General features: G+C 74.6%; 49 protein-coding genes and 3 pseudogenes (2 of these 52 cut by a window edge). 23 read left to right on the top strand and 29 right to left on the bottom strand.

Translation table 11 applies throughout. From position 1 onward, the window contains the following. The 3 genes from E4N63_RS01325 to E4N63_RS01315 all read left to right on the top strand — a co-directional run. Nucleotides 1-240 carry the end of an aldo/keto reductase gene (locus tag E4N63_RS01325; RefSeq protein ID WP_230239677.1) on the top strand. It extends 747 nt beyond the left edge of the window, so only the last 240 of its 987 coding nucleotides appear in the window; the start codon falls outside the window, past its left edge; its stop codon occupies nucleotides 238-240. A 162-nt stretch (nucleotides 241-402) separates the two neighbouring features. Continuing rightward, nucleotides 403-1,071, top strand: a complete 669-nt coding sequence (ung, locus tag E4N63_RS01320) for a uracil-DNA glycosylase (protein ID WP_230242293.1) — start codon at nucleotides 403-405, stop codon at nucleotides 1,069-1,071. Nucleotides 1,072-1,492: 421 nt separating this feature from the next. Continuing rightward, nucleotides 1,493-1,960: a hypothetical protein gene (locus E4N63_RS01315; RefSeq protein ID WP_230242292.1), complete on the top strand. Its 468-nt coding sequence runs from the start codon at nucleotides 1,493-1,495 to the stop codon at nucleotides 1,958-1,960. A 115-nt stretch (nucleotides 1,961-2,075) separates the two neighbouring features. Here the strand turns inward: E4N63_RS01315 and E4N63_RS01310 are convergent, their stop codons facing one another. Continuing rightward, nucleotides 2,076-2,717 carry a TetR/AcrR family transcriptional regulator gene (locus tag E4N63_RS01310; protein ID WP_125625002.1) on the bottom strand — a complete coding sequence of 214 codons (642 nt, stop codon included), beginning with the start codon at nucleotides 2,715-2,717 and terminating at the stop codon, nucleotides 2,076-2,078. Between the two features lie 84 nt (nucleotides 2,718-2,801). Here E4N63_RS01310 and E4N63_RS01305 point away from each other — a divergent pair, with 84 nt between their 5' ends. From E4N63_RS01305 to E4N63_RS01300, 3 genes are read left to right on the top strand one after another with little or no spacing between them, the layout of a single operon-like run. Further along, on the top strand, nucleotides 2,802-3,779 hold the full coding sequence (locus tag E4N63_RS01305) for an NAD(P)-binding protein (RefSeq protein WP_374112656.1): 978 nt from the start codon (nucleotides 2,802-2,804) through the stop codon (nucleotides 3,777-3,779). Continuing rightward, complete coding sequence (locus E4N63_RS31355; protein WP_374112655.1) at nucleotides 3,701-4,201, top strand: FAD-dependent monooxygenase; 501 nt, start codon at nucleotides 3,701-3,703, stop codon at nucleotides 4,199-4,201. The genes E4N63_RS01305 and E4N63_RS31355 overlap by 79 nt, the downstream gene beginning before the upstream one ends. A 4-nt stretch (nucleotides 4,202-4,205) precedes the next feature. Beyond that, nucleotides 4,206-5,147: a Gfo/Idh/MocA family protein gene (locus E4N63_RS01300; protein WP_230239676.1), complete on the top strand. Its 942-nt coding sequence runs from the start codon at nucleotides 4,206-4,208 to the stop codon at nucleotides 5,145-5,147. On the opposite strand, the gene lnt is transcribed toward E4N63_RS01300, so the two are convergent. From lnt to E4N63_RS01285, 3 genes are all read right to left on the bottom strand, one after another. Then, nucleotides 5,053-6,660 carry an apolipoprotein N-acyltransferase gene (gene lnt, locus E4N63_RS01295; RefSeq protein WP_230239675.1) on the bottom strand — a complete coding sequence of 536 codons (1,608 nt, stop codon included), beginning with the start codon at nucleotides 6,658-6,660 and terminating at the stop codon, nucleotides 5,053-5,055. The two genes, E4N63_RS01300 and lnt, sit on opposite strands and share 95 nt — an antisense overlap. A 156-nt stretch (nucleotides 6,661-6,816) precedes the next feature. Beyond that, nucleotides 6,817-7,941 (bottom strand): DMT family transporter, encoded by a 1,125-nt coding sequence (locus E4N63_RS01290; protein ID WP_230239674.1) that lies wholly within the window; start codon nucleotides 7,939-7,941, stop codon nucleotides 6,817-6,819. Nucleotides 7,942-8,148: 207 nt separating this feature from the next. After that, complete coding sequence (locus E4N63_RS01285; RefSeq protein ID WP_125625010.1) at nucleotides 8,149-10,764, bottom strand: ATP-dependent Clp protease ATP-binding subunit; 2,616 nt, start codon at nucleotides 10,762-10,764, stop codon at nucleotides 8,149-8,151. 344 nt (nucleotides 10,765-11,108) lie between these two features. On the opposite strand from E4N63_RS01285, the gene E4N63_RS01280 reads away from it, so the two are divergent. Then, the gene (locus E4N63_RS01280; RefSeq protein WP_230239673.1) at nucleotides 11,109-12,626 is read left to right on the top strand and encodes a BNR repeat-containing protein; all 1,518 of its coding nucleotides are present in this window, start codon (nucleotides 11,109-11,111) and stop codon (nucleotides 12,624-12,626) included. Between the two features lie 196 nt (nucleotides 12,627-12,822). Beyond that, entirely contained in the window at nucleotides 12,823-14,280 is a 1,458-nt protein-coding gene (locus tag E4N63_RS01275) for a benzaldehyde dehydrogenase (RefSeq protein ID WP_125625012.1), read from the top strand. A gap of 106 nt (nucleotides 14,281-14,386) precedes the next feature. On the opposite strand, the gene E4N63_RS01270 is transcribed toward E4N63_RS01275, so the two are convergent. From E4N63_RS01270 to E4N63_RS01245, 6 genes are read right to left on the bottom strand one after another with little or no spacing between them, the layout of a single operon-like run. Beyond that, nucleotides 14,387-15,520 (bottom strand): cytochrome P450, encoded by a 1,134-nt coding sequence (locus E4N63_RS01270; protein WP_228430429.1) that lies wholly within the window; start codon nucleotides 15,518-15,520, stop codon nucleotides 14,387-14,389. Beyond that, nucleotides 15,502-16,953: a cytochrome P450 gene (locus tag E4N63_RS01265; protein ID WP_228430416.1), complete on the bottom strand. Its 1,452-nt coding sequence runs from the start codon at nucleotides 16,951-16,953 to the stop codon at nucleotides 15,502-15,504. The genes E4N63_RS01270 and E4N63_RS01265 overlap by 19 nt, the downstream gene beginning before the upstream one ends. Continuing rightward, the gene (locus E4N63_RS01260; RefSeq protein WP_125625015.1) at nucleotides 16,950-17,549 is read right to left on the bottom strand and encodes an ATP/GTP-binding protein; all 600 of its coding nucleotides are present in this window, start codon (nucleotides 17,547-17,549) and stop codon (nucleotides 16,950-16,952) included. The genes E4N63_RS01265 and E4N63_RS01260 overlap by 4 nt, the downstream gene beginning before the upstream one ends. Further along, nucleotides 17,527-17,841: a DUF742 domain-containing protein gene (locus E4N63_RS01255; protein WP_019708285.1), complete on the bottom strand. Its 315-nt coding sequence runs from the start codon at nucleotides 17,839-17,841 to the stop codon at nucleotides 17,527-17,529. Before E4N63_RS01255 ends, E4N63_RS01260 begins: the two co-directional genes overlap by 23 nt. A 41-nt stretch (nucleotides 17,842-17,882) precedes the next feature. Continuing rightward, nucleotides 17,883-18,308: a roadblock/LC7 domain-containing protein gene (locus E4N63_RS01250; protein ID WP_125625017.1), complete on the bottom strand. Its 426-nt coding sequence runs from the start codon at nucleotides 18,306-18,308 to the stop codon at nucleotides 17,883-17,885. After that, on the bottom strand, nucleotides 18,286-19,695 hold the full coding sequence (locus E4N63_RS01245; RefSeq protein WP_230239672.1) for an ATP-binding protein: 1,410 nt from the start codon (nucleotides 19,693-19,695) through the stop codon (nucleotides 18,286-18,288). The genes E4N63_RS01250 and E4N63_RS01245 overlap by 23 nt, the downstream gene beginning before the upstream one ends. A gap of 479 nt (nucleotides 19,696-20,174) precedes the next feature. Here E4N63_RS01245 and E4N63_RS01240 point away from each other — a divergent pair, with 479 nt between their 5' ends. Further along, a complete protein-coding gene (locus E4N63_RS01240) occupies nucleotides 20,175-20,804 on the top strand; it encodes a flavin reductase family protein (RefSeq protein ID WP_125626882.1) in 630 nt (209 codons plus the stop codon). A gap of 138 nt (nucleotides 20,805-20,942) precedes the next feature. Here the strand turns inward: E4N63_RS01240 and E4N63_RS01235 are convergent, their stop codons facing one another. The 3 genes from E4N63_RS01235 to E4N63_RS01225 form a co-directional block, all read right to left on the bottom strand. Beyond that, nucleotides 20,943-22,070, bottom strand: coding sequence for an N-acetylmuramoyl-L-alanine amidase (locus E4N63_RS01235; protein WP_230239671.1), 1,128 nt, complete (start codon nucleotides 22,068-22,070; stop codon nucleotides 20,943-20,945). A 250-nt stretch (nucleotides 22,071-22,320) separates the two neighbouring features. Continuing rightward, nucleotides 22,321-23,196, bottom strand: coding sequence for an undecaprenyl-diphosphate phosphatase (locus E4N63_RS01230; RefSeq protein ID WP_125626883.1), 876 nt, complete (start codon nucleotides 23,194-23,196; stop codon nucleotides 22,321-22,323). A 237-nt stretch (nucleotides 23,197-23,433) separates the two neighbouring features. Continuing rightward, nucleotides 23,434-24,165, bottom strand: a complete 732-nt coding sequence (locus E4N63_RS01225; RefSeq protein ID WP_374112856.1) for a TVP38/TMEM64 family protein — start codon at nucleotides 24,163-24,165, stop codon at nucleotides 23,434-23,436. Nucleotides 24,166-24,517: 352 nt separating this feature from the next. On the opposite strand from E4N63_RS01225, the gene tuf reads away from it, so the two are divergent. The 3 genes from tuf (at nucleotide 24,518) to E4N63_RS01210 (ending at nucleotide 27,740) form a co-directional block, all read left to right on the top strand. Beyond that, nucleotides 24,518-25,690, top strand: a complete 1,173-nt coding sequence (gene tuf, locus E4N63_RS01220) for an elongation factor Tu (protein WP_125626768.1) — start codon at nucleotides 24,518-24,520, stop codon at nucleotides 25,688-25,690. Between the two features lie 216 nt (nucleotides 25,691-25,906). Beyond that, nucleotides 25,907-26,752: a patatin-like phospholipase family protein gene (locus E4N63_RS01215; RefSeq protein WP_230239670.1), complete on the top strand. Its 846-nt coding sequence runs from the start codon at nucleotides 25,907-25,909 to the stop codon at nucleotides 26,750-26,752. Nucleotides 26,753-26,876: 124 nt separating this feature from the next. Then, complete coding sequence (locus E4N63_RS01210; protein ID WP_125626766.1) at nucleotides 26,877-27,740, top strand: spermidine synthase; 864 nt, start codon at nucleotides 26,877-26,879, stop codon at nucleotides 27,738-27,740. A gap of 26 nt (nucleotides 27,741-27,766) precedes the next feature. Here the strand turns inward: E4N63_RS01210 and E4N63_RS01205 are convergent, their stop codons facing one another. Further along, nucleotides 27,767-29,131, bottom strand: coding sequence for an MFS transporter (locus E4N63_RS01205; RefSeq protein WP_230239669.1), 1,365 nt, complete (start codon nucleotides 29,129-29,131; stop codon nucleotides 27,767-27,769). 88 nt (nucleotides 29,132-29,219) lie between these two features. Further along, the gene (locus E4N63_RS01200; RefSeq protein ID WP_125626877.1) at nucleotides 29,220-30,245 is read right to left on the bottom strand and encodes a hypothetical protein; all 1,026 of its coding nucleotides are present in this window, start codon (nucleotides 30,243-30,245) and stop codon (nucleotides 29,220-29,222) included. Nucleotides 30,246-30,470: 225 nt separating this feature from the next. Here E4N63_RS01200 and E4N63_RS01195 point away from each other — a divergent pair. Then, nucleotides 30,471-30,995 (top strand): annotated as a pseudogene (locus tag E4N63_RS01195) (gamma carbonic anhydrase family protein); the annotation flags it as partial. A 178-nt stretch (nucleotides 30,996-31,173) separates the two neighbouring features. Further along, on the top strand, nucleotides 31,174-31,998 hold the full coding sequence (locus E4N63_RS01190; RefSeq protein WP_125626875.1) for a DapH/DapD/GlmU-related protein: 825 nt from the start codon (nucleotides 31,174-31,176) through the stop codon (nucleotides 31,996-31,998). A gap of 328 nt (nucleotides 31,999-32,326) precedes the next feature. Here the strand turns inward: E4N63_RS01190 and E4N63_RS01185 are convergent, their stop codons facing one another. Beyond that, entirely contained in the window at nucleotides 32,327-33,199 is an 873-nt protein-coding gene (locus E4N63_RS01185) for an EamA family transporter (protein WP_125626874.1), read from the bottom strand. 100 nt (nucleotides 33,200-33,299) lie between these two features. Here E4N63_RS01185 and E4N63_RS01180 point away from each other — a divergent pair, with 100 nt between their 5' ends. Continuing rightward, on the top strand, nucleotides 33,300-33,872 hold the full coding sequence (locus tag E4N63_RS01180; protein WP_019708296.1) for an XRE family transcriptional regulator: 573 nt from the start codon (nucleotides 33,300-33,302) through the stop codon (nucleotides 33,870-33,872). A gap of 58 nt (nucleotides 33,873-33,930) precedes the next feature. Here the strand turns inward: E4N63_RS01180 and E4N63_RS01175 are convergent, their stop codons facing one another. Continuing rightward, nucleotides 33,931-34,338 (bottom strand): CoA-binding protein, encoded by a 408-nt coding sequence (locus E4N63_RS01175; RefSeq protein WP_125627058.1) that lies wholly within the window; start codon nucleotides 34,336-34,338, stop codon nucleotides 33,931-33,933. 55 nt (nucleotides 34,339-34,393) lie between these two features. Between E4N63_RS01175 and E4N63_RS01170 the strand changes: the two genes are divergently transcribed. Together E4N63_RS01170 and E4N63_RS01165 are read left to right on the top strand one after the other, a co-directional pair. After that, entirely contained in the window at nucleotides 34,394-35,023 is a 630-nt protein-coding gene (locus E4N63_RS01170) for a YigZ family protein (RefSeq protein ID WP_125627057.1), read from the top strand. 237 nt (nucleotides 35,024-35,260) lie between these two features. Beyond that, a pseudogene (locus E4N63_RS01165) lies at nucleotides 35,261-35,989 on the top strand (HAD family hydrolase); the annotation flags it as partial. Nucleotides 35,990-36,364: 375 nt separating this feature from the next. Here the strand turns inward: E4N63_RS01165 and E4N63_RS01160 are convergent. After that, nucleotides 36,365-37,050: pseudogene (locus tag E4N63_RS01160) on the bottom strand (DAK2 domain-containing protein). Between the two features lie 23 nt (nucleotides 37,051-37,073). Next, on the bottom strand, nucleotides 37,074-38,072 hold the full coding sequence (locus E4N63_RS01155; protein WP_125623391.1) for a dihydroxyacetone kinase subunit DhaK: 999 nt from the start codon (nucleotides 38,070-38,072) through the stop codon (nucleotides 37,074-37,076). Nucleotides 38,073-38,358: 286 nt separating this feature from the next. Between E4N63_RS01155 and E4N63_RS01150 the strand changes: the two genes are divergently transcribed. Further along, on the top strand, nucleotides 38,359-39,522 hold the full coding sequence (locus tag E4N63_RS01150; protein ID WP_125623387.1) for an exonuclease SbcCD subunit D: 1,164 nt from the start codon (nucleotides 38,359-38,361) through the stop codon (nucleotides 39,520-39,522). After that, nucleotides 39,519-42,530, top strand: a complete 3,012-nt coding sequence (locus E4N63_RS01145) for an AAA family ATPase (protein ID WP_230239668.1) — start codon at nucleotides 39,519-39,521, stop codon at nucleotides 42,528-42,530. Before E4N63_RS01150 ends, E4N63_RS01145 begins: the two co-directional genes overlap by 4 nt. Nucleotides 42,531-42,695: 165 nt before the next feature. Here the strand turns inward: E4N63_RS01145 and E4N63_RS01140 are convergent, their stop codons facing one another. The 5 genes from E4N63_RS01140 to E4N63_RS01125 form a co-directional block, all read right to left on the bottom strand. Next, the gene (locus E4N63_RS01140; protein WP_374112654.1) at nucleotides 42,696-43,067 is read right to left on the bottom strand and encodes a toxin Doc; all 372 of its coding nucleotides are present in this window, start codon (nucleotides 43,065-43,067) and stop codon (nucleotides 42,696-42,698) included. Nucleotides 43,068-43,069: 2 nt separating this feature from the next. After that, on the bottom strand, nucleotides 43,070-43,321 hold the full coding sequence (locus E4N63_RS01135; protein WP_125623384.1) for a hypothetical protein: 252 nt from the start codon (nucleotides 43,319-43,321) through the stop codon (nucleotides 43,070-43,072). Next, nucleotides 43,216-43,779: an ATP-grasp domain-containing protein gene (locus E4N63_RS31350; protein ID WP_374112653.1), complete on the bottom strand. Its 564-nt coding sequence runs from the start codon at nucleotides 43,777-43,779 to the stop codon at nucleotides 43,216-43,218. The genes E4N63_RS01135 and E4N63_RS31350 overlap by 106 nt, the downstream gene beginning before the upstream one ends. Next, entirely contained in the window at nucleotides 43,707-45,395 is a 1,689-nt protein-coding gene (locus E4N63_RS01130) for a DUF885 domain-containing protein (RefSeq protein ID WP_230239667.1), read from the bottom strand. Before E4N63_RS01130 ends, E4N63_RS31350 begins: the two co-directional genes overlap by 73 nt. Before the next feature lie 171 nt (nucleotides 45,396-45,566). Beyond that, entirely contained in the window at nucleotides 45,567-46,040 is a 474-nt protein-coding gene (locus tag E4N63_RS01125; RefSeq protein ID WP_043462671.1) for an Lrp/AsnC family transcriptional regulator, read from the bottom strand. A 60-nt stretch (nucleotides 46,041-46,100) separates the two neighbouring features. On the opposite strand from E4N63_RS01125, the gene E4N63_RS01120 reads away from it, so the two are divergent. Next, nucleotides 46,101-47,330 (top strand): PLP-dependent aspartate aminotransferase family protein, encoded by a 1,230-nt coding sequence (locus E4N63_RS01120; RefSeq protein WP_125623381.1) that lies wholly within the window; start codon nucleotides 46,101-46,103, stop codon nucleotides 47,328-47,330. 38 nt (nucleotides 47,331-47,368) lie between these two features. Here the strand turns inward: E4N63_RS01120 and E4N63_RS01115 are convergent, their stop codons facing one another. Together E4N63_RS01115 and E4N63_RS01110 are read right to left on the bottom strand one after the other, a co-directional pair. Beyond that, the gene (locus E4N63_RS01115; protein ID WP_125623380.1) at nucleotides 47,369-48,826 is read right to left on the bottom strand and encodes a GNAT family N-acetyltransferase; all 1,458 of its coding nucleotides are present in this window, start codon (nucleotides 48,824-48,826) and stop codon (nucleotides 47,369-47,371) included. A gap of 535 nt (nucleotides 48,827-49,361) precedes the next feature. Further along, complete coding sequence (locus E4N63_RS01110; protein ID WP_125623379.1) at nucleotides 49,362-50,942, bottom strand: alkaline phosphatase; 1,581 nt, start codon at nucleotides 50,940-50,942, stop codon at nucleotides 49,362-49,364. Between the two features lie 761 nt (nucleotides 50,943-51,703). Between E4N63_RS01110 and sigJ the strand changes: the two genes are divergently transcribed. After that, the gene (sigJ, locus tag E4N63_RS01105; RefSeq protein WP_230239666.1) at nucleotides 51,704-52,591 is read left to right on the top strand and encodes an RNA polymerase sigma factor SigJ; all 888 of its coding nucleotides are present in this window, start codon (nucleotides 51,704-51,706) and stop codon (nucleotides 52,589-52,591) included. A gap of 114 nt (nucleotides 52,592-52,705) precedes the next feature. On the opposite strand, the gene E4N63_RS01100 is transcribed toward sigJ, so the two are convergent. After that, the gene (locus E4N63_RS01100) at nucleotides 52,706-53,452 is read right to left on the bottom strand and encodes an SDR family oxidoreductase (protein ID WP_125623377.1); all 747 of its coding nucleotides are present in this window, start codon (nucleotides 53,450-53,452) and stop codon (nucleotides 52,706-52,708) included. A 143-nt stretch (nucleotides 53,453-53,595) separates the two neighbouring features. Here E4N63_RS01100 and E4N63_RS01095 point away from each other — a divergent pair, with 143 nt between their 5' ends. Beyond that, nucleotides 53,596-54,087 carry a hypothetical protein gene (locus E4N63_RS01095; RefSeq protein ID WP_230239665.1) on the top strand — a complete coding sequence of 164 codons (492 nt, stop codon included), beginning with the start codon at nucleotides 53,596-53,598 and terminating at the stop codon, nucleotides 54,085-54,087. Between the two features lie 231 nt (nucleotides 54,088-54,318). Further along, nucleotides 54,319-55,029 carry an LPXTG cell wall anchor domain-containing protein gene (locus tag E4N63_RS01090; protein ID WP_125623376.1) on the top strand — a complete coding sequence of 237 codons (711 nt, stop codon included), beginning with the start codon at nucleotides 54,319-54,321 and terminating at the stop codon, nucleotides 55,027-55,029. Between the two features lie 152 nt (nucleotides 55,030-55,181). On the opposite strand, the gene mug is transcribed toward E4N63_RS01090, so the two are convergent. Beyond that, entirely contained in the window at nucleotides 55,182-55,724 is a 543-nt protein-coding gene (mug, locus tag E4N63_RS01085) for a G/U mismatch-specific DNA glycosylase (protein ID WP_230239664.1), read from the bottom strand. Nucleotides 55,725-55,828: 104 nt separating this feature from the next. After that, nucleotides 55,829-56,135, bottom strand: partial view of an adenylosuccinate lyase gene (gene purB, locus E4N63_RS01080; protein ID WP_125623375.1) — the final stretch only. 1,127 nt of this gene lie beyond the right edge of the window; only the last 307 of its 1,434 coding nucleotides appear in the window; its start codon lies beyond the right edge, outside the window — the gene reads right to left on this strand; its stop codon occupies nucleotides 55,829-55,831.

Below are 56,135 nucleotides of genomic sequence, written 5' to 3'. Positions count from 1 at the left end.
AAGGAACTGCCGCCGCAGTACGAGCACGAGGGCAGCGCGCGGCGGCTGCGGGTGCTGCGCGAGGTGGCCGCGGAGAGCGGGGCCACGCCGAACCAGGTGGTGCAGGCCTGGATGCTCGGCGGCCGCGTGCCCGTGCTGCCGGTCCTGGGGGTCAGCACGGTCGCCCAGCTCGACGAGCTGCTGGCCGCCGCCGAGCTCGACCTGGACGTGGAGGCGCGGGCCCGGCTGGACGCGGCCTGACGGGACGGGCGGGCGGGCGGACGTGGACGGGGCGGGCGGGTCCGGCCCCGTTTCCCCTCGTCGCCCGCCGTTCTCCCGTACCCCGGCGGGGCGTTGTCAGTGCGCGCCGGTACGTTCTGGGGACCGTTCCGATCGACCCCGGAGGTTGTTGACGTGACCGACATGCTGCCCGAGTCCTGGCGAGGCGTCCTCGGCGAAGAGCTGGAGAAGCCGTACTTCGCGGAGCTCATGGCCTTCGTCGAGGAGGAGCGGGCGGCCGGGCCGGTGTACCCGCCGCGCGAGGAGGTCTTCGCGGCGCTGCACGCGACGCCGTACGACCGGGTGAAGGTGCTCGTCCTCGGGCAGGACCCGTACCACGGCGAGGGCCAGGGCCACGGGCTGTGCTTCTCCGTCCGCCCCGGGGTGCGGGTCCCGCCGTCGCTGCGGAACATCTACAAGGAGCTGAAGGAGGACCTCGGCCACCCGGTCCCGGACAACGGCTTCCTGATGCCCTGGGCCGAGCAGGGGGTCCTGCTGCTCAACGCCGTGCTGACCGTCCGGGCCGGCGAGGCCAACTCGCACAAGGGCAAGGGCTGGGAGCGCTTCACGGACGCCGTGATCAGCGCCGTCGCCGCCCGGCCCGATCCGGCCGTCTTCGTGCTGTGGGGGAACTACGCCAAGAAGAAGCTCCCCCTGATCGACACCGAGCTGCACACGGTGGTGCAGGGGGCGCACCCGTCGCCGCTGTCGGCGAAGAAGTTCCTCGGGAGCCGGCCCTTCAGCCGGATAGACAAGGCCGTCGCCGACCACGGCCACACCCCGATCGACTGGCGCGTCCCGGACCTGGGCTGAGGCCGCCCGGACCCGGGGGTGAGCCCCGGGCCGGGCGGGGGCCGGCGGGCGCGGGCCGGGACGGAGTGCCGGCGGGCCCGGGGCTCCGATGGGGAGCGGCGGTGCTCCGGTGCCCTGCCGGTGGCGCCGTGCGCCGGACCCCGGCCGCGGTGACGTCCCGTCTCCGGACGCGGGCCGGGGCGCGCCCCCGGTCCCGGCCGGTTCGCCCGGCATCCGTCCGCCCGGGCCCGCCCGGCCGTCCGCTGCGCCGGGTGGGCCGGTGGCCGCGCGGGGTCCGGGTGGTGTGGTTAGCGTCGGAGGACGGGACGGACCGCGCGTCGGAGGACGGCGGTGAACAGGAACGCGGAAGGGACCGGAGGTGCCGGTGGAGGAAGAGCGGCGGGAGTCCGCCTCCCGGGAGAGCGCTGGTGACGACCCGCTGATGACGAGGATCGGACAGGTGGTCATGCTCCTGCACGCCGGTGACCGGGAGGAGGCCCGGAACCGCTTCGCCCGCTTGTGGGAGGAGGCCGGGGAGGGCGGCGACGGCCTGCACCGCTGCACCATCGCCCACTACATGGCCGACACGCAGGACGACCCGGAGCGCGAGCTGGAGTGGGACCTGCGGGCCCTGGCCGCCGCGGACTCCCTCTCGGAGGAACGGGTGCGGCGGTACGACGCGGCCGTGGGGCTCCGCGGCTTCTACCCCTCGCTGCACCTCAACCTCGCGGCCGACTACGCCAAGCTGGGCCGGACCGGGAGGGCGCGGGCGGAGCTGGCCCGGGCCCGCGCCGCCTCGGCCGTGCTGGACACCGGTGACGCCACCACCGGTCCGTACGCCGCCGGGGTCCTCGCCGCGATCGACCGGATGGAGATGCGGCTGGCGGACGGTGCCGGCCAGTCCCCGTAGAGGCCCGGCGGTCCGGGCGTGTCCGGCCGCCCATCTCGCGGCGGCCGGAGCGCTCCCCGGGCCGCGGCCTCCCCACCGGCGCCGGAGGCGGGAAGACGCCGGGGGTGACGGCGCGTCACTCCTGCGGAGCGACGCCGTGGCGCGGCCCGGAGACGGGGCGTGACCCCCGGACGAGCATTCCGGCCAGCAGCTCCCGGATGTCCTCGCGGAGTTCCTCCCGGCCCGGAGTGGCCGTGTGGAAGGAGCCGGCCGTGCAGGAGAAGAGGATCCCGTCGCACCACGCGATCAGGGAGAGGGTGTGCCGCCGCGGGGCGCGGGAGCCGAGAGCGGTCAGCATTTCCTCCACCATCTCCCGGAACACCCGGCCCTGCGCGTCGTAGACGGCCCGCAGCTCCGGCCGGCGGGTGGCCTCCAGGGCCAGTTCACAGCGGGCGACCAGCAGCCTGCGGTGCCCGGAGAGATAGCGGTGGAGGGCCGAGGCAAGGGTGTCGGCCAGCCCGTCGAGCCCGCCGGAGAGCGGGAGCCCGCCCTCCCCGGGGGCGAGGACGGCGCGCTCCCGCTCGGCCAGCCGCCGGACGGCGAGCTCCAGCAGCGCGGCCCGGGTCCGGGCGAGATTGGACGTGGAGCCCAGCGGCAGGCCGGCCGCCTCGTCCACCGCCCGGTGCGTCAGCCCGCGCAGGCCGCGCTCCGCGAGCAGGCCGATCGCCGTGTCGGCGACCAGGGTGGGGCGGGATGCGCGGGGCGTTCCGGTGACCATGCCGTTCAATCTACCGCTGTCACTACAGCTGTAGTACGCTCACGCCAAGGGAACTACAGCTGTAGTGACATCCGTGGAGGGACCATGACCCAGCCCCGAGCCGTCGTCATCGGCGGCGGCATCGGCGGACTCACCGCCGCCGCCGCGCTGCACCGCCACGGATGGTCCGTGACCGTCCTCGAACGCAGCGCCGCCCTGGAGCCCGTCGGCGCCGGGATCGCGCTCGCGCCCAACGCCCAGCGCGCGCTGGACGTCATCGAAGCCGGTGACGACGTCCGCGCGATGTCCGCGTGGCAGGCGGGCGGCGGACTGCGGCTGCCCGGCGGCCGCTGGCTCTCCCACACGACGAGCGACGCCGCGGCCGAGCGCTTCGGCGGCCCGGTGGTGATCGCCCACCGCGCCGCCCTCGTCGACCTGCTCCTCTCCCGGCTGCCCGCGGGATCCGTCCGGACGGGGGCCGCCGGGGAGATCACCGACCCCGGCGCTCCGGACCGCCCCGCCCGCGTCACCGTGACCGCCGCGGAAGCCGGTCCGGGCGCCCGGTCCGGCGCCGGTGGGAGCACGGGCCCGGACGCGGCCTCCGCCGCCACGGACGCGGTGGCGCCCCCGGCCGGCGGCGCGTACCCCGCCACGCTGGACGCCGAACTCGTCGTCGCCGCCGACGGCATCCACTCGGCGGCCCGGAGCACCCTCTTCCCCGCGACGCCCGCGCCCCGGTACGCCGGGTTCACCGCCTGGCGCTTCGTCGCCCCTGAGCCCGAGCAGCCGTTCGAGCCGCACGAGACCTGGGGCCGCGGGCTCGTCTGGGGGACGGTCCCGCTGCACGACGGCCGCGTCTACGTCTTCGCCACCGCCGCCGTCCCGGCCGGCGGCAGGGCGGCCGACGACGAGCGGGCCGAGCTGCTCCGGCGCTTCGGCGGCTGGCACCACCCCGTCCCGGCCCTCCTCGCCGCCGTCCGCCCGGGGACATCCTGCGCAACGACGTGTACGCGGCCGCGGCCGCGCTGCCCGCGTACCACCGGGGCCGGGTGGCCCTCGTCGGCGACGCCGCCCACCCCATGACCCCCAACCTCGGCCAGGGCGGCTGCCAGGCCGTCGAGGACGCCGTGGTCCTCGCGCTCCTCACCGCCCGCGCGACGGCGGACGACCCAGCCGGTGGCCCTGCCGGGACAGCCGCCCCCGGCGGCGCGGCCCCGGACGGAACCGTTCACGCCCTGGCCGCCTACACGGAGGCCCGGCTGGACCGCACCATGGAAGTCGTCCGGCGCTCCGGCCGCATCGGCCGGCTCACCACCTGGTCCTCCGCGCCCGTCTGCGCCCTGCGGACCGCCCTCTTCACGGCCGTCAACACGCTCGGCTCCCAGGTGGCCCTGCGCAGTCTCGACGGCATCGCCGACTGGAGCCCACCGAGCCCCCCGTATGCTGACCGCCCACGGACTCCTCCGGCCGTCCGGGGCCGGCGGGACGTGAAGGACCGGGAGTAGAGCCTTGGTGAACCCCGCCCCGCTCAGAGTCGGCTGCATCGGGCTCGGGGACATCGCGAAGAAGGCCTATCTGCCGGTGCTCGCAGCCCAGCCGGGCCTCGAACTCCACCTGCACACCCGCACCCCGGCGACTCTGGCGCAGGTCGCCGACAGCCACCGCGTCCCCGAACGGCAGCGCCACGCGACCCTCGACCCGCTCCTCGGCGCCGGTCTGGACGCGGCCTTCGTCCACGCGCCGACCAGCACCCACGCCGACATCGTCACCCGGCTCGTCGAGGCCGGGGTGCCGGTTTATGTCGACAAACCGATCGCGTACCACTACGCCGGCTCCGAGCGGATCGTCCGGCTGGCCGCCGAGCGGCGGGTCAGCCTCTTCGTGGGCTTCAACCGCCGCTTCGCACCCGCCTACGCGCAGTGCCGGGACCACCCCCGCGACCTGATCCTGATGCAGAAGAACCGGATCGGCCTGCCCGAGGACCCGCGGACGTTCGTCCTGGACGACTTCATCCACGTCGTGGACACCCTGCGCTTCCTGCTGCCGGGCACCGCCGAGCACGTCGACGTGCGCACCCGGGTCCGGGACGGGCTGCTCCACCACGTGGTGCTCCAGCTCTCCGGCGACGGCTTCACGGCCATCGGCGTGATGAACCGGATGAGCGGCTCCGCCGAGGAGATCCTGGAGGTCTCCGGGCAGGACACCAAGCGCCAGGTGGCCAACCTCGCCGAGATCACCGACCACAAGGGCCAGCCCAGTGTGCGCCGCCGCGGCGACTGGGTGCCGGTCGCCCGGCAGCGCGGCATCGAGCAGGCTGCGCTGTTCTTCCTGGACGCCGTACGCGCGGGCCGACTGCTCACCGCCGAGGACGCCCTGGCGACGCATGAGCTGTGCGAGCGTGTGGTGACGGCGGCTTCCGGGACGGCCGGCGGCGGGACGGCCGCCGGATGACCTCCCGGAGGCAGAACAGGGCGAGCGCCAGGACGGCTCCGTACACCGCCCAGTCACCGAAGCGCACATACGGGCTGGTGCCCCGGGCGAGCGGCACCTCGTAGACGGAGGCCGTGCTGCTGTCCGTGCCGAGCCGGACCCCGATCCGCTCACCGCGCGGCCCGTGCACCGCGCTGACCCCGGTCAGGGTCGCGTGCACGAACGGCCGCCATGTCTCCGCCGCGCGCAGCGCCGCCAGCGAGGCGTGCTGCTGCGGGGCCCAGCTGTCCTGGAACGAGGAGGTCGCCGACTGGGCGATCACCATCTCGGCGCCCTCGTGGACGAGATGGCGGCTCATGTCCGGGAACGCCGATTCGAAACACACCAGCGGCCCGATCCGCAGCCGCTCACCGGACGCGCGGGCCGGGGCGGGGGTCTCCGTCACCACCGGGGCGGTGCCGCGGCGGCGGTCCTCGGTCGCGGCCCTCCCCACGGAGGTGGCCCAGCCGAGCAGGGAGCGGGCCGGGACGTACTCGCCGAAGGGCACCAGCCGCATCTTGTCGTAGCGCTCCCCGGTCACCCCGTCCGGACCGACGAGCACCGAACTCTTGTAGATCCCCGGCCGGTCGGAGCGGCGGGCGTCCACATTGACCAGGATTCCGGCGCCCACCTCCCGGGACAGGGCCGCCAGCCGCCGTTCCAGGTCGGGGCGGTCCCGCAGGTCACGGCCGACGCTGCTCTCGCCCCACACCACCAGGTCCACCCGGCGCCCGGCCAGCCGGCGGGTCAGCTCGGCCTCCCGGTCGAAGCGCCGGTCCACGCTGCCCACACCGTTCACGATCCCCGGCTGCACCAGACCGATACGGGCCTGCCCGGAGCGCTCCGGAAGCGGTGCCGCCAGCCAGGCGGTACCGGCCACCGCCGCGCAGACCAGCACGCCCACCAGCCCCGCCCGGCGGGCGCCCGGCACCGCGACGAGCACGGCGAGCGCGGTGTTCACCGCCACCAGCACCAGGCTCACCAGCCACACCCCGCCGAGCGAGGCGAGCCGCAGAGCCGGCGGCACCTGCCACTGACCGGCTCCGAGCAGCCCCCACGGACCGCCCAGGTACTCCCAGGAGCGCACCACTTCCACCAGCAGCCACCCGGACGGCACCAGCACCAGCGCCGCCGCCACCGAGCCGGCACGGGGCCGCCCGGACAGCAGCCGCCGCACCAGCAGCCCCCAGGGTGCCCAGAGCAGCCCCAGCAGCCCGGCCAGCAGCAGGATGAAGACGTGCAGGCTCGGCATCAGCCAGTGGTGCACCGCCAGCAGGAAGCCCGTACCGCCCAGCCATCCGTCGAGCGCCGCGCGGCGGCCCGTGGGAGCGGAGCGGATCAGCAGCAGCCAGGGCACGAGCGCGGTGTACGCCAGCCACCACAGCCCCGGCGCCGGAAAGGTCAGGGCCGGCAGCGCCCCCGCCGCCAGAGCGGCGGCCCCGCGCCACCACGGGGAGTCCAGCGGACTTCCCTCGCTGCCGCCCGTCACCCGCATGCGTCCTCCCTCGTGCCGGCCCGCTGCCGGTGTGCGGACAGTGTCCGGCACAGCGGCGGCGGGGGACAGCCCACCGTCTCCGTCCGGGTTCCCCGCACAGCGGTCGGATGCGTGTTCGCCTGGTCCGGGCGCTCCGCTCCGGGCACGACGGTGTATTCACGGCCGGGAAGTCGACACCAGGGCGAAGGGGAGCGGTGGCCGGTCCGTCTCCTCCGCCGGCTCCCGGACTTCCGTCCGCTCCGGGAAGTCCGTCCGCTCCCCGCAGCCGGCCGGCTCCGGGGACTCCGCCCGCCCCGGGGACTCCGGCGGCCCGGACCGCGCCGCCCGCAGGGGCTCCGGGAGGCCGGGGAGCCCCGGCCGCACGTTCCCGGGCCGCGGGGCGGGTACCGGGGCCGGTTCGGCGTCCTCCCGCGTCCCGCGCAGGCCTCGCCCGGCCGGAGCCCGGCGGCCCGCCTCCCCGTGGTGCGCCGTGAGCACGACCAGGCCGTACACCGTGAGCGCGGCGGCGGCGAGCGCGGGCAGCGCCCCCGCCGCCCCGTAGCGGAAGCCCTCGCCCAGCAGGGCGATGCCGGCCGCCGAGGCCACCACCGGGTTGACGACGGTCACCGTGGCCAGCGGGGCGGCCAGCCCGCCGTCCCGGTACGACGCCTGGGAGGCCAGCAGCCCGATGACCGCGAGCGCGGCCGTCACGGCGATGCCCGGCGCCTGCGCCACCAGGGCCGCCGGACTCCAGTCCGCGGCCACCGTCTTGGTGAACACCGAAGCGATCCCGAACGCCACCCCGGCCGCCGCCGCCAGCAACGCGCTCCGCACGGCGGGCCGTTCGACGCCCCGCGCCGCCACCACCAGCGACAGGAAGACCGCCAGGGCCACCACGGCCAGGGTCAGCTGATCCGGGCCGCTCAGTGTCCGGGCCGGACGCGAAGCGGTCAGCGCCAGCAGCCCGGCCAGTCCGGCCGACACCAGCAGCGCCCCGTACCACCCGGTCCGGCCGGCTCGCCGCCCCACCCAGAGAGCGGCCAGCGGCAGCACGAAGACGAGCGTCAGCACGCCCAGCGGCTGGACGACGGAGAGCGGCCCGAACCCCAGGGCCAGGACGTGCAGCACCGAGCCCGAACCGTTGAGCGCCACCGAGCCCCACCAGCGGGCGCTCCGCCACAGCGGCTCAGGATCCGGCCGCCCGGCGGCCGACGCCGCGACCCGCTCCTGGAGGATGGCCGCGGCCGCGTAGCAGACGGCCGACACACCGGCCAGGACGACGGACAGCACCAGATCGCTCATGCCGGCCGCCTCGGGAGCGGTCCGCCGTGCGCCTGTTCCCGTCTGCCGTTGTCGTCCATGAGCCAAGACTTCCGCGTCCCGGGCGTGTTGTCGTCGTCCTGCCGTGGTGACCGCGTATACCGCCGGGGGAGTACGGCCGGGGCGCCGCTCAGTCCCGAGAGGGAGACGCGACCCGGAGGAGAGGCGGGGGACGGCTCGCGGGGACCCTCAGGGACCGGTCCCCGTCCCTGTCCCCGTCCGCGTTCCGGTGCCGGCTTCCGTGCCGCCCTGTCCGGTCACGCCGGAGTGTTCGAAGACCAGGGCGTCGCCGTCGCCGACATCGACCCGCACCCCGCTGTGCGGGCTCAGTTCGCCGCGGAGCAGCATCCGGGAGAGGTTGTTGTCCACCTCCCGCTGGATCGTCCGGCGCAGCGGGCGCGCCCCGTACTCGGGCTGGTAGCCGCGATGCGCCAGCCAGTCGACGGCGGCCGGGGTGAACTCGACGCCGATGTCCTGCGCGTGCAGCCGCCGCCGGGTCTCGTTGAGCAGCATGTCGGTGATCTGCCGCAGCTGGTCGTCGGCGAGCCGGCGGAAGATGACCACTTCGTCGATGCGGTTGAGGAACTCCGGCCGGAAGTGCTCGCGCAGCGGGCGCAGGACGCGTTCCCGGCGCGCCTCCTCGTCGGTTTCCGCGCCGGCGGCGCCGAAGCCCAGGGAGGTGCCCTTGGTGATCGCCTCCGAGCCGAGGTTGCTGGTCATCACGACGACGGTGTTGGTGAAGTCCACCGTGCGGCCCTGGGCGTCGGTGAGCCGCCCGTCGTCCAGCACCTGCAGCAGCACGTTGAAGACGTCGGGGTGCGCCTTCTCCACCTCGTCGAGGAGCAGCAGCGAGTACGGGTGCCGGCGCACCGCCTCGGTGAACTGCCCGGCCTCCTCGTGGCCCACATAGCCGGGGGGCGCGCCGACCAGCCGGCTGACGGTGTGCTTCTCCTGGTACTCGCTCATGTCGAGCCGGACCATCCGGTCCTCGCTGCCGAACAGGGCCTCCGCCAGCGCGCGGGCCAGCTCGGTCTTGCCGACACCCGTGGGGCCGAGGAAGAGGAAGCTGCCGATGGGACGGTCCGGGCTGGCCAGCCCGGTACGGGAGCGCAGCACCGCGTCGGCGACGGCGGTGACGGCCTCGTCCTGGCCGACGACCCGGTGGTGCAGATGCTCCTCCAGGCCCAGCAGCCGGTCCTTCTCCTCCTGGGTGAGGCTGCTGACGGGGATGCCGGTCTGCCGGGAGACGACGTCGGCGATGTCCTCGACGGTGACCTCCGGGATCCGGCTGCCGGAGGGCTGCTTCTTCTTCTCCCGGCTCCGGCCGTCGGCGATCCGCCGTTCCACCTCCGCCATCCGGTCCCGCAGCTGGGTGGCGCGCTCGTACTCCTCGGCCGCGACCGCCTGCGCCTTGTCCAGGGCGAGCTGCTCGGCCTCCCGCTCCAGGGCACGGACGTCGGTGCCGCGGGTGGACGAGCGCAGCCGGACCCGGGCGCCCGACTGGTCCATCAGGTCGATCGCCTTGTCGGGCAGGAAGCGGTCGGTGAGATAGCGGTCGGAGAGATCGACGGCGGCGACCAGGGCCTCGTCCGAGTAGCGCACCTGGTGGTGTGCCTCGTAGCGGTCGCGCAGGCCGCGGAGGATCTCCACCGCGTCCGCGGTGTCCGGCTCGGGCACCATGATCGGCTGGAAGCGGCGGGCGAGTGCCGCGTCCTTCTCGATGTGCCGCCGGTACTCCTCCAGCGTGGTCGCCCCGATGACATGGAGCTCGCCGCGCGCCAGGGCCGGTTTGAGCATGTTGCTCGCGTCCATCGGGCCGCTCTCGGAGCCGCCGCCCGCGCCGACGACGGTGTGCAGTTCGTCGATGAAGATGATCAACTCGTTGGAATGGGCCCGGATCTCCTCGATGATCCCGGTCAGCCGCTCCTCGAAGTCGCCCCGGTAGCGGGTGCCGGCCACGACACCGGACAGGTCGAGCTGGATCACGCACCGGCCGAGCAGGACGTCGGGGACGTCCGCGTCGGCGATGCGCTGCGCCAGCCCCTCGACCACCGCGGTCTTGCCGACACCGGCCTCACCGACCAGCACCGGGTTGTTCTTGCCCCGGCGGGCGAGCACCTCGATGGTCTGCTCGATCTGCTCCTCCCGGCCGATCACCGGGTCGATCCGCCCCTCGCGGGCCATCTCGGTGAGGTCGCGGCCGTACTTGTCGAGGTTCGGGGTGTTCCGCTCCTGGGGCCCCGGAGGACCGGGGGCGTGCTCGGGGCCTCCGGGCGCGGCCGTCGCGCCGTGCTGCGCCCCGTGGTTGGGGTCGAAGTGCGCCGCGTCCAGGATCTGCCCCGCCGCGGAGTCGCGGTTGATGGCGAGCGCCATCAGCACATGCTCCGGACCGATGTACGAGGCCCCGGTGGACCGGGCGACGTCGTGGGCGTCGAGCAGGGCCCGCTTGACGGCGGGGCTGACCGAGACGGTGTTCCGCGGCGGGCCCTCGTCGGTGATCCGGTCGATCTCCTCGACGATCTGGTCCGGGTCGGCGCCGGCCCGCGACACCATGGCCCGGGTCGGTTCGGTGGTGAGGGCGGCCCGCAGCAGATGCTCCGTGTCCAGATCGGGGCTGCCGTGCTGGGCCGCGTACGTGGCCGCGCTGGACACGAGCCGCCTGGCCGGCTCGCTCATGAGGCGGCCGAAGTCCAGATACCGGGGACCGGGCGGCCGCCCGGCCGCGGCGGCGCCGAGGAAGCGCGCGAGGAAGTCTCCGATCGGGTCCCGGCCGTAGTCCTCCGGACCCGTGTATCCGCTGGTCATAGGCCATCCGTCCCGCCGGCCCGCCAGGCGCGGGGCCGGTCTGTCGTCGATCAGTGCGGCTCCTGCGCGGGTTTCCCGCTCAGCCGCGCCGACACCTCCGCCGGGCCGCCGATCCCGGGCCGGGCCGGGTCACCGCGCCGCCCCCGCCGCGGGACGCCGCGCGGAGGAAGCGCGGGCCGGACGGCCGCCCTCTGCCGTTCCGGGGCCGGTCGTGGAAGAGTCCTTCCGGGGCGCTGCCCGGCGCGCCGCCGGGGCGTACCCCGGCGGGCCGTCCCCGGCGCAGGCGGCGGCCGCCCTCGCCTGCCGCGCCCGGCGCCTCCGCCCCCACACCCCAGGAGACCGTGATGAGGACCACCATGACCCCCCGAGCCGCCCGGACACCCGCCACCGGCCGCACCCGGAGGGCCGGGCGCGGGCCGGGGGCGCCGCGGACCCTCACCCTGGCCACTGCCCTGCTCGCCGGGGCACTGCTGGCGGCGGCCACCGCCTTACCCGGCTTCGCGGGTCCCGCGCCGGCCGCCGCCCCCGGCCCGTCCGTCACGCTGATCTCGGACACCCGGCTCGACGACCGGGCCCTCTACTTCGTCTCGTACAACGGCCTGGTCAACAACAACTCCTTCCAGAAGAACGGGATCCTCACCCACCGCGGCCACCAGTACGCCGCCTGGTACACCGCCGACCGCAGCGCCGTCATCGCCCGCCGCGCCCTCGGCACCACCGACTGGCGCACCCTGACGCTCGACCACCGGCTGACCACCGACGACTCCCACAACGTCATCTCCATGGGGGTGTCCGCGGCCGACGGGCGGCTGCACATCCTGATGGACTCGCACAGCGACGGGCTCCACTACGTGAAGTCCGAAGCCGGCCTGATGAACGAACCCGCCGCGCGGGCCTGGCGGCGGGACGCCCTCGGCCCCGTGCAGACCAGCCTCGACGGGCTGCGCCTCACCGAGCAGTTCACCTATCCGCAGTTCGTCGCCGTGCCCGGCGGAGCTCTCCAGCTCAGCTACCGCGCCGGGGTCTCCGGCAACGGCCGCAACGGCCTGGCCGAGTACGACGGCGGCGGCTGGCGGGCGCTCGGCGAGTGGACCAGCTCCACCGGCACCTACACCAGCGAGCACGGCTCCAGCACCACACGGAACATGTACCTGCACGGCATCGACTACAGCGCCGACGGCACCCTGCACGCCTTCTACACCTGGCGCGAGGGGAACAGCGCCGTCATGTGCGCCGGCGGCGGGCTCACCAACCACGACACCGGATACGTCCGCTCCACCGACCGCGGCCGCACCTGGCGCAACGCGGCCGGCACGGTCGTGGGCACCACCGGTGGCGGCGATCGGGTCGCGGTCGGCGATCCGGGGACCGTCGCCGACCCGCTCGACCCCGACCACGCGCTGATGAACCAGGAGAGCCAGGCCACCGACTCGCGGAACCTCCCGCACGCGGTCATCAGCTACGTCCCGGGCCGTTTCGGCCAGTGCACCACCGACTACGTCCGCGACCGGGTGAACAACGGCCGGGCCTTCCACGTCCACCGCGACGCCGCGGGAGCCTGGCACAAGACGGAGATCCCGGAGCCTCTGCGGTCCAGCCAGCGCACCAAACTCGCCTTCGACCGCCACGACAACGCCTACGCGATCCTGCCCTTCGGCCGGATCGCCGCCGCCTCCGCCGCCTCCGGCTGGACCGACTGGAAGCTCCTGTACGACGCGAGCGGGCTCAACGCCTTCGGCGAGGTCGTCCTCGACGAGACCCGGCTCGCCCAGGACGGCGTGCTGTCCTTCCTGTACCAGGAGAGGTCCACCGGGACCACACCCTCGCCCGTCCACGTCATCGACTTCGCCCTGCCCGGCTGAGCGGGCCCGGCCCCGGGCGGCCACTCGCGGGCGGCCGCGCCCGGCACCCGCCCCGTACGGAGGCACCACCGGCCGTCCGGGGCGCGCGCGCCCGGTGATCGTGAGAGCGTTGACGGGCACGGCGGGGGTAACCCGCACGCCACGGCACGTCCCGCCCGGGCACGCCACAGCCGGTCACGCGAAGGAGCGTCGCGTCATGACCCTGCTCGATCCCCAGGCCTGGAGCGGCCTCGGCTGGACCGGAGGCTGGCAACGGCTGTCCGGCGGTGAGATCCCCGTCAAGGAGCCGGCCACCGGCGAGGTGCTCGGCAGCACCGGGTTCGCCGACGCCTCCGACATCGCCCGCTCCGCCGAGGCCGCGGCCGCCGCGCAGCCCGCCTGGGCCGCCGCCCCGTTCCACGAGCGCGCGGCGGTGCTGCGGCGGGCCGGCGACCTCTTCTACTCCGGGGCCGGCGAGATCGGCGACTGGCTCGTCCGGGAGGGCGGCAACGTCCCCGGCAAGGCGGAGTTCGAGATCCATGTGGCGGCTCAGGAGTGTTACGAGGCCGGTGCCCTCGCCTCCCGCCCGCCCGGGCAACTGCTGCGGACCGAGGAGCCGCGCCTGTCGTTCACCCAGCGGGTCCCGGTCGGCGTGGTCGGCGTGATCGCGCCGTTCAACGCGGCGCTGATCCTGGCGATCCGCTCCGTCGCGCCCGCGCTGGCGCTCGGCAACGCCGTGGTGCTGAAACCCGACCCCCGGACCCCGGTCTGCGGGGGGTTCGCCATCGCCCGGGTGTTCCAGGAGGCGGGGCTGCCGGCCGGGGTGCTGCACGTCCTGCCCGGGGCGGCGGACGCCGGACAGGCCATGGTCGTCCACCCCCGGGTGCCGGTCATCTCCTTCACCGGCTCCACCACGGCGGGGCGGGCCGTCGGCGAGGCCGCGGGCCGTCACCTCAAACGCGCCCACCTGGAACTCGGCGGCAACTCCGCCCTGGTGGTCCTGGAGGACGCCGACCTCGACGCGGTGGTCTCCTCCGCCGCCTGGGGCTCGTTCTTCCACCAGGGCCAGATCTGCATGACCACCGGCCGCCACCTGGTCCACGAGTCCGTCTACGACGAGTACGTCCGGCGGCTCGCCGCCAAGGCCGAGTCCCTGACCGTCGGGGACCCGGCCCGGGAGCCGGCGGTCCACCTCGGCCCGCTGATCGACGAACGCCAGCGGGACAGGATCCACGGACTCGTGAACGACAGCGTGCGGGCGGGCGCGCGGCTCGCGGCCGGCGGCACCCACGAGAATCTCTTCTACCGGCCCACGGTCCTCGCCGACGCCGGTGACACCCCCGCGTACGACGAGGAGGTCTTCGGGCCCGTGGCCCCGGTGCGCTCCTTCAAGGACGAGGACGAGGCCGCGGCCCTCGCCGCCGCCTCCGAATACGGTCTGGCGCTCGGCATCGTCACCCGCGACGCGGCCCGCGGCCTGGAGCTCGCCCGCCGCATCCCGACCGGGATCGTGCACATCAACGACCAGACGGTCAACGACGAGGCCGTGGCGCCCTTCGGCGGGGTTGCCGCCTCCGGCACCGGTTCGCGCTTCGGTGGCGACGCCAATCTCGACGCCTTCACCAGCCTCCGCTGGCTCACCGTCCGCTCCACGACGGCGGGTCATCCGTACTGACGGCGCGCTGTCCGTACGGAGGGAAGGCCCCGGCCCGGACGGAGAGCGGCCCCGTCCGCCCGGCCGGCAGCCGGGCGGACGGGGCCGCGGAGACGGGTCCGGTGCCTCAGTCCGTGCCGCTTCCGGCCCCGTGGATCCGGGCCGGAAGCGTGCGGTGGCCGTTGGAGATGAAGGACGCCACGGGCCGCAGTTCGTCCTCCGCGCAGCCGAGCTCCAGGTCCGGGAAGCGCTCGAAGAGGGCGGGCAGCGCGATCTCGGCCTCCAGCCGGGCCAGCGGAGCGCCCAGGCAGTGGTGCACGCCGTGGCCAAAGGCGAGGTGCTCCTTGTTGACCCGGGTGAGGTCGAACCGGTCGGCGTCCGCGCCGTGCAGCGCGGGGTTGCGCCCGGCCGCGGCATAGGCGGCGAGGATCGCGTCCCCCTTCTTGATGGTCACGTCACCGGCCTGGATGTCCTCCACCGCATAGCGCAGCGGCAGGCTCGCCACCGGGGACTCGACGCGCAGTGCCTCCTCGATCACATCGCTCCAGGAGACCTTGCCCTCGCGGACCAGGGCCCGCTGCTCCGGGTGGGTCAGCAGCAGATGGATCGCGTTGTCGAGGAGGTTGACCGTGGTCTCGTGCCCGGCACTGATCACCAGCAGCAGGGTGTCGATCAGCTCCGGCTCGGTCAGCCGGGAGCCGTCCTCCTCCCGCGCGGCGATGAGCAGGCTCGTCATGTCGTCGGCCGGCTCGCGCCGCTTCAGGGCCACCAGTTCGGTGAGCAGCACGTGGATGCCCTCGAAGGTGGCGGCCACCTCCTCGGCGTCCGCGGTGGTGTTGAAGATGCTGTCCACGAGGGTGCGGAACTTCTCCCGCATCTTCTCGTCCTCGACGCCGAACAGCTCGCAGATGACCTGGATGGGGATCGGGTAGCAGTACTCCTCCCGGAGGTCCACCACCTCACCCGCCGGCACGGCAGCGAGCTTCTCGATCAGGCCCGCGGTCAGCTCCTCGATCCGGGGGCGGAGCGCTGCCGTCCGGCGGGCGGTGAAGGCCGTGGCGACGAGCTTGCGCAGCCGCCGGTGGTCGGCACCGTAGGCGGTGAACATGTTCGTCACCGCGACCCAGGTGAACAGCGGCCACTCCGGGGTTATCTCCCCGTTGATCCAGGCCGGCCAGTGCTGCCGGGGGTCCTTGGAGACGCGCGGGTCGGTCAGGAGTTCCTTGAGCAGGGTGGCGTCACTTACTGCCCACGCCACCACCTCGCCAGGGAGTTCCACCAGCGCGACCGGCCCCCGCTCCCTGATACGGGCTGCCTCACCGTGGATGTCGCTGCCGGAAGGATCGATGACGAGGGGGCGGGTTGTGGTGTCCATCCACTGTCTCCATTTTTCTTGTCTGCGACCGCGGGTGAGGCGACCGGAGGAAAGCGAACCGGAAGAGCGGCCAGTGCCCGGTGGAAGGGCCCCGGACGCCAACTCAACTGCTCTACCCCGACCTCGAGTTCAACATCCGGAAGACGGTCCAGAAGTTTTTCCACCGCGACGGCCGCGATCAGCCGGGCGGGGTCCTTGGCCGGGCAGCCGTGCGGCCCGGCGCTCCACGCGAGATGCGCGCGGTTGCCGCCGCGGCGCTCGGAGACCAGCGTGGGATCGGTGTTCGCGGCGGCCAGGCTGACGAGCACGGGTTCCCCCGGGCGCAGCGTGTGACCGCCGAAGTCCTGCTCGTGCAGGGCGTAGTGCACGCAGTAGTTCGCCATGGGCGGGTCGGTCCACAGCACCTCGTCGAGCGCGTCCTCGACCGGCATGCTGCCGCCGGCCAGGTCACCGGCGAAGCGGTCGTCGGAGAGGAGGAGCAGCAGGCCGTTGCAGATGAGGTTCTGCTGCGGCTCGGTGCCCGCGCCCATCAGCAGGATGAGCTGATGCATCATCTCCTCGTCGGTGAGCGCCGCGGGATGGGCCATCATCCAGGACGTCACATCCGGCCCCGGCTCGGCCCGCTTGAGGGCGACCAGCCCGGCGACGGCCTCCAGGAGCATCTGGTTGGCCTTGTCCGCGTCGGCCTCCGAGTCGAAGATCCCGGACATGCCCTCGACCAGCTTGGTCCCGATGTCGGGCGGGCAGCCGAAGAGCCGCTCGAAGACCAGCAGCGGGAGGCGCGCACCGTACTCGGCCAGCAGATCGGCCCGGCCCCGGGGGCCGAAGCGGTCGATCAGGGTGTCGGCACTGTGCTCGACGTAGCCGCGCAGGGCGTTGGGGTCCACCCGGTCGAGGCTGTCGGTGATCGCCCCGCGCAGCCGCGCGTGGTCGGCCCCGTCGGTCCACAGGGCGTTCGGCCGGTACATCATCATCGGGATGACCGGGCTGTCCGGCGGGATGGTCCCGTCGGCGAGGGCACGCCAGCGCCGCGGGTCCTTGGAGAACCGCTCCGGGCTCCGCAGCACGTCCAGAGCGCCCTCGTACGAGGTGACCAGCCACGCCTCGACGCCCTCGGCGAGCTCCACCGGGGCGACGGGACCGTAGGTCCGCAGCCGTGCGTAGGCGGCCGCCGGGTCGGCGGCGAACTCGGGGCCGTAGAGGCGCTCGATCCCGCTTCCGGCACCGCCGGCGGCCTGCTTCGCGCCGGTCTCCCCGGCGTGTACCGGGCAGCCGGGTGGCGGCGGCTGGGTGTCGGGCCCGGACGGATGAGTGGTCACATGTTCTCCTGCGCGAGACGGGTCTGGAGGTACTGGACGAGAGCGATCAGGGCGTGCGTGGAGGAGATCCGGTCCCGGGCGTCACAGGTGATCAGCGGGGTTTCGGGAAGCAGGTCGAGGGCTTCCCGGATCTCCTCGTCGGGGTAGGAGGGGGCGTCGTCGAAGCGGTTGACCGCCACGGCGTACGGCACGGCGTGCTCCTCCAGGAGCCCCATGACGTCGAAGGACTGGTCGAGTCTGCGGGTGTCGGCGAGCACCAGCGCCCCGAGGGCGCCGTGGGTCATGTCCCGCCAGAGCCGGGTGAAGCGCTTCTGCCCGGGCGCCCCGAACAGATAGAGCACCAGTTCCTCGCTGAGCGTCAGCCGGCCGAAGTCCATGGCCACGGTGGTCGTGGACTTCTCCGGGACCCCGGCGAGGTCGTCGATGTGGGCACCGGCCTCCGACAGCGTCTCCTCGGTGCGCAGCGGCCGGATCTCCGAGAGGGTGCCCACGAAGGTGGTCTTGCCGACGGCGAAGTGCCCGACGACGAGGATCTTGGCCGCGGTGCTGACCGTATCCGGGAGATAGACGTGGTCAGAGGCGAGCGCGGAGCCCATCGAGCACCTCCTGCAAGAGCTGGGCCTGGGGGAGTTGAGCCTTGGGGACGGGGGCCCGGGTGGTGATGTGGCCGCTGTCGATCAGATCGCTGAGCAGCACCTTGACGACGCTGACCGACAGCTCCAGATGGCCCGCCACCTCGGCGACCGAGAGCGCACCGCCCCGGCAGAGCTCCATCAGGCGTTTCTTCTCCGGGCTGAGTCCGCTCAGCGGCCGGTCGTTCATCGCCATGACGAGGGTGACTAAATCCAGCGTGTTGCGCGTCGGGTGCGCACGGCCGTCGGTCACCACATACGGGCGTACGAGTCCCCGCTCCCTCCTGCGGGGCGGGCTCACGCCGGGCCGCCGGCGTGGGAGACCGCGTCGTGCCGGGGCGGACTGGTCAGCTCCTTGCCCAGGCGGTCGACCAGCTTGTGCATCCGGTAGGTGACGGCCTCCATGTCCACGTTCTGGGAGGCGGAGACCGCGAGATAGGCGCCCGTGCCGGCGGCGATCAGGAAGACGTAGCCATTGGCGAACTCGACCAGGGTCTGCTGCCACGGGGATTCCTCCCGGACGCAGAACTCGGCCGTGCTGCGGCTGATCGACTGGAGGCCGGAGAGCGCCGCCGCCTGCCGGTCGGCCTCGTCGCGGGTGATGCCCTCGGAGTGGGCCCGGAGCATGCCGTCCGCGGAGAGCAGGATGGCGTGCCGGGCCTCCGGCACCTTCAGCACCTCGTCGAGCATCCAGCCCAGTTCATTGGCCGTACGGGGGTTCATCGCTGGGGGGTCCCTTCATCGTCCGGGGAGGAGAGACGGCCGGAACGGGTGCCACGCGCGAAGGCACCCATGCGGGAGGCGGTTTCGTGGGCCGGGCGGGCCGGGGGCGGCTCGGCGCCGGGCTGCGCCACGGGGCGCGGGTGGCGGCCACGTGTTCCGGTACGGGCTCCCGGCGACGCCGCTTGGGCAGGCCGAGCGCCGTGGAAGCGGGGGCGGCTCGGGTGCCTCCGGCTCTGCGGGCGCGGGCGGCGCCGGTGCGGCCGCGGCGGGGGCCGGTGCCGGTGCGGCGGGAGCCGGTGCGGCGGGAGCGGGCTCGGCGGTCACGGCGGCGGGGGCCGGCGGCGGCCGCGGGCCCGGTCCGCTCGTCCGCCGAGTCGGGGGTCTCGGTGATCACGCTGGTGAGCAGCTCCTTCGGGAGGAACAGCACGGCCCGGACGCCCCCGTAGGGTGACCGTGTGTCGACGGACACGCTGAACCCGTACCGGGCCGCGAGGACGCCGATCACGGCGAAGCCGAACTGCGGCGGGTCGCCGAGCCGGTTGATGTCGATGTCCTGGCGGCCGGAGAGCAGCAGGGTCGCCTTCTGGATCTCCCGGTCGTCCATGCCGACACCGGCGTCGTCGATCACGATGGCGGTGCCGTTGTGCGCGGCCCGGAGGGTCACCTCGACCTGGGTGTTGGGCTGGGAGTGGCGCGCGGCGTTGTCGAGGAGCTCGGCGACGGCGAGCACCACCGGTTCCACGGCCCGGCTCACCACGGCCAGGTCGACCTGCGCGTGGACCTCGACCCGGCGGTAGTCCCGGATCCGTCCCTTGGCGCCCCGGACGACGTCGACCAGCGAGGAGGCGGCGCGCTGCCGGCCCGGCCAGGAGCCGCACAGCACCGCGATGCCCTGGGCACGCCGGCCGAACTGGGCGTTCGCGTGGTCGATCTCCAGCAGATCCTGGAGGACGTGCGGGTTGTCGTGGTGGTCCTGCATGTCGGTGATGGCGAGCTGCTGCTCGTTCGCCAGTCCCTGCAGGGCGCGCATCGACGACTTGAGGGCGGCCTTGGCCGACTGGTCGGCGCGGGTCCGGGCCCGGTCGGCGGCGCCGGTGAACAGGTCGATCACCGTTTGCAGGCTCTCGGCGAAGGAGGTGCCTTCCAGCCGGTCGTGGAGCAGCCCCGGCATGGGACCCGGCTGGGCCTGCGAGGATTCCATCGCGGGGAGGCGGACCTCCACCAGGTGCCGGGCCTCTTGGTCACGGGCGCGGAGACCGTCCTCCAGTGCTGCCGCGTGCCTGCGCAGAGCCTTGGTGATGCCCCGCTGGCGGACCAGCAGGACCAGGGCGGCGAGCAGACCGGCGACAAGGCACCAGAAAACCGCCTCCGGTGCGTATTGAGTCATCGGATCCTCGTTGCTTGGGGGCGAGGGGATACCGGGGGAGATGCGACGACGGGAGCGCCGCCGGTACGGGGTCTGTCCGATTCCGGACAAGTGGCACCGGCGGTCGGCACATGGGACATGTGGGCCCCGCTGTCGGCGTCCGCCACGGAAGCGCTGATGTGTTCATCATCTTAATCATGGATCGACGTGCCAAGTGGCCAGGGGTTTTGTGAAGTTGACGTGCAGACCGGCCGTTACGCCCGGTGGTGTCACCGGGGGTGCACGGGGCTGGTGAAGGCCGCCGACGGAAGTGCTCCGACGGGATGATCCGGACGGTTACGGGAGGAATACCGGCCACATCCGGAAGCCTTTCCTCCGCACCGGTCACGGACGGCGATCCACCGCGGGGGCCCCGCCACCCGGTGTGACCGGGGACACGGACGCCGGCCGGTGGCGGCCCCCTGCGGGGACTGCCCGCGCGGACCGGGGATACTGCGCCCATGCGCATCGACTTCGATCCCGCCGCCCTCGGCAGGAATCCCTTCTACAAATTCATGAACGCGGTGGTCGTGCCCCGGCCGATCGCCTGGATTTCCACGACGTCGGCGGACGGCGTGGACAATCTTGCCCCGCACTCCTATTTCACCGTCTCCTGCATCGACCCGCCGATCGTGCAGTTCACCTCCGTCGGCCGCAAGGACTCGCTCAACAATGTCGAGGCGACCGGTTCCTTCGTGGTCAATCTTGCCCCCGAGCACCTCTTCGAGCAGATCAACGCCACCTCCACCGACTTCCCGCCCGGTATCAGCGAGTTCGACGCCGTGGGCATCGCCCGCGAGCCCAGCACGCGGGTCAAGCCCCCGCGCGTGGCCGCCTCCCCGGCCGCGCTGGAGTGCGAACTGCACAGCACCGTGCGGCTCGGTGACAGTACGGTCGTCTTCGGCCGCGTGGTGCACGCGGCGGTCTCCGAGAGCGTGCTCGTCGACGGGCACCCCGAGGTGACGAAGCTGCGGCCGCTCACCCGGCTCGGCAAGGACGAGTGGGGAACCATGGGCGAACTCCTGGAGATCACCCGCGTTCCGTACGCGGAGTGGCGGAACGGCCCCGGCCGCACCGGTGGCGCCGGCTGACGGCCGCTCACCGCTCAGGTGTCCGCGCCCCCGGGGCGGGGAGCCGGGTGCGGCCCACGGGTGGCTTGGCGCGGACGCGGTGGAGGCCGTCCCGGCGCGGGCGCGGGACGGCCTCACGCGCAGAGCGGGCGCGGGGTCTCAGCCGCCGTTCACCAGCTCCATGTAGCGGTCCCAGTCCCAGTGCGGACCCGGGTCGGTGTGGCTGTTGCCGGGCACCTCGGTGTGCCCGACGATGTGCCGGCGGTCTTTCGGGATGCCGTGGGTGTCGCAGAGGTGGGCGGTCAGGGCGGCCGAGGCGCGGTACAGGGCGTCGGTGAACCAGGTGGCGTCGGCGACGTAGCCCTCGTGCTCGATGCCGAGGGACCGGGGGTTGGCGTCCCGGGCGTGCCAGGCGGTGTCCGCGTCCCGCACCATCTGCGTCACCTCGCCGTCCGAGGAGCGGAGGACGTAGTGGGTGCTGACCCTGGAGGCCGGGTTGCGGAACCAGTTCACGGTGCCGGAGTACGTGCCCTGCGCGACATGGACGACGACCGTGTCGATCGCGGCGGAGCGGCCCGCGCGGTAGTTACCGGGGTGGGCGGGGACCCAGCGGGCCGGCGGGTAGTCCGCGCCGCGGGTGTCCGGCTCCTCCGTGGGGCCGGGCGCGGGCGGCGGCACGTCCGTGTAGCGGCCGCGCTCGGGACGCACCTTCCGCCCGGGGGTGGTGACGCGTTCGCCCTCGCCGGTGCGGGCGCGCACACCGGCTTCGAGGATCCCGTAGACCGTGTCGGCGTAGAACCGGCCCATCCGGAGATCGTCCGGGCTGCCGTACCGGGCGACGGCCGGGTACCAGGCGGCGGGCCGGTCCCGGTCCCGCTCGCTCACCCCGGTCCGGTCCGCGTACGACTCCAGCACGGCGGCGCCGCCGCGGATGTTGGCGGTGTTGTCGTGGCGCAGCTCCCGCCCGGAGGCGCCGGTGAGCTCGGCCGCCTCCTCCAGGGTGTGCCGCCGGGGGCTGCTCACCAGGTGCATCACGCCGTATCCGCCGGCGTGGCTGGGCTCGCCGTCGTGCCCGTCGAGCCGGGTCTCCCCGAAGGCGACGGCCACGAGCAGATCACGCGGAACGCCGAACTCCTCGGCGGCCTGCGAGAAGGCTCTGTTCACGGGCCCGGGCCCGGTCTCCGGGGCCGCCGCGGCGGAGGGGGCGGCGAGGGCGAGAGCCGTGGCGGCGGCGATGCCGAGCAGGGCCTTGCGTCCGCGGGTCCGCGGGAGGGTGCCGGGGTGCATGGGGCGTTTCCTCTCTGTTCCGCCGGTCCGGTGGAAGAGGAAAGGGGGAGCCCGCCGGGCCGGTCGGCGCGTGCTGGTCCGCACGCCGTGACTGACGCAGGCCATTACATGACGGTTCGCCCCAGTACGGGAGGGCGGCGCGCACGGCCGGGGCCCCGGTGTCCCGCGCACGGACGCAGCACCGGGAAACGGAACGGCCGTCCGGCGCCGGAGGGGCGCGGGACGGCCGGCGTGGCGGGGGCCGCGGGGCTCAGCCGGCGGACTCGCCCGCGAGGGGGTCGAGGACGCCGGCGGCGATCAGGGCGAAGAGGACGGCGCCGAGGACTATTCGGTAGATCACGAAGGGCATGAAGCTCCTGGTGGTGATGAACTTCATGAACCACGCGATCACGGCGTAACCGACGAAGAAGGCGACGACCGTGGCCAGGATCGTCGGTCCCCAGGAGACGTGGCTGTCGCCGCCGATCTCCTTCAGCTCATAGGCGCCGGAGGCCAGCACCGCCGGGATGGCCAGCAGGAACGAGTAACGGGCCGCCGCCTCGCGGGTGTACCCCATGAAGAGGCCACCGCTGATCGTCGCGCCCGACCGGGAGACACCGGGGACCAGCGCCATGGCCTGGCAGAAGCCGAAGATCAGGCCGTCGCGGACGCCGAGGTCCTTGAGGGTCTTCCGCTCCTTGGCCACCCGGTGCCTGCCGCCGGTTTCGTCACGGGCCGCCAGCCGGTCGGCGATCCCCAGGACGACGCCCAGCACGATGAGGGTGGTGGCGATCAGCCGCAGATCGCGGAACGGGCCCTCGATCTGGTCCTTGAGGGTCAGGCCGAGCACACCGATCGGGATGGAGCCGACGATCACCAGCCAGCCCATCTTGGCGTCCTGGTCGGAGCGCATCTCCTTGTCGGTCAGCGACCGGGTCCAGGCGGAGAGGATGCGCCCGATGTCCTTCCGGAAGTAGATCAGCACCGCGGACTCGGTGCCGATCTGGGTGATCGCCGTGAAGGCCGCTCCGGGATCCTGCCAGTCGGCGAAGGCCGCGGTGAGCCGCAGATGGGCACTGGAGGAGATCGGAAGGAACTCGGTCAACCCCTGGACGAGCCCGAGGATGAGTGATTCGAACCAGGACATGGAGCTTGTGCCACCCAAGGAAGGATCATGTGCTGACCGCTGGAGCCGCGGCTCGGGTCAGGAAGACGGAATGCCGGACAGGATGCGTTGCTCGATAGGCGCGTGAAAAGGCGGCGGCGACCGGTGATCGCACGCCGACCCGGGGCAGCGTAGCGCCCTCGGGTGAACACGCGTCGGGCGGCCGGGGTCCGGGGCAGGGGCCGGCGTCCGGGCGGGCGGTGGGGCGGCGCCCGTGGCTCAGGCGGAGCGCAGCCGTCCGCGTTTGCGCCAGGCGACGGCCAGGGCGGTGAGCCCGCTGAGCGCGATGAACCCCATCGCGATCAGGAAGGCCGGAGAGGTCGGGGCGGCGGCGCTGCTGCCGGCGATCACGTACGCGGCCGTGTTGGGAATGCTGCCGAGGCCGGTGGCGAGCAGGAACGGCAGCAGCCGCATCCGGGACACCGCGGCGCAGTAGTTGGCCGCCGCGAAGGGCACCCCGGGGAAGAGGCGCACCGCGAGAACGGAACGGAACCCGTGATCGCTGAGCTGCCGGTCGGCGGCGGACAGCCAGCGGCCGCGCAACAGCGGCCGCAGGGCGTCCTGGCCGAGGGCGCGGCCGAGGACGAAGGCGATGCCCGCCCCGATCACCGTGCCGGCGATGGTGGCCACCAGCCCGAACTGCGAGCCGAACAAGGCGCCTCCGGCCAGGTTCAGCACCGGGCGGGGCAGCAGCGCGGCCGTGCAGAGCCCGTACGCGGCGGCGAAGAGCACCACGGCACCGCCGCCGGAGATCCGGGGCGGCCAGCCCGCGGTGAGGAACCGGTGCGGTTCCAGCAGGGCGACCGCCGTCGCGGCGCAGCCGACGAGGACCACGAGCAGGACGAGCCGGGACCACGGGGAGAGCAGGACCCTGGCCGTACGAGCGGGGAGGCCGAGGGGCGGGGTGGCGGGTGGTGCATGCGGGGAGCGTAACCGACCACCGGTGATGATCGCCGCACAAGTGTGCCTCCCCGCCGCGGAGAAGGGGTGCCCGCGCCGCCAAATCCGGTGGACGGGGCACGGTCCGGTGGTGATGCTTGTCGCATGGTCCGGCACACCCTCTTCCTCGTCGGGTCCGCACTCGCGGACCCCCCGGAGGCTGCCGCCGGACACCTGCCGGCCGGTGCCGGTGCCGTGCCCGCCCCGCCGCGGCTCCCGCGGCCGCCGTCGTCGCGGCCCCGCCGCCACAGCTCCCGGCGGCGCCCGAAGCTGACCCTTCCCGGATCGTCCGGCGGACCCCGCAGGGGGAGGGTCGGCCAAGCCGAGGGGTCCCGCTTCCACTCCGTACATCCGGGGACGAACCATGCCCAAGCAGGCTTACATCCGCACCAAGCCGCACCTCAACATCGGCACCATGGGTCATGTCGACCACGGCAAGACCACCCTGACCGCCGCGATCACCAAGGTGCTCAGCGAGCACGGCTCCGGTTCCTTCGTGCCGCTCGACCGCATCGACCGGGCGCCCGAGGAGGCGGCGCGCGGCATCACCATCAACGTCGCGCACGTCGAGTACGAGACGGGCACCCGGCACTACGCCCATGTCGACATGCCCGGCCACGCCGACTACATCAAGAACATGGTCACCGGGGCCGCCCAGCTCGACGGGGCGATCCTCGTCGTCTCGGCGGTCGACGGGATCATGCCGCAGACCGCCGAGCACGTGCTGCTCGCCCGGCAGGTGGGGGTGCGGCACATCGTCGTCGCGCTCAACAAGGCGGACGCCGGTGAGCCGGAACTGACCGACCTGGTGGAGCTGGAGGTGCGCGAACTGCTGTCCGCGCACGGCTTCCCCGGCGAGACCACCCCCGTCGTCCGGGTCTCCGGGCTGCGGGCTCTGGAGGGCGACCCGCGGTGGACCGCCGCGATCGAGGCACTGCTCGACGCGGTCGACACCTGGGTGCCCGTGCCGGTCCGCTTCACCGAGGCGCCGTTCCTGCTGCCGGTGGAGAACGTCCTGACCATCACCGGCCGCGGAACGGTCGTCACCGGCGCCGTCGAGCGCGGCCGGGTGCGGCTCGGCGACCGGGTCGAGGTGCTGGGGGCCGGGCTGGAGACCACCGTGACCGGGGTCGAGACGTTCGGCAAGCCGATGGAGTCGGCCGAGGCGGGCGACAACATCGCGCTGCTGCTGCGCGGGGTCCAGCGCGACGCGGTCCGCCGCGGGCACGTCGTCGCCGCGCCCGGCAGCGTCACCCCGCGGCGGCGGTTCACCGCGGCCGTACGCCTGCTCTCCGCGGCGGAGGGCGGCCGCAGCACCCCGGTGACCGGCGGCTACCGGCCGCAGTTCCACATCCGCACGGCGGACGTGGTCGGCGAGCTGGGCCTCGGTGACGCGGCCGTGGCCCTGCCGGGTGAGACGGTCACCGTCACCGTGGAGCTGGGGCGCGCGGTGCCGCTGGAGCCGGGCCTCGGCTTCGCGATCCGCGAGGGCGGCCGCACGGTCGGCGCCGGAACGGTGACGGCCGTGGCGGAGTAGGCCCCGGTCACGGGCTCGGCGGGCGGACGGGCGACGGGCGGCCCGTCCGCCCGTGCCCGGCGGCGGGTGCCCTCCCGGACGGGCCCGGCGGCGGCCCGCACCCCGGTGGTGCGGGCCGCTGCCGTGTTTCCCGGACGCGGGCCCGGTTCCGCGCGGCCGTCACGCGGTGCCAGACTGCTCGCGCAGGAGACCGACCGGACGGTAGGAGGGTGGGGCATGGCGGAGACGGCACTGGTGCTCGGCGGCGGAGGGCTCACCGGGATCGGCTGGGAGGCCGGTGTCCTGGCCGGGCTGGCCGAGGCCGGCGCCGACCCGGGCGCGGCGGACGTGGTGATCGGCACCTCCGCCGGGTCCGTCGTCGGCGCGCAGCTCACCTCCGGCAGCGTCACCCTCGAGCAGCTGTACGAGCGCCAACTCGTCGATCCCCGGGGCGAGGTGGCCGGACGGGTGGGACCGGCCGTGATGTCGCGCTACGCCCTCGCGGCCCTCCGCTCCAGCGACACCCGCGCCTTCGGCCGGCGCATGGGCCGGCTGGCCCTCGCCACCCGTACGGCGGCCGGCGAGGCGGACCGGCGGGCGGTCATCGGGCGGCGGCTGCTCTCCCACGCCTGGCCGGAACGGCGGCTCCTGATCACCGCGGTCGACGCCGCCACCGGGGAGTTCCGCGTGTTCGACGCGGCGAGCGGTGTGGGGATCGTGGACGCGGTCGCCGCGAGCTGCGCCGTCCCGGGCGTCTGGCCGCCCGTCACCATCGGCGGCCGGCACTGGATCGACGGCGGGGTCCGGTCGAGTGCCAACGCCGACGTGGCCGACGGCTGCCGCCGCGTCCTGATCCTCGCCCCGATGGCCGGCGGCGGCGGACCCGTCCCGACGGTGCGTGCCCAGGCGGAGCGGCTCGTGGCGGGCGGCGCCCGGGTCGAGCTCATCACCCCGGACCGGGCCGCCCGGGCCGCCTTCGGCCGCAACCCGCTGGACCCGGCGCGCCGGGCGGCCGCCGCCCGGGCGGGCCGTGCCCAGGCGGCGGCCCACGCGGCCGCGGTCAAGGCCCTCTGGCAGGACTGAGCGGGCCCCCGCGGCGGCCCGTCACTACGGCGCGCACCCGTCTCCCCGGCCACCCGTGCCCCGGCCGCCGCACGAGCCCCGCCGGCGGCCGGAACGCCACCGCCGGAAGCGGCACAATGGGCGGGTGGACGAGCCGATACCGGTGACCCGTGCCGTGGACCACGGCACGGCGAAACTCATGCCCGACACCGACCGGCCGCGCGCCTGGCTGCTCACCGTGGACGGCGCGCCGCAGTCGTACGTCGACCTCGACGCGCCCGCGCACCTGGAGTTCGAGTACGCGCGGCGGATCGCGCACGTCCTCGGCTCCGCCGCCGCGAGCGCGGAGAGCGCCCGGGCCGGAGCGGGGCCGGACGTGCTGCACCTCGGCGGCGGCGCGCTGTCGCTGCCCCGCCATGTCGCCGCGACCCGCCCCGGTGCCCGGCAGACCGTCGTCGAAGCCGACCGGGCGCTGCTCCGCTTCGTCACCGAACACCTCCCGCTGCCCCCGGACAGCGGCATCGAACTGCACGCCGCCGACGCCCGCGCCTGGCTGGAGAGCGCGCCCCCGGCGGCCTACGACCTGCTGGTCGCCGACGTGTTCGGCGGCTCCCGGGTGCCCGCGCACCTCACCTCCCTCGAGTACGCCCGGGCGGCCGCCCGTGTCCTGCGCCCCGGCGGGGTCTATACGGCCAACCTGGCGGACGCGGCCCCGTTCGGCTTCCTCCGCTCCCAACTCGCCACCCTCGGGGCGGTGTTCGAGCATCTCTGCCTGATCGCCGAACCCGCGGTGCTCCGCGGCCGGCGCTTCGGCAACACGATCCTGGCCGCCTCGCGGGGGGAACTGCCGGTGGCGGAGCTCGCCCGGCGCTGCGCCGCGGATCCCTTCCCGGCCCGGGTGGAGCACGGCGGCGCCCTGGCCCGGCTGACCGCCGGCGCGGCCGTGGTGCGGGACGGGGAGGCCGCGCCGTCACCCGTCCCGCCGGAGGGCGCCTTCAGCATCGGCTGACCGGGTTCTCGGCCGCCCGCCGCCCGTCAGCCCGGCCGGCGCCCGCCGTTTCTCCCGGGGTCCTCCGTTCCGATGCGCGGCGCGGGCGCGGGCACCGCCGGTACGGGGCCGGCGGCCGGGCCCGCGAGGACGTCCACCGGCTCCGGCCCGCCGTGCTCCCGGCGGGTCAGCCGCCGTACGTCCGGCACCGTCAGCACCGCCGCCGTCAGCAGGACGATCAGCGCCGAGCACCCCCACAGCGCCGCGCTCCGCCCGAACACGCCGGCGACCGGGCCGGCGAGCGCCACCGCGAGGGGCACCATCGCGAGCGAGCCGAACATGTCGTAGGAGGAGACGCGCGACAGCTTCTCCTCGGGGATCTCCTGGTGCAGGGCCATCATCCAGGTGACGCCGAAGATCTCGATCGAGATGCCGGTCACGAACATCACCCCGCTCAGCACGGGGGCGGAGACGGGTATCGCGAGCGCCGCCGAGGGCAGGGCCAGCACGAACACCGACAGCGCCCCCGTGAGCAGCAGGCGCCGGGGTTTCCAGCGGGTCATCAGCAGGGCGCCGAGGACCGTGCCGGCGCCCAGCGCGGCCAGCGCGAGCCCCCACGGCCGGGCGCCGCCCAGATGCTCCTCGGCGACCAGCGGCCCGTAGACCGCCTCGGCCGCGGCGATGACGGCGTTGACCACCGCGAACTGGAGGACGACGCTCCACAGCCAGGGCCGCCCCGCGACCTCCCGCCAGCCCTCGCGCAGATCGGACAACAGGCCCCGGCCGGGGGTGCGTTCGGACATCCCGCGCAGATCGAGGAAGGCGCGGAGCGCGGCGGCGACGGCGAAGGCCGCCCCGTCCAGGACGAGGACCCAGCCGGGGCCGACGGAGGCGACGAGCGCGCCGCCGAGGGCCGCGCCTCCGATGTTCGCCCCGTTCACGCCCATCCGGAAGAACGCGAAGGCGCGGCCGGCCTGTTCACCGGAGACGCTGGCGAGCAGCATGCCCTCCGCGGCCGGGGCGAAGAACGCGTGACCGGTGCCGCCGAGGGCCGAGAGCAGCATCATCTGCCACAGCACGGGTTCGCCGGTGAGCACCAGGACCCCGAAGGCGCCCTGGGAGAGGCAGTTGAGGGTGTTGGCCGTCACCATCACCCGGTGCCGGGGCAGCCGGTCCGCCACGGCGCCCCCCACGAGCAGGAAGAGGACGAGCGGGACCGTGCGGGCCGCGGCGACGAGCCCCACGTCCGTACCGCTGCCGCCCGTTTCCAGTACCGCGAACGCCGCCGCGATCAGGGCCCCGGAGCTGCCGAGGCCGGTGACCACGGCGGCAGCGGTCAGCAGGGTGGTTGCGGCCCGCCACGCGGGGCGGGCGGGGCGGACGGGTCGGCGTGCGGGGCGCGGTGGCGGCATGGCCGGTTCCTCGTCGTGATCGCGCCCGCCCCGCCGGTGGTTCTCACCGGCGGGACGGGCGGTGTACGGGGGTGCCGCGGGTGACGGCTCAGGAGGACGTGAGCGGCCGCAGCGTGTTCATGATCTTCTTGACGGTGGCGTCCGCGAGCTCGTCCTTGACACCCTTGGCGGCATAGAGGCACCAGACCGCGTAGTCACCGTTCTCCGCCTTGTAGGCGACGGTGTACGCCTTGCCGTCCGAGGAGCACTTGTTCTCCTTCTTCACCCCGGTGACCGTGGCGGAGGAGGAGTAGCCCTCGATCCCGTGCTCGCTCGTGAAGGCCTTCGCCTTCGTCACCTTGCGGGTGCCGGTCTCGTCCTGGTCGAAGGCGGCGAAGACCCAGACCTCGGCGGCCGTCTCGGCGGCGTTCTGCAGGCTCTTGGCGCCCTGGGCACCCTTGGTGCCGACACCCGCCAGGTCGGAGGTGTCGTCCCCGGCGGTGCACCACTCCTCCCCGTAGAAGGCCGGCGCGCTCATCATGATGACGGGCTTGGGGATGTCTTCCTCGCTGTTGGCGTCCTCGAAGCCGATGGAGAGCGTCGGGGACTCCACCTTCCAGTCCGAGGGGACGTCGAAGGCGTTCTGGCGCTTGGCGCTGACGACGGTCTGCCAGCCGTCGATCACGGGCTCGACCGCGGGGGTGCCGCCGCGCGGGTTGTCGAGATCGCCGCCGCCGTCCTCGCTCTCGGTGGGAGAGGGCGGGGCGGACACCGACTTCTCCGGCCCCGGCCTGCCGCCGGCCTCCGGCTTGTCGTCGTCACCGCCGATGAGCAGGAAACCGGTGACACCACCGGCGACCAGGACCGCGAGCGCCGCCCCGATGGCGACGAGCTTCGTCTTCCTGCCGTCGTCCGGCGCCTGGGGCGCGCCGGGCGTCCCGGGCGCGGCCCACTGGCCGGTCGGCTGCTGGTACGGATTCGGCTGCTGGAATCCCGGCTGCTGATAGGGGTTCGGCTGCTGGAACCCCGGCTGCTGGTAGGGATTCGGCTGCGGTTGCCCCGGCTGCTGGTACGGATTCGCGTTCGGGTCCTGCGGGTTCTGCTCGCCCCCGGGCGGCTGCTGTCCTGGCCACATGGCGTAACCATAGAGCCGCCCGGCCCCGGCCTGCCACGCCGGGCCGGACTGCCGCACGAGCGGCGACCCGCGCCTCCGCGCGGGGCCGGTGCCGCCCGGGGCGCCCGTCCGCCGTACGGTACGCGGGACCGCGCGGGCACGGAGCCCGCCGCGGTGCGCCGGAGCGGAGCGATGCGCCGCGGACGGCGCGGGGCGCGGACGGTGCTGACGGGAATGGAGAAACCCATGGCGGAACGGGCGTTGATCGCGGCGGTGGCAGGCCGGGAACCGGTCGTCCACGAGCGGGCGTTCACCGCGCCCACCTCGGTCGTGCTGGGCGAGGTCACCCTGGCCGCGGGGTCGAGCGTCTGGTACCACACCGTGCTGCGCGCCGACTGCGGCCCGGTCGTCGTCGGCGCGGACAGCAACATCCAGGACAACTGCACGGTCCATGTCGACCCCGGCTTCCCGGTGACCGTCGGCGAGCGGGTCTCCGTCGGCCACAACGCCGTCCTGCACGGCTGCACCATCGAGGACGGCTGCCTGATCGGCATGGGGGCCACGGTCCTCAACGGCGCGCACATCGGCGCCGGTTCGCTGGTCGCCGCGCAGGCACTGGTGCCGCAGGGGATGCGGGTACCGCCGGGCTCGCTGGTGGCGGGGGTGCCCGCCAAGGTGCGCCGGGAGCTGACCGGGGAGGAGCGGGAGGCCCTGCAGCTCAACGCGGCGATGTACCTGGAGCTGGCGGAGGCCCACCGCGAGGCGGCGGACGCGGGGCGCGGCGGGGACGAGAAGGGCGCGGGGACGGTGAGGGAGAGCGCGGCGGGGCGGCTCCCGCCGACGTGCCGCCGGGGACCGGCCGTTGACCGCCCCGCCGGTGCGCCGTGTGGGGTGAAGGTCACAGCCGGTTCCCGGTCCCGGCGGGGCTACCGCTGAGTACCGTGGCCGGGTGCCGAAGAAGCAGAAGCTGTTCCCCGCCCTCGCGGCCTGGCGCCGCCGGACGCTCTCGCGGGCCGTGCACCGCGGCGCGCGCTGGGTGCGGGAGACCGGAGCCGTCACCGCGGACCGCCCGGGCCCGTACCGCTTCGGCCGGATCGGCGAGGGCACCCGGCTGGCCTACCCTCAGGGCACGGTGTTCGGGGAGGAGTGGATACGCCTCGGTGAGCACTGCGTGATAGGCGAACAGGTCACGCTCACCGCCGGGATGATGCCCGGGCTGGACCTCGGCCCCGACCCCGTGCTGACCCTGGGCAACGGCGTGGTGCTGGGCCGGGGGAGCCATGTGGTGGCCTCGCGGCCGGTGGTCTTCGGCGACGACGTCTTCTGCGGCCCGTACGTCTACGTCACCAGCGACAACCACTCCTACGACGACCCCGGCACCCCCGTGGGCCGCCAGTGGCCGCGCACCGCGCCGGTCGAGATCGGCTCCGGCAGCTGGCTCGGCGCGGGCGCGGTGATACTGCCCGGGGCTCGGCTCGGCCGCAATGTGGTCGTGGCCGCCGGTTCGGTGGTGCGCGGCACGGTCCCCGACCACGCGGTGGTGGCCGGGGCGCCGGCCCGGGTGGTCCGCCGCTGGGAGCCCGCGACGGGCTGGCAGCCGCCGCTGCGGACCCCGGCGCCCGTCCCGCCGCCCGAGGGGGCCACACCGGAGCAGCTGCGCGCGCTGGAGGGGGCCACACCGGAGCAACTGCGCGCCCTGGCCGCGCTCGGCTCCCTCACGGAGGACTCCCCGGCGGCGGAACCGGACCCGGCCGGGGCACCGGCCGGCCGCTGACCGCCCGGGCGCGGGGCACGGAGGCCGGGGTACGGACGCCGGGATACGGTCACGTTCACGGACCCACGGGCACGGACCCCGGGCAGGGCGAGGAGGGGAGACCCGGCATGAGCAACCGCAGACTGCGGATCCTGCTGGCCGCGGCGGTCGCCGTCCAGGGGATCGCACTGCTGCTGTACGCGCTCCGGCGCTACTGACCGGTGCGGTACCGGAACGCTTCCGCGCACTCCGGCCCGCGGACGGCCGGGACGGTCCGCGCGCCCGGGAGGCGCGTGGCGGTGGGGGCGCCCGGGGCTCAGGGGCGCCCGCGGGCCCGTACGGCCGGTCGTCAGCCCGCCGTGAGCAGCGTGGTGCCGAGCAGGGCCAGCCCCGCGCCGACCGCCTGCACCGCCAGCAGCCGTTCCTTCAGCAGCCCGCGCGCCGCCAGCGCGGTCACGACCGGATAGAGCGAGGCGAGCACCGCCGCGACGGTGACGGGCCCGTTCTGGGCGGCGAGCGCGTACGTGCCGTTGGCCGCGACGTCGGCGAGGCCCACGAACGCCAGAGACGGCAGCGCGGCGAGGACCACACCCGACCCGCCCTCCGCCGCCGGGGGGAGAGCCTCGCCGCCCCGCCGTACGGAGACCAGCAGCGAGGTGCCGCCGACCGCGATGTTCGCCAGCCGCTGGACGAAGAGGGCGAGGAACAGGCCGTTCAGCGTCGAGGACGCCTCCGCGATCAGCGCCATCACCGCGCCGAAGCCGACCGCCGCCACCAGGGTGTAGAGGACCGCGCGCCGCTGGACCGGCGCCCCGCGAAGTTCGGGACCGCCCGCCAGCAGCACACCGGCCACGGCGACCAGAATGCCCACGGCCTGCAGGAGACCCGGGCGCTCGCCGAGCACGAGCCCCACCCCGACCGGCACGGCGACCCCGAGCGACCCCAGCGGCGAGACGACGCCCATCGGGCCCAGGGCGAGCGCCTTGTAGAAGGCGAACATGGCGGCGGGCCCGGCCACACCGGCGGCCACCGCGAACCACAGTTGCGGACCGGCCTCCCGCCAGGCACCGGTGAGCAGGACGATCACCCCCAGCACCAGCGCGGCGACGGTCTGCGAGACCACGACCACGGTGAGGGCGGGGATGCGCCGGGTGAGCAGGCCCCCGCCGAAGTCGGCGAGCCCCCAGAGGAGACTGGTGGCCAGAGCGAGGACCGCGGTCATGTGTTCCCCCGAAGTACAGTGCGATGGATGTTCCGGTACACCCCACAGTAGTACATGAAAATGAACTCACGAATCCAATGGATTGGACTCTGGACTCGCTGTGACGGATCTCGACCACCTCACCCAGTCCCTGGCGCGCAATCTCAAGCGCTGGCGCGGCGAACGGGGCTTCACCCTGGACGCGCTCGCCACCCGCTCCGGGGTCAGCCGGGGCATGATCATCCAGATCGAGCAGGCCCGGACCAATCCGAGCGTCGGCACCACGGTGAAGCTCGCCGACGCCCTCGGCGTGAGCCTCACCGCCCTCCTCGACTACGACCAGGAGCCCAGGGTGCGGGTCGTGAAGCCCGAGGAAGCGGTGCGCATGTGGTCCACCGAGGCCGGGAGCGCCACCGTGCTCCTCGCCGGGGCCCAGGCCCCCGGGCCGCTGGAGCTGTGGGGCTGGACGCTGATGCCCGGTGAGGGCAGTGCGTCCGACGCGCACCCCGCCGGCACCCATGAACTCCTGCACGTCCGGGAGGGGGAGCTGACGCTGGTGCTGGACGGCGAGGAGTACCGGGTGCCGGCCGGGTCGTCCGCCGCCTTCGAGGCCAACGTTCCGCACGGCTACCGCAACGACGGGACGGAGACGGTCGAGATGAGCATGGTCGTGTCGGTCCCGCCCGTCCGCTGAGGCGCCCGCCCGGGAGACCCGCGCCCGCCCTCCCGGGGCCCGGCCCGCCCGGCCCCGGTCAGCCCAGCCGGGGGATCTCGATGGCCGGGCAGCGGTCCATGACCATGTCCGGGCCGGCGGCGCGCACCCGCTCGTACGCCTCTTCGTCCACCACGCCGAGCTGGAACCAGACGGCCTTCGCGCCGATCGCCACCGCCTCGTCGGCGACCCGCCCCGCCAGGGCGCTGTTGACGAAGACGTCCACGACGTCCACCGGGAACGGGATCTCGGCCAGGGAGGCGTAGCCCCGCTCGCCGTGCACCGTCTCCGCCTTCGGGTGCACCGGCACGATCCGCTTGCCGAAGCGCTGGAGCACCCCCGCCACGCCGTAGGCCGCCCGGGCCGTGTTGGAGGACAGGCCCACCACGGCCCAGGTGTCGCCGGTGCCGGTCAGAATCCGCCGGATCGTCTCCGTGTCTGCGTACATGCCAGCACGAACATGCCGTCGTCCGGCGCCATTCCCGCGGGCTTAGGCTGATCGGATGGAGGAGCAGCAGTACCGCACGGTGGCGCGCGAGGGCGAACACGAGACCGAGGTCAAGAGGTCCCGTTTCCTCACCACCCTCGCCCCCGCCGCCACCGAGGCGGACGCACAGGCGGTGATCCGCCGTGTCCGTGAGCGGCACCCGGGCGCCACCCACCACTGCTGGGCCTATGTCATCGGCGCCTCCGGAGCCGTGCAGAAGTCGAGCGACGACGGCGAACCCGGCGGCACCGCCGGGGTCCCCATGCTGCAGATGCTGCTCCGCCGCGAGGTGCGCGACATCGTCGCCGTCGTCACCCGCTGGTTCGGCGGTGTGCAACTCGGTGCCGGCGGTCTGATCCGGGCCTATGGCGGCGCGGTCGGGCAGACGCTGGACGTGCTCGGCACCGTCGCCCGGCGGCCGGTGCGGCTGGCCACCGTGACCGTCGACCACCAGCGCGCCGGAAAGCTGGAGAACGATCTGCGGGCGACCGGCCGGGCGGTGCGCGAGGTGCGCTACGGCGACCGCGTCCGCATCGAGATCGGCGTGGCGGAGGGGGACCTCGACCGCTTCCGCGGCTGGCTCGCCGACGCCACGGCAGGGACCGCCGCCCTGGAACTCGGCGGCGTGACGTACGTGGAGGGCTGAGCCGGCCACCCCGTCCGCGGGCCCGGTCGGCGGCCGGTCCGCACCGTCCGCGCCGCCCGTGTCCGGCCCCGCGCGCCGGCCTCTCTGCAATTTCTTTTTCCAGCGGAATGCTAATCGGACCGTTATTCGAGCATTCCGCCGCGCATAGCCATATCACTTAACCTTATTTAGCCGGTACCAATTGACGCGGTCGCGGTCGGGAATTTACCGTAGTTTTTGCAATGACCTCTCTATTTCATGGGTGACATGACAGAGGCATGGCTGCCCCATTCCCGGGGTGTCAGCTCCCCCGAACGCGGTGGCGGCCGACCGCGTGGAAAATCCTTTCTGTTGACCAGGAAAGGTGACAAAGAGACCGGCCGCAGTCCACAAGACCAGACCCCCTCGAAGAAGGTCGGAAAAGTGACAGCAGACCGGATTCTCACCTGGACACCGACGGCCGTCGTCTTCGACTGCGACGGCACCCTGATGGACACCGAACGGCACTGGCAGGAGGCGCGCCGCCAGGTACTCCGGGAGTACGGAGTCACCCCCGGCACGGAATTCTCCGAACGTGCGAAAGGAATTCACTACACCGACTGCGGCCGCCTCCTTGCGGAGACCGCCGGACGCCCGGAACTGACCGGGAAGATGACCGATGAGTTGCTGGAGAGTTTTCGGTCGCTCGTCGCCGAGGATCCCGTCACCGCGCCCGGGGCGGTGGAAATGGTGGCGCTGGCCCATGAGTTCGCCCCGCTCGCGGTCGCCAGCAACTGCCCGCGCGATGTCGTCGAGACCTGCCTGGACACGGCGGGGCTGCTGCTCTATTTCGACCATGTCGTCGTGCCGGGGGAGGGGATGCCGCCCAAGCCGGCCCCGGACCTCTATCTCTCCGCCGCCGAAGCCTGCGGCGCCGATCCGGCGGAATGCCTGGCGGTCGAGGACTCGCTCTGCGGCATCCGGTCCGCCGTCCGGGCGGGCATGCGGGTCGTCGGGGTCGGTCCGCGTCCCGACGAGGAGTCCGCCGCCCTCGTGGATCTCTGGGTGCCCTCACTCGGGGAGCCCCGCCTCGTCGCATGGGCGGAGAGCCGCCCCGCGATCCCCGAGGGGGCGTCCGGCAGTACGTCGCCGCGGGTCGTACCGCCCCGCGGCTCGTCCCCCGGAGACGCCGCCACCCCGGCGGCCCGGCCCGGGGAGACCGGTCCCGGCGAGGGCTCCCCGGAACGGCGCCCTGACCGGCAGGGCGCCGGTGAACCGGCCGTCGTGCCGCGTTCGCGGCCCCGGCGGCCCCGGCTCTGGCCCCGGCCCGGCCCGCCGTCCCGCCCTCCCGGAGGCCTGGCGGCGGGGACGGCTTCCGGGCCGTCACCGCGGCGGCTGCTCGCGGCCTTCCAGGAACGGGGCCAGCGCACGGACGCCGCCGTCCGCCGAGGCGTAGAACAGGCCGATGCCCACGGCCCCGGGTCCGGCACACCGGACACCCGGTCACCGAGGTAGCTGGCCCGCCCCCGCCGTGCCCGGAGCCGCGCGGTGTTCCGCACACCCTCCCAGGCGCCCCCGGCGGCGCGGACGAGCGCCGTGTCGGGCGGCGCGTCCGGCGGGCAGGCGCCGAGCGCGCGGGCGGCCGGGGCCAGGGCGTCGACCAGCGTCTTGTCCCCGGTCCGGGCCTCGCCGACACGCTGGATGACGGCCAGCCCCTCGCGGGTGCCGGCCGCGAGACCGGGCGTGGTCAGGTCGGGCCCGGCGTCGCGGACGGCGCAGGCCAGCCGCTGGAAGAGCAGGCCGAACAGCGGGCCGCTCGTCCCGCCGACGCTGTCCAGGAAGGCCGTCGCCGTGGTGAGGAGGGGAGCGGAGGCGTCCTCCGGCTCCCCGTCGGCGGCGGCCTCGTCCAGCATCCGCAGCGCGGTCGTCAGCCCGGTGGTGAGGTTGACGCCGAAGTCGCCGTCCCCCGCGCGCTGGTCCATAGCGGTGAGCTCGGGTTCCGTGGCGCGGACCGACGCGGCGAAGCGCCGTATCCATCCGCCGGTGAAGGCCGCATCGAAGCTCGTCATGGCATCAGCCCCTGGGGTCGTGACTACCGGCGCCAGGCCGGAGTGTGCGCGGGCGCGTCGTACCAGTCGGTGATCGCGTCGTCGGCGAGGAGCAGGGTCAGGGAGAAGCCCCGCATGTCGAGCGCGGTGACGTAATGCCCCACGAGGCTGCGCCGCAGTTCGACGCCCTGGCGGTCCAGGAGGCGGCCGAGCTCCCGCGCCACGGCGTACAGCTCCAGGCCGGTCACCGAGCCCAGACCGTTGACGAGGGCGATCACCGAATCCCCGCGGCCGGGGGCCAGCGTGCCGAGGAGTGTGCCCGTCATCGTCTCCAGCAGGGCGTCCAGCGGCTCATGGGCGACCGTGCGGTCCGCCCGTTCGCCGTGGATGCCGACGCCGAACTCCAGCCGCCCTCCGGGGATGTCGAAGGCGGGGCTGCCGTCCGCCGGCGCGGTGTGCGCGGCGGAGGCGACGGCGAGGCTGCGGGAGCGGCCGGTGAGGGAGGTGCCGAGGTCGGCCAGGTCCGCCAGACCGGCCCCGGCGTCCGCGGCCGCGCCCAGGATCTTCTCGATGAGGACGGTCGCCCCGGTGCCGCGGCGGCCCATGGCGATGTCCTCGGACTCCGAGGCGATGTCGTCGTCGATCAGCACCCGGGCGACGGGGATGCCCTCGTCGGCCAGCCGCTCGGCGGCGATACCGAAGTTGATCTTGTCTCCGGTGTAGTTCTTCACCAGGTGCAGGACGCCGTCCCGGCGGGCGACCGCCCGCGAGGCGGCGAAGACCTGCCGGTTGTGGGGTGAGGTGAAGATCATGCCGGGGGTGGCGGCGTCCAGCATGCCGGCCCCGACGAAACCGATGTGCAGCGGTTCGTGCCCGGAACCGCCGCCCGACAGCAGCCCGACCCTCCGATCCGGGGAACCGCGCAGGGCGCGGACGAATCCGCCCTCGGCGTCGTGCTCGACCAGATCCGGATGCGCCCGGGCGAAGCCCTCGAGCGCGTCGGACACCAGTGATTCGGGTGCTCTCGCGAAGTACGGGGCCATGGCGACTCCTGTGGTGATCACGGCCAGGATGTCCTGACGGTGCCTCCGACTCCCGCTGTCCGACCATCGTGCGGCGGCGGGGGGACCTCGGCAACTCGTGGCCGCGGGGGCCGCCGCCACCGGCCCCCGGCGCCGCACCCCCCTACCACACCGCACGGGCATCCGCCCGTCGGCCGACCCGGTACGGGCGGGGCCACTAGAGTGTCCGGTGCCAGTGGGCCGGCCGTGGCGGCCGGTCCGATCACCGAGGACACGGGGGACAGAAGGTGCGCGTGGGGGCCCCGTTGTGAGATTCCTGCACACCTCCGACTGGCATCTCGGCCGGTCGTTCCACCGGGTGGGACTGCTGGACGCCCAGGCCGCCTTCATCGACCACCTCGTCGGCACGGTCCGGGAGCAGCGGATCGACGCCGTCCTCGTCGCGGGCGACATCTACGACCGGGCCGTACCGCCGCTCGCCGCCGTCGAGTTGTACGACGACGCGCTGCACCGGCTGGCCGCGCTCGGCGTCCCGGTGGTGATGATCTCCGGCAACCACGACTCCGCCCGGCGTCTGGGCGTCGGCGCCGGGCTGATGGAACGGGCCGGGGTCCACCTCCGTACCGACCCCGGCGGCACCGGCACCCCCGTCCTGCTGTCCGACGAGCACGGCGAGGTCGCCTGCTACGGACTGCCGTACCTCGAACCCGCCCTGGTCCGCGACCTGCTGGGCGCCGGGAAGGCCGGTCACGCCGCCGTCCTCGGCGCCGCCATGGACCGGGTGCGCGCCGACCTCGCCACCCGCCCCGCCGGAACCCGGTCCGTCGTCCTCGCCCACGCGTTCGTCTCCGGCGGAGCGGCCAGCGACAGCGAGCGCGACATCACCGTCGGCGGTGTCGCGTCCGTCCCCGCCGGGGTGTTCGACGGCGTCGACTACGCCGCGCTCGGCCATCTCCACGGCTGCCAGACCATCACCGAGCGGGTCCGGTACTCCGGTTCCCCGCTCGCCTACTCCTTCTCCGAGGCCGGCCACCGCAAGAGCATGTGGCTCGTCGACCTCGGAGCCGGAGGCCGCCTCACCGCCGAGCGGATCGACTGCCCCGTACCCCGCCCGCTCGCCCGGATCCGCGGCCGCCTCGGCGAACTCCTGGACGACCCCGGGCTGGAGGCGGCGGAGGACGCCTGGGTCGAGGCCACCCTCACCGATCCCGTCCGCCCCCCGGAGCCGATGGCCCGGCTCGGCCGGCGCTTCCCGCACCTCCTCACCCTCGTCTTCGAGCCCGACCGGGCCCCGGACGACCCCCGCGCCTCGTACGCCGAGCGGCTCGGCGGGCGCACCGACCAGCAGATCGCGGAGGACTTCATCGGCCACGTCCGCGGCGGCGGCCCGGACGAGCGCGAACGCGCCGTGCTCCGCGACGCCCTCGACACCGTCCGCGCCGGCGACACCCTCCGCGAGACCGCCCGATGAGGCTCCACCGGCTCCGCGTCAGCGCCTTCGGTCCCTTCGGCGCCACCCACGAGGTCGACTTCGACGAACTGTCCGCCGCCGGGCTCTTCCTCCTGCACGGGCCGACCGGAGCCGGCAAGACCTCCGTCCTCGACGCGGTCTGCTACGCCCTGTACGGCGGCGTGCCCGGCGCCCGCCAGACGAGTCTCCCGGCGCTCCGCAGCGACCACGCCGAACCGGGCACCCCGACGGAGGTACGGCTCGAACTGACCGCCGGGGGCCGCCGGCTGGAGATCACCCGCAGCCCCGAGCAGCTCCGGCCCAAGAAGCGCGGCACCGGCCACACCAGGGAGAAGGCCCGGACCCTGCTGCGCGAGCACGGACCGGACGGCTGGAAGGGGCTGAGCCGGTCCCACCAGGAGATCGGCGAGGAGATCCACCAGCTGCTGGGGATGAGCAAGGAGCAGTTCTGCCAGGTCGTGCTGCTGCCCCAGGGCGACTTCGCCCGCTTCCTCCGCGCCGACGCCGAAGCGCGCGGCAAGCTGCTCGGACGCCTCTTCGACACCCGCCGCTTCGCCGCCGTCGAGGAACGCCTCGCCGAGCTGCGGCGTGCCGCCGAGCGCCGGGTGACCGCCGCGGACGAGCAACTGCTCGCTCTCGCGCACCGCATGGCCCAGGCCGCCGGGGAGGCCGCCGCCCCGGCGGACCACCCGCTGCCGGAATCCGCCCCGGGACAGCCCGGCCTGGCCGCGGCCGTGCTGGAATGGGCCGCCATCGCCCGGACCCACGTCCGTGAGCGGCGGGAGATCGCCGCCTCGGCGGTCCGCGCGGCCGAGGCCGCCCACCGGGCCGCGGAGCGTGACAGCGAGGCCGCCGCCGAACGCGCCCGGCTGCAGCGGCGGCACGCGGACGCCCGCCGGCGCGCCTCGGCGCTGGAGGAGGCGGCGGCCGAGCGCGCCGAGGTGCGGGCCCGGCTCGACCGGGCGCGGGCGGCCGCACGGGTCGTCCCGGCACTGGAGCTCCGCGACGCGGCCGGGCGGGAGCACCGCACCGCGAACGAGACGGAGCAGCGGCTGCGGCGGGCGCTGCCCCCCGGCCCGGCGGAGGCCGGCGCGGACCGGCTCGCCGCCCTCGAACGGGAACGCCGGGAGGAACTCGGCCGGCTCGACGCCGCACGGCGCGCCGAACACCGGGCCGCCGAGATCACCCGGGAACAGCGGACGCTCGACCGGGAGGCCGACGCCGACGACGAGGCCCTGGCCGAGACCGACGGCTGGCTCCGCGCCTGGGAGAGCACCCGGGAGGCCCACCGGCAGCGGATCGACGCGGCGCGCGAGGCCCTCACCCGCGCCGAGACCCTGCGCGCCGAGACCGGACCGGCCGAACGCCGGCTCGACGCCGCCCGGCGCCGCGACGACCTCACCGGCCGGACCGGGGCCGCCCGGGAACGGCTCCGGGAACTCCGCGACCGCGCAGGCGACGCCCGGCAGCGCTGGCTCGACCTCCGGGAGCGCCGGCTGCTCGGCATCGCCGCCGAGCTCGCGACCGGGCTGGCACCGGGCGAGGAGTGCGCGGTCTGCGGCTCCACCGAGCATCCCCGGCCCGCCCCGCGGACGGAGGACCACGTCGGCCGGGCCGAGGAGGAGACGGCGCACACCGCGTACCGCACGGCCGACGGCCTCCGGGAGGAGGCCGAACGGGAGCTGCGGTCCCTCACCGACGCGCTCGCCGCCGCCACCGCCGAGGCGGACGGAGCCGGTACCGAAGGGCTCCGGGAGACCGTCGAACGGCTGCGCCGCGAACACGCCGGGGCCCGCGCCGAGGCCGCCGGCCTGCCCGCCGCCCAGGAAGCCTTCGAACGGGCGGAGCGGGAACGGGAACGCCGGCTGGCCGAGCAGCGGGACACCGAACGGCGTGCCGCCGCCCGCGCCTCCCGGCGGGAGTCGCTCGCCGCCGAACTGGCCAACCTGCAAGAAGAGTTGACGCGGGCGCGGGGAGACGCCGGGAGCGTCGCCGAACGCGCCGCCGCCCTGGAGCGGGAGACCGCCGCACTGGCCGGGGCCGCCGAGGCCGTCCGTGCCGCCGAGAGCGCGGCGCACCGGCTGAAGGAGGCCGACGCGCGGCTCGCCGACGCCGCCTACGGGGCCGGCTTCGACACCCCGGCCGCGGCCTCCGCGGCCGCGCTCGGCGACGACCGCCGCCGCGAACTCCAGCACCGCCTCGACGCCTGGCAGGCCGAGACCGTCGCCGTCGCCGCCGAACTCGCCGACCCGGATGTCGCCGAGGCCGCCGGCCTGCCGCCCGCCGACCCCGGTGCCGCCCGCGCCGCCCTGGAGGCCGCCACCGCGCGGCTGCGCGCCGCGTCCGCCGCCGAGGCCGAGGCGGAACGCCGTCGCGCCGAACTGGACCGGCTCTCCGCACAGGCCCTCGACGGCGCGCGGCGGCTCGCGCCGCTCCGCCGGGACTACGAGCGGGTCGCGCGGCTCGCCGGCCTGGCCGCGGGCACCTCCGCCGAGAACGTCCGCAAGATGCGCCTGGAGTCCTACGTCCTGGCGGCCCGCCTGGAGCAGGTCGCGGCGGCGGCGAGCCTCCGGCTCCAGCGGATGTCGGCCGGGCGCTACACCCTCGTCCACTCCGACGCCCGCGCCTCCGGCCGCGGCCGCTCCGGACTCGGCCTGCACGTCATCGACGCCTGGACGGGACGTGAACGCGACACCGCCACCCTCTCCGGCGGCGAGACCTTCTTCGCCTCGCTCGCCCTCGCCCTGGGGCTGGCCGACGTGGTCACCGACGAGGCGGGCGGCGCCCGTCTCGACACCCTCTTCATCGACGAGGGCTTCGGCAGCCTCGACGAGCAGACCCTCGACGAAGTGCTCGACGTCCTCGACTCCCTCCGGGAACGGGACCGCGCGGTCGGCATCGTCAGCCACGTCCCCGACCTGCGCCGGCGCGTGCCCGCCCAGCTGGAGGTCGTCAAGACCCGTACCGGCTCGGCGGTCCGGCACCACACCTTCGCCGCGGGGGGCTGACCCGCCGCACCCGCCGCGACACCCTGCACTCCGGGCCCCGGCGCCGACGGGGGTGGCCGGTCGGCCGCGCCCGGTGGGAACGGAACGGCGCGCTCCCGGCGAGTGCCCCGCGCCGGGGGTTCACACCGGCCGGGGCCCGGAGCGTACCGGAGCGGCCGCGGTGGTTCAGATCCGCCAGGATCGGATGAGCTCGGCCGCGCCGTAGACCGTGGCGTCGGTCGACTGGAGGTCCTTGACCAGCTCGATCAGCGCGCCGTACGGCGGGTCGATGCCCTCGTTCGAGGCGTGCATGTACGCGACCGCGATACCGCAGGCGAACAGCGCGTTCCGCGACGGCAGCGGTTTCAGCTGGACGATGGTGTGGAGCAGGGCGGCGGCGCGCCAGGCCGCGTCGGCGTGCTCGCCGAGGCGGGGCGTGTTGACCCGGTGGCGGGCGACGGCGGCCGCGAGCGCGGAGTAGTCGTCGACGCCGGGATCGGTGGGCAGGATTTCGGTCTGGCGGGCCAGGAGCCAGCGGACGTCGATGAGGAGATCCACGCTCAGGCGGCTCCCCGCCGGGTGCCCCCGGCCCCCGCCGGAGCGTCCTCCGGGAAGGCTTCGTCGAAGGCGTCGGCGTTGTCCACGACGAAGGACCGGAAGATCTGGCCGGCCTCCGACATGGCGCGCCGCCGCGCCAGATCGTCGGTCACGGCCTCGCGCACCAGGGCCTTGAGCGTGACGCCTCTCTCCCGGGCGGCCTCGCGGAGCTCGGCGAGCTCCTCGTCGCTGAAGTCAATGTTGAGTGCGGGCATGCCGCCACGGTACTGCGCCGGTACCCCATTGCACAGAGCCACAGGTCAGGACGGTGCGGGCCGGGTACCCGCGGCCCGGGCGAGGGCGCGGAACAGCCGCTCCCCCCGGCGGTCCCGGCGGCCCCCGGCGGCAGGTCGCTCACCTGCCCGTCGCCGACCTCCACGACGCGCGGGACGCCGTCGGAGCGGAGCGCCAGATCCGTGGTCACGAAGCGGCACCCGAGCTCCGCGACGAGCGGCGCCAGCCGCGGCCCGGCGGCGCACAGCGCCGGAGCGGGGCGAACCCCGGGGCGGTCGCGCCGCCCGGGCCGGAGTCCCGGCAAGGGAAAACGGCGGGGGACGGAGCGGCCGGGCGCGGACGCCGCGGGCCCGGCCGCCGTGCCGCTCAGAGCCGGGCCAGCTCCTCCTCCAGGTCGTCCAGGCCCAGTGAGCCCAGCGAAAGGGCGGCCATGTGCCACCGCTTGAGGTCGAAGGCGTCCCCGTGCGCCGCGCGGGCCGCCTCCCGGCCGCGCAGCCAGGCGCGCTCGCCGAGCTTGTAGCCGATGGCCTGGCCGGGCATCCCCAGGTAGCGGATCAGCTCGCTCTCCACGAAGTCCGCCGGGCGCCCGGAGTGCCGCCCGAAGAACTCCTCGGCCAGCTCCGGCGTCCAGCGCTCGCCCGGGTGGAAGGGGGAGTCCGCGGGGATCCGGAGCTCCAGGTGCATCCCGATGTCGATGATCACGCGCACGGCGCGCATCATCTGCGCGTCCAGATAGCCGATGCGGCGCTCCGCGTCGGTGAGGAAGCCCAGCTCGTCCATGAGCCGCTCCGCGTAGAGCGCCCAGCCCTCCGCGTTGGCGCTCACCATGCCGACGGACGCCTGGTAGCGGGAGAGCCGGTCGGCCACGTGGGTCCACTGCGCGAGCTGCAGATGGTGGCCGGGCACGCCCTCGTGGTACCAGGTGGAGACCAGGTCGTAGACCGGGTAGCGGTCCTCGGCCGTGGCCGGGAGCCAGGTCATGCCGGGCCGGGAGAAGTCGGCCGAGGGCTGGGTGTAGTAGGGGGCCGCGGCGCTGCCGGCCGGGGCGATCCGGGACTCCACCCGCTTCACCCGCTCCGCGAGGTCGAAGTGGGTGCCGTCCAGCGCCTCGATGGCCTCGTCCATCAGCTCCTGGAGCCAGTTCCGGGCGGCGTCCACGCCTTCCAGGTGGTGCCCGTGCTCGTCGAGGTGGGCGATGGCCTTCCACGGGTCGTCCGCGGCGCCGGGCAGGATCTTCTCCGCCTCGGCGCGCATCTCGCCGAGCAGCCGGTGGAACTCCGACCAGCCGTAGGCGTACGCCTCGTCCAGGTCGAGGTCGGTGCCGTTGTAGGAGCGGACCCAGCGGGCATACCGTTCGCGGCCGACGATGTCCGGGGCACCCTCGACGGCGGGGCCGTAGTGGTCGCTCAGCCAGTCGCGCAGATCCTCGAAGGCGGCGGTGGCGTGGGCCGCCGCCGAGTCCAGCTCGCTGCGCAGCTCCGCGGGGCCGTCCGCGGCGAATGCGGCGAACCAGCTGCGGTCGGTGCCCACCCACGTGTCGAGCTGCCCGATGACGGTGGTGACCTGGCGGGGCCCGGCCGGCAGCTGCCGCTTCAGGCCCTCGGCCAGCGCGGCGCGGTAGCCGTCCAGGCAGGCGGGGACGGCCCGCAGGCGCTCGGCGATCCTCGACCAGTCCTCGGTGGTCTCGTTCGGGGTGACGGTGAAGATCGCACGAACGGCCTGCGGCGGCGAGAAGAGGTTGTTGAGGTTGCGCAGGCCCTCGCCCGCGTCGTGGACGGCCAGTTCGGCGGTGAGCCGCTCCCGGAGCAGGCGCGCGCAGCGGCGCTCCGCCTCGTCGTCCGCGCCCGGCCGGGACTCCGCCTCGGCCAGCCGTTCCAGGGTGGTGCGCGCCAGGGCGGCGACGGCCTCCTGGCCGGTGGGGGAGAAGTCCGGCAGGCGGGAGTGGCTCTCGGTGACACCGAGATAGGTGCCCGCGAGGGGGTCCAGTTCGACGAGGGCGTCGACGTAGGAGTCGGCGATCCGGCGGGGCAGCGGGCTGCTGGTGGTATCGGACATGCGGCCATCCTCGTACGGCGGCGGCCGTCCCGTCACCACCATCCGGCCGCGTGATCCTGTTCTACGGCGTCCGATATCCGATACGACAGCTTCGGTAGGCGGTGTCCGGAGGGCTCGGATCCGGTCTCCGGCGCACTGCCCGCCCGTGCCCCCGCACCGTCCGGCCCCGCGTCAGCCGGGAGGCAGCAGCGGCCCGCACTCCCACTGCTGGAACACCAGCCGCGTCTCGACACGGGCCACCTCCCGGCGGGAGGTGAACTCGTCCAGCACCAGCCGTTGCAGATCCGCGGTGTCCGCCACCGCGACATGGACCAGATAGTCGTCCGGCCCGGTCAGATGGAACAGCGCCCGCGACTCCGGCAGCGCCCGCACCCGTTCGACGAAGGGCCCGATCAGCTCCCGGCGGTGCGGACGTACCTGGACGAGCAGCAGCGCCTCCAGACCCCGGCCCAGCTTCGCCGGGTCCAGCCGCAGCGCGTTGCCGAGGATCACACCGCTGCGGCGCAGCCGCGCCACCCGGTCCAGGCAGGTGGAGGGGGCCACGCCCACCTCGGCCGCGAGATCCCGGTACGTGGTCCGGGCATCGTTCTGCAGCAGCCGCAGAATATGGAGATCCACCGGATCCAGAACCACCGAATCGGACATCGGCCGAACGTAGCACGGCACCTGGCCGCACGAGCCCGGTGGGTGTTCAGTATGCGATCCATGGAGACACCCTCCGGGCCCACCCCGCCCGTCCGCCGGTCCCTGTCCACCGAGGCCGTCCACGCCGGCCGCGAAGACCTCGCGGAACTCGGTCTGCACGCGCCGCCGCTCGACCTGTCCACCACCTACCCCTCGTACGACAGCCGGGCCGAGGCCGCCCGGATCGACGACTTCGCCACCACCGGCGCCCGCCCCGAGGGCCCGCCGGTCTACGCCCGCCTGGACAACCCGACCACGGCCCGCTTCGAGACGGCCCTCGCCCGGCTGGAGGGCACCGAGAGCGCCGTCGCCTTCGCCAGCGGCATGGCCGCGCTGACCGCCTGCCTCATGGTGCGGAACAGCGTGGGCCTGCGCCATGTCGTCGCCGTCCGCCCGCTGTACGGATGCAGCGACCACCTGCTGACCGCCGGGCTCCTGGGCAACGAGGTCACCTGGGTCGACCCGGCCGGCATCGCCGACGCGATCCGCCCGGACACCGGTCTCGTCCTGGTCGAGACCCCCGCCAACCCCACCCTCGCCGAACTCGACCTGGCGGCGGTGGCCCACTCCTGCGGAGCGGTGCCGCTGCTCGCGGACAACACCTTCGCCACGCCCGTGCTCCAGCGGCCCGCCGAGCAGGGCGCGCGGATCGTCCTGCACAGCGCCACCAAGTACCTGGGCGGGCACGGCGACGTGCTCGGCGGCGTCGTGGCCTGCGACGAGGAGTTCGCCCGGAAGCTGCGGCAGGTGCGCTTCGCCACCGGCGGGGTGCTCCACCCGCTGGCCGGATACCTGCTGCTGCGCGGCCTGTCCACGCTGCCGGTACGGGTCCGCGCGGCGTCGGCCACGGCCGCGGAGCTGGCGCGGCGGCTGGCGGACGACCCGCGCGTGACACGGGTCCGCTACCCGAGACTGGGCGGCGCGATGGTGGCGTTCGAGACCGCGGGCGACCCGCACGAGGTGATCGCCGGGGTCCGGCTGATCACCCCGGCGGTCAGCCTCGGCAGCGTGGACACCCTCATCCAGCACCCCGCGTCGATCAGTCACCGCATCGTCGACGCGGACGACCGGCACGCCTCGGGCGTGAGTGACCGGCTGCTGCGGATGTCCGTCGGCCTGGAGGACGCCGACGACCTCTGGGCCGACCTCGACCAGGCTCTCGACCGCGCGATGCGGGCCGGTGGCCCGGTCTCCGGCGCCGCGGGTGCGGCCGGCGACGCCGAAGGGCGGAAGCAGGGCGTCGCCGGGTAGTCGTGGCGCCCTGCCCGGTGGCCTGCGGTGCGGTGCGGTCAGCGCGTCGCCGGCGTGTACGGGCCGTGCGGCGGGCGGCTGTCCGGAGCCTGCGGGCGGGCCGGGGTCCCGGTCCGGGCGAGGCGGGCGGTGATGACGAGCGTGCCCTCCTCGATCTGGTAGTCGAGCGGGAGGCCGAGGCCGCGCATGGCGGCGACCATGCCGGTGTTGCCGGACTGGGTGACGGCGTAGACGCTCTCGCAGCCGGCCTCGCCCGCCAGGGCGACCAGCCGCCGCAGCAGCTCGCCGCCGATGCCCCGGCGCTGCCAGGCGTCCTCGACGAGCAGCGCCACCTCGGTCTCGTCGCCGTCCCACATCAGATGGCCGAGCGCGACCAGCCGGCCGGAAGCCGTCTGCACGGCCAGGGTGCGGCCGAAGCGCGGGCTGAGCAGATGGCCCAGGTAGCGGTCGGCGTCCTTGACGGGGCCGTGGTACCGCTTCCGCAGGGTCTCCGGGGAGCAGCGCTCGTGCATCTCGCGGGCGGCCGGGATGTCGGCGGTGTCCGCCCGGCGGACGGTGATCTCGCTGCCGCCCGGCAGCGTCCACACGTCCCGGCCGCGCGGCATCCGCGGGCCGAGGCGCGCGTCGAGTCCGACGAGCGCGCGGGCGCGGGCGAACTCGGTCGGGGTGAACGCCAGATACGGGCGCTCGATGCCGATCGTGCCGCCCGAGGGGTCGCGCAGCCGCATGACGGTCCCCTCCAGGACGCCCTCGGGCGGCACCTCGCCCTCGGACCCGCCCGCCTGCGGTGAGCCGGCGAGCGCCTGCCGCGGCTGCGAGCGGATGGTGCAGCGGCCGAGCAACTCCCGTAGAGCCAGCGGGAGTTCGGCGGCGTCCAGGGCGGTGCGGGTGGCGAGGTTCAGCACCCGGGTGGGGGTGTCGACGAGGTCGTGGGCGTCGGCGCGCTCCGTCCAGATGTCACGGCCGCCGGCCCCGGAGATCTCCCGGGCGAGGTCCGCGGGGGCCAGCTCCGCGGGCGCGCGGAGCAGGAACTCGTCGACGGTGCCCTCGGAGAGCGGGTGCGTCTGCAGGGCGAGGATGTCCACCCCGCGGCGGGCCAGCGCCGTGCACAGGGCGGCGAGGCTCCCCGGGGTGTCCCGCACCGTCGTCCGCACCCGCCACAGGGTGGTGGCGTGCACGGCCGTGCCGTCGCCGCCCTCCGCGCCGTCGCCGGGGCCGGTGACGGCCCCGCTCGCCGCGTCGGCCGGATCACCGGCGGCCGCGGCCCCCGGGGGTGAGTGACCGTGGCGGTGGGACCACCAACTGTGGAAAGCGGCCGTGGCGGCGAGGGCGACCGCCGAGGCGACGAGCAGCACCGGGCCGTCCGGGCCGTGGACGATCAGTTTCGCGATCGAGTCGGCGACCGCGACGGCGGTGAAGAGCGCGGCCAGTTCGATGAGGTCCCGCCGCCAGTGATGGAGGCGGCGGGCGGGCTTCGCGGGTGTCACATCGGTCATGGACCCACCGTGACCTACCGCTGTTGCGTGATCACGAACGTACTGTGACCGCCTGGTTAAGCAGGCTTCCGGGGTCTGTACGCGGATGGCGAGGAAAGCGGTTAACGCGGTGATGTGCGCCATTCGGCGAAGACAACGCGCCGGCTCGCCGCGGGGGACGCGGCGCCCCTGCGGCGTCCCGGCACGCCCAACGGCGGCCCGGCCCCGTGGGTGCGCACCGGCCCGGCCCGGCGCGCCGGAGGCCGTCCCGCGTTCCCCCTGCTTCCGCCCGGGGCGCCGGCGTGGTGGGGAGGAGGGGGACGGGGACCGGTGGTGGGCGACGCGGCCCACCACCTCCACCGCCGGTGCCGCCCCCGTATTGCCGTCAGCCTCCGCGCCCGGGTGACCAGACGGGAGGAGCCGCGCCGGGCGGCGAGTCCGGCCAGGCCGGGTATCTCTCCGCGGGGCCCGGTCCGCTCGGCGCAGTCGGCGGCGACGGCAGGCAGCGCGCCCCGACCGGCCGGGGCCGTACCGGACTCCGCCAGGCCCGGGAGAGCTACTGCCCCACGAGGCCCGGCTGCAGCACCTTGGTGAAGAGCACCCTGCCGCCCTCCTCGATCAGCCGCACCGTCAGCGCACCGCTGTCACCGTCGATCTCCACCTCGCCGTAGTGCTGGCCGCCCTCCAGCGGCGACACATTGGCGCGGTCGGGCGCCTTCACGAAGACCTGCTCCGGACCGAAGGTGGCGTCCAGACCGACCGCCGGGAAGCCGCCCGCGTTGAGAGGGCCCGACACGAACTCCCAGAACGGGGCGAAGTCCTGGAAGGCGGCCCGTGACGGCTCGTAGTGGTGCGCGGCGGTGTAGTGCACGTCGGCCGTCAGCCAGACCGTACCCGTGATCCGGTGGTGCCCGATGTGCCGCAGCAGTTCGGCGATCTGCAGTTCGCGGCCCAGCGGCGCGCCGGGGTCGCCCTGCGCCACGGCCTCGAAGTCGGCGGAGCCGTCCGCCACGACCAGCCCGAGCGGCATGTCCGAGGCGATCACCTTCCACACCGCCCGGGAGCGGGACAGTTCCCGCTTGAGCCAGGCGAGTTGCTCCCGGCCGAGGATGCCCTGCTCCTCCCGCGGCTGCCGACCGGGGGAGTTGGCGTTCCGGTACGTGCGCATGTCGATGACGAAGACGTCGAGCAGCGGGCCGTGGCGCACCACCCGGTGCAGCCGTCCGTCACCGTCCGGGCGCAGGGTGCGCACCGGGAAGTACTCGGCGAACGCCCGCCGGGAGCGGGCCGCGAGGACGTCCACGCGCTTCTCGGTGTAGCGGTCGTCGGTGAGGATCTCGCCCGGGTACCAGTTGTTGACCACCTCGTGGTCGTCCCACTGGACGAGGCCCGGAACCCGGGCGTTGAAGCGGCGCAGGTTCTCCGCCAGCAGGTTGTAGCGGAACGCGCCGCGGTACTCGTCGAGGGTCTCGGCGACCTTCGACTTCTCCTCCGTGGTGACGTTCCGCCAGACCCGGCCGTCCGGGAGGGTGACCGCCGGCTGGATCGGGCCGTCCGCGTAGACGGTGTCGCCGCTGTTGAGGAAGAAGTCCGGGTCCCGGCGGAGCATCTCGTCGAAGATGGGCAGGCCGCCGCGGTCGGGATTGATCCCCCAGCCCTGCCCGGCGAGGTCGCCCGACCACAGGAAGCGCACCCCCTGACGGCGGCGGGCCGGGGCCGTGCGGAAGCTGCCGTACACCGGCTCGCCCGTGCGCCGCGGATCGTCCGGGTCGGCGAGCAGCACCCGGTAGTGGATCTCCTGGCCGGCCGGCAGCCCCTGCAGCGGTGTGGTGCCCGTGAAGTCCGTGCCGGGGCCGAGCAGTGGTCCCGTGCGGCGCCGGACGTTCCGGAACGACTCGGTCGCCGAGGTCTCGACGATCATCCTGGCCGGCCGGTCCGAGCGGACCCACACCAGCCCTGAGGAGGCCGTCACATCACCGGTCTGCACCCCCCACCGCGCGGCCGGCCGCCCCGACCGCGCCTGGGCCGGCGCCGCCACGAGCCCGGCCGCCCCGGGCAGGGCGAGCGCCGCCGACGCGGCCGCGCCCCCTCGCAGAACCGACCGCCGTCCGACGATGCCCCCGGGTTCCCGCGCCATCTGGTGCCTCCTGTCGTTCCGGTCCGCCCGCCGTCCGGGCGGACGGCGGGCGGTGGTGTGCTGTGCCACGGGATTGCTATCGGCACCGGATGCCGCACGCCCGAACGGACAGTGAACAACCGGGTGGCGCCCGGCGGAAGGCCGCCGGCCGGCGCGGCGGCTCAGCAGTGCGCCGTCAGCCCGCGGGCAGCAGGCGCACCGCCCGTTCGATCTCCGCGGGCGGCAGACGCGCGTAACCGAGCACCAGCCGGACGGAGCCGTCCCCGGCCGGTGCCGCCCCGAAGTCGGACAGCGGACGGTGGGTGGCCGGCCCCGGTCGCGCAGCACCAGGGCCGGCAGTGTCAGCGCCTGCGCCACACCGGAGGTGCCTCCGCAGGCAGCCTGCACGGACGGGGTCCACGGTGACGGCGGTGCCGGGCGCGCGAGGGGCGGGCCCGGTGAGGGCCGGCGGGACAGCCGGCCGGCGGTGCGCTGCGGTGGCTCGGGGGCCGGTTCCGGCGCCCGGTGAGGAGCGGGAGGCCCTCTGCTGTGCCGGGCGGTCACGGTGGCGCCCCGGCCGGGGCGGCGAGGACCCTGGAATCCGTCGTACCGTCCGGTGCCGCATGCGTCGCCCGGCTCCCCGGACCCGGAGCGTGAACAGGGCCGTCGTGGCGCGCCGATCGCACGCACCGCGGGCCCTGCCGGGGTTCACGCCCGCGGCCCGGGTCCCACGGTCCCGCGGCGCCTGGACAACTCCCGTGGCCGTCCGCTGGGATGGGTCCGTGGCCACCGACACCGCGACCGATGTCTTCGAGGAGCACCGCCCGCTGCTGACCGGTGTCGCCTACCGGATGCTCGGCCGGGCCGCCGACGCCGAGGACACCGTGCAGGAGGCCTGGCTGCGCTGGTCCGCCGCCGACCGCGCGGAGGTCCGCGAGCCGCGTGCCTATGTCGTCCGGATCACCACCCGGCTCGCCCTCGACCGGCTCCGCAAGCTGCGCGCCCAGCGCGAGACCTACGTCGGACCGTGGCTGCCCGAGCCGGTGGGCCCCGAGTTCGCCGGGGCGGTGCCGGACGCGGGGGACCGGGCGGTGCTGGCCGAGTCCGTCTCGTTCGCCGTCCTCGTCGTGCTGGAGTCCCTGTCGCCGCTGGAGCGGGCGGTGTTCGTGCTGCGCGAGGCCTTCGGCTTCCCGTACGCGGAGATCGCCCGGGCGCTGGACCGGGAACCGGCGGCCGTCCGGCAGCTCGCCGCCCGCGCCCGGCGCCACGTCGGTGAGCGCAAGCCGCGCTACCGGGCCGACCCGGACCAGCAGCGCGAACTCACCGAGCGGTTCCTCGCCGCGGCTGCCGGCGCGGACCTCGGGGCGCTGCTGGAGCTGCTCGCCCCGGACGCCAGGCTGGTCGGCGACAGCGGCGGACGGGCCAAGGCACCGCTCCGTGTCATGGAGAGCGCCGGGAAGATCGCCCGCTTCCTCGCCGCCGTGGCCGGGGAACTCGACGGCCCGGCCGTGGAGTTCGTGCGCCGCGAGTTCAACGGGGCGCCCGCGGTGCTGGTCCTGGTGGACGGCAGGCCGGACACGGTCGTCTCCGTGGACGTCACCGCCGAAGGCCGGATCGCCTGCGTGTACCTGGTCCGCAACCCCGAGAAGCTCGCGGCCGTCGCGGTGTAGCCGTCGCGGCGCGGCGGGCCCGGCCCGCGCACCGGCGCACGTGCCCGGCCGCTCCGTCCCCGCCGTCCGACCGCGCGCCGCCCCGGCCGCGACGCCGGCGGTTGCGCCGCCGGATCAGAGGCCGCCCGAGACGCGCAGCACCGCGCCCGTCGTGTACGACGCCTCGGGCGAGAGCAGCCAGGCGACGGCGCCCGCGATCTCCTCCGGTTCGCCGGGGCGCCGCATCGGCACCCGGTCCGGGTTGCGCCAGGGGCGCTCGGGGTCGCCCATCGCGGCGTGCATACCGGTGAGAATCATCCCGGGCTGTACCGAGTTGACGCGGATGCCCTCGGCCGCCACCTCCTTGGCCAGCCCGTTCGTCATCGCGTCCACGGCCGCCTTGGTCGCCGCGTAGTGGACGTACTCGCCGGGGCTGCCCGTGGTGGCCGCGCACGAGGAGATGTTGACGATCGCCCCGCCCGCACCGCCGTAGCGCGTCGACAGGTCGCGCACCGCCCGGCGCGCGCACAGCAGGGCGCCCATGACGTTGACGTCGAGGACCCGCCGCATCACCTCCGGGTCCGTCTCGGCGAACCGGCCCAGCGGCCCGGTGATCCCGGCGTTGTTGACGAGGCCGGTGACGGGGCCCAGTTCGGCGGCCACTGTGTCGAACAGCGCATCGACCTGGTCCTCCGCACTGGTGTCCACCCGCACGGTCGCACAGGCGGCGCCCTCGGCGCGCACCGCTTCCGCCGTCTCCTCCGCCGTCTCCCGTGCCTTCTCGTAGCCGATGCCGATCGCGTGTCCGGCCCGCGCGAGACGGACGGCGACCGCCGCTCCGATGCCGCGGCCGCCTCCCGTGACGACGGTGACCTGCCCCATGCCCCACACCTCCGTGTACCGGTCTGCCGGAAGCCTGCCACACCGGCCCCGGGGCGCCGGCGGCGCGGGCGTGTCGAGGGCCGGGGCGCCCGACTCCCGTGTCCCCGGGGCCGGTTGTCGGTGACGGGTAGTTCACTGGACCCATGAGCACAGTGGAACAGCTCGCGGCGATCGACCGGCTGCGCGCCCGTCCCCTCCCGGCGGCGCGCGGCGGGCCCTCCCGCGGCGCGGAGGGCGGACCGGGCTTCCACCTGGCCGATCTGCGGGTGAGCGAGGAGTTCTGGGAGGACGACGGTTCCCGGATCCGGGAGGCGGAGGAGCAGTTCGAGGCCGAGTGCGAGGCGCTGGTCGTCCTGCTCTCCCGGCGCTGGGGCGAGCCGCGGGTCCTGGACCTCACCGAACACCTCATACGCTCGGCCGAGGGGGAGGCGGTTCCCGAGCCGCTGGCGACGCTGTGCGGCTGTGTCGGCGTGCTGTACGCCTGGCGGGCCGGGGGCCGCTGGCTCGCCGTCGGACTCGGCCGGCAGGGCCGCGAGTTACCGCTCCGGCTGCTGGCGGTCGTGGCGGAGGAGGACCCGGAGGATCCGGACGGCGAAGACCGGGACGGCCGGGGAAGCCCGGAGACCCGGGGGTGACGCACGCGGCCGCCGCCGGAGCGCCGCGGCTCGCCGGCTTCGATGTCCTCTTTCGAGCGGATGTACGTCGAACGAGTGCCCTAGGCTGAATCGTTACCGGTGATCAAAGGGACATCGCGGGCTCAATGGTGCTGATGCGGTGGCCGATTGGCTTGACCTGTACGAACAGATGGCTGGAAGCTGAGGCGTCACCCCCCGCTTCCGGCGCTTTTCTCGAAAACCTGGTGATCCATGCGCAGCCTCACTTCGGCGTGTGCGGTGGCAGCGGCCGCAGCGGCATCCCTGCTGCTGGCCCCCGTCGCGTACGCCACCCCGCCCGGTGACAACGGGACCGTCAAGATCCACGACGCCGAGACCGGCGAGGAGTTCGTCAAGAACGAGCCGCACGTCTGCGTCTTCTACCTGGACGCGTTCAAGTTCGACGGCGGCCAGCAGATCGAGTGGAAGATCCTCCAGATGCCGCCCACCGGCACCCTGGGCACGGAGGCCGAGTCCGGCACCCTGACCCTTGACGCCGAGGGGCACGGCCGCAGCGACGACCTGAAGCTGCCCGACGGCCACTACAAGCTCGTCTGGAACTTCGAGGGCGAGAACGGCAAGGCCAAGCAGAAGGTCTTCCGGACGGACTGCGAGGACGAGGACGAGAACGAGGGCGGCAACGGCGGGTCGTCCGGCGGGCCCTCCGGCGAGCCGTCGGAGGAGCCCTCGGGCAAGCCGTCCACCGAGCCGGGCGGCGAGACGACCGGTGAGACGACCGGTGAGCCGTCGAACGAGCCCACGGCCGCCGATACGGCCGGCCAGAACCCGTCAGGCGGCGGCAAGGAGGACCTCGCCGAGACCGGCGCCTCCGCCGTCATCGGCACCTCCGCGGCGGCCCTGGTGCTGCTGGGCGCGGGCGGCGTCCTGCTGATGCGCCGCCGGGCGGCCCGCGGCGAGAGCTGACGGAACACCCGCCGGCAGTACCGGACGCGCACCGGTGCCGGACCCCACCTCGTCGGGGTCCGGCACCGGTGCTGTCGTCTCCCGGGTCTTCGGACCCGGCGGGCGCGCCGTCACGGCCGTGCCCCGGCCGCCCTCACGGCGTTCGGGCCCGCTCACCGGCCCGGCGGGCCGGGCCACCCGTCCTGCTCGTCCCGGTCGTTCTGCTCGTCCCGCTCGGCGGCCTCGCGCAGGCGGGCGAACTCCTCCGCCATCGTCGCCGTCGTCCAGTGCGCGTTGAGGCCGCTCGGATTGGGCAGGGCCCAGATCCGCGTCCGGCCGATCACCCGGGCCTGCGGGCCGATCACCGCCGCCTTGTCCCGGAAGGCCACCCGGTAGGCCGTGATCCCCAGCACCGCGAGCCGGCGCGGTTGGTACCGCAGCACCTTCTCCGCGAGCAGGCGCCCGCCCTCGCGCATCTCCTCGTCGCTCAGTTCGTCCGCCCGGGCCGAGGCGCGCGCGGCGACATTGGTGATGCCGAGCCCGTAAGCGGGCAACTCCCGCTCCTCGTCGGGCCGGAGCAGCCGCGGGGTGAAGCCGGAGGCGTGCAGCACCGGCCAGAAGCGGTTGCCCGGCCGGGCGAAGTGGTGACCGGTCGCCGCCGACATCAGACCGGGGTTGATACCGCAGAACAGCACCCGCAGGTTGTGCGCGATCACATCGTCGACGGTGCGGTCGCGGGCCGCCTCCAGTTCCTCCTGGCTCGGGCGGGACGGCGGACGGCGTGCCGGATGCCGCCGCCCCGCCCGGGACTCCCCGCCCTTCAGAGGATCGCTCCCGGGGTGTACGCGGCGGCCTCCGGGCGCGCGGCCGTGATCTCCTCGATCCGGGCCACGACCGATGCCACCTGGTCCGCCGCCGCACCCGTGAAGGAGAGGCGGTCCGCCATCAGCGCGTCGAGCTGCGGGCGGTCCAGGGGGATGCGCTCGTCGCCCGCGAGCCGGTCCAGCAGTTCGTTGCGCTCGGCGCCCTTCTCGCGCATCGCCAGGGCCGAGGCGACCGCGTGCTCCTTGATGACCTCGTGCGCGGCCTCCCGGCCCACCCCGGCCCGCACGGCGCCCATCAGCACC

The organism is Streptomyces sp. MNU89 (assembly GCF_020982505.1).
GTDB lineage: Bacteria > Actinomycetota > Actinomycetes > Streptomycetales > Streptomycetaceae > Streptomyces > Streptomyces xinghaiensis.
This window is presented reverse-complemented; position numbering and strand designations above follow the sequence as displayed.

Bases quoted from the DNA above. Each gene is read 5' to 3' on its own strand.
- ung (WP_230242293.1), top strand. From the start codon at position 403: ATGCTGCCCGAGTCCTGGCGAGGCGTCCTCGGCGAAGAGCTGGAGAAG.
- E4N63_RS01315 (WP_230242292.1), top strand. From the start codon at position 1,493: ATGACGAGGATCGGACAGGTGGTCATGCTCCTGCACGCCGGTGACCGG.
- E4N63_RS01310 (WP_125625002.1), bottom strand. From the start codon at position 2,717: ATGGTCACCGGAACGCCCCGCGCATCCCGCCCCACCCTGGTCGCCGAC.
- E4N63_RS01305 (WP_374112656.1), top strand. From the start codon at position 2,802: ATGACCCAGCCCCGAGCCGTCGTCATCGGCGGCGGCATCGGCGGACTC.
- lnt (WP_230239675.1), bottom strand. From the start codon at position 6,660: ATGCGGGTGACGGGCGGCAGCGAGGGAAGTCCGCTGGACTCCCCGTGG.
- E4N63_RS01290 (WP_230239674.1), bottom strand. From the start codon at position 7,941: ATGAGCGATCTGGTGCTGTCCGTCGTCCTGGCCGGTGTGTCGGCCGTC.
- E4N63_RS01285 (WP_125625010.1), bottom strand. From the start codon at position 10,764: ATGACCAGCGGATACACGGGTCCGGAGGACTACGGCCGGGACCCGATC.
- E4N63_RS01280 (WP_230239673.1), top strand. From the start codon at position 11,109: ATGAGGACCACCATGACCCCCCGAGCCGCCCGGACACCCGCCACCGGC.
- E4N63_RS01275 (WP_125625012.1), top strand. From the start codon at position 12,823: ATGACCCTGCTCGATCCCCAGGCCTGGAGCGGCCTCGGCTGGACCGGA.
- E4N63_RS01260 (WP_125625015.1), bottom strand. From the start codon at position 17,549: ATGGGCTCCGCGCTCGCCTCTGACCACGTCTATCTCCCGGATACGGTC.
- E4N63_RS01250 (WP_125625017.1), bottom strand. From the start codon at position 18,308: ATGAACCCCCGTACGGCCAATGAACTGGGCTGGATGCTCGACGAGGTG.
- E4N63_RS01245 (WP_230239672.1), bottom strand. From the start codon at position 19,695: ATGACTCAATACGCACCGGAGGCGGTTTTCTGGTGCCTTGTCGCCGGT.
- E4N63_RS01240 (WP_125626882.1), top strand. From the start codon at position 20,175: ATGCGCATCGACTTCGATCCCGCCGCCCTCGGCAGGAATCCCTTCTAC.
- E4N63_RS01235 (WP_230239671.1), bottom strand. From the start codon at position 22,070: ATGCACCCCGGCACCCTCCCGCGGACCCGCGGACGCAAGGCCCTGCTC.
- E4N63_RS01230 (WP_125626883.1), bottom strand. From the start codon at position 23,196: ATGTCCTGGTTCGAATCACTCATCCTCGGGCTCGTCCAGGGGTTGACC.
- tuf (WP_125626768.1), top strand. From the start codon at position 24,518: ATGCCCAAGCAGGCTTACATCCGCACCAAGCCGCACCTCAACATCGGC.
- E4N63_RS01215 (WP_230239670.1), top strand. From the start codon at position 25,907: ATGGCGGAGACGGCACTGGTGCTCGGCGGCGGAGGGCTCACCGGGATC.
- E4N63_RS01205 (WP_230239669.1), bottom strand. From the start codon at position 29,131: ATGCCGCCACCGCGCCCCGCACGCCGACCCGTCCGCCCCGCCCGCCCC.
- E4N63_RS01200 (WP_125626877.1), bottom strand. From the start codon at position 30,245: ATGTGGCCAGGACAGCAGCCGCCCGGGGGCGAGCAGAACCCGCAGGAC.
- E4N63_RS01185 (WP_125626874.1), bottom strand. From the start codon at position 33,199: ATGACCGCGGTCCTCGCTCTGGCCACCAGTCTCCTCTGGGGGCTCGCC.
- E4N63_RS01175 (WP_125627058.1), bottom strand. From the start codon at position 34,338: ATGTACGCAGACACGGAGACGATCCGGCGGATTCTGACCGGCACCGGC.
- E4N63_RS01170 (WP_125627057.1), top strand. From the start codon at position 34,394: ATGGAGGAGCAGCAGTACCGCACGGTGGCGCGCGAGGGCGAACACGAG.
- E4N63_RS01155 (WP_125623391.1), bottom strand. From the start codon at position 38,072: ATGGCCCCGTACTTCGCGAGAGCACCCGAATCACTGGTGTCCGACGCG.
- E4N63_RS01145 (WP_230239668.1), top strand. From the start codon at position 39,519: ATGAGGCTCCACCGGCTCCGCGTCAGCGCCTTCGGTCCCTTCGGCGCC.
- E4N63_RS01135 (WP_125623384.1), bottom strand. From the start codon at position 43,321: ATGCCCGCACTCAACATTGACTTCAGCGACGAGGAGCTCGCCGAGCTC.
- E4N63_RS01130 (WP_230239667.1), bottom strand. From the start codon at position 45,395: ATGTCCGATACCACCAGCAGCCCGCTGCCCCGCCGGATCGCCGACTCC.
- E4N63_RS01125 (WP_043462671.1), bottom strand. From the start codon at position 46,040: ATGTCCGATTCGGTGGTTCTGGATCCGGTGGATCTCCATATTCTGCGG.
- E4N63_RS01120 (WP_125623381.1), top strand. From the start codon at position 46,101: ATGGAGACACCCTCCGGGCCCACCCCGCCCGTCCGCCGGTCCCTGTCC.
- E4N63_RS01115 (WP_125623380.1), bottom strand. From the start codon at position 48,826: ATGACCGATGTGACACCCGCGAAGCCCGCCCGCCGCCTCCATCACTGG.
- E4N63_RS01110 (WP_125623379.1), bottom strand. From the start codon at position 50,942: ATGGCGCGGGAACCCGGGGGCATCGTCGGACGGCGGTCGGTTCTGCGA.
- E4N63_RS01100 (WP_125623377.1), bottom strand. From the start codon at position 53,452: ATGGGGCAGGTCACCGTCGTCACGGGAGGCGGCCGCGGCATCGGAGCG.
- E4N63_RS01095 (WP_230239665.1), top strand. From the start codon at position 53,596: ATGAGCACAGTGGAACAGCTCGCGGCGATCGACCGGCTGCGCGCCCGT.
- E4N63_RS01090 (WP_125623376.1), top strand. From the start codon at position 54,319: ATGCGCAGCCTCACTTCGGCGTGTGCGGTGGCAGCGGCCGCAGCGGCA.